Origin of the sequence: Hungatella hathewayi WAL-18680 (genome assembly GCF_000235505.1) — a bacterium.
GTDB lineage: Bacteria > Bacillota > Clostridia > Lachnospirales > Lachnospiraceae > Hungatella_A > Hungatella_A hathewayi_A.
In genome coordinates, this window is the sequence record NZ_JH379027.1 from 931347 (window position 1) to 981407 (window position 50061).

General features: G+C 50.4%; 48 protein-coding genes and 1 pseudogene (1 of these 49 cut by a window edge). 47 read left to right on the forward strand and 2 right to left on the reverse strand.

Annotated elements, in window-relative coordinates; genetic code table 11:
- The 45 genes from HMPREF9473_RS04210 to HMPREF9473_RS04430 form a co-directional block, all read left to right on the forward strand.
- On the forward strand, positions 1-553 hold the 3' portion of the coding sequence (locus HMPREF9473_RS04210) for a creatininase family protein (protein ID WP_006778825.1). The gene continues 179 nt to the left of window position 1, outside the view; only the last 553 of its 732 coding nucleotides appear in the window; its start codon lies off the left edge, out of view; its stop codon occupies positions 551-553.
- 85 nt (positions 554-638) lie between these two features.
- The gene (locus tag HMPREF9473_RS04215) at positions 639-2042 is read left to right on the forward strand and encodes a PTS transporter subunit IIC (RefSeq protein WP_006778826.1); all 1404 of its coding nucleotides are present in this window, start codon (positions 639-641) and stop codon (positions 2040-2042) included.
- Between the two features lie 112 nt (positions 2043-2154).
- The gene (locus tag HMPREF9473_RS04220) at positions 2155-2955 is read left to right on the forward strand and encodes a DeoR/GlpR family DNA-binding transcription regulator (RefSeq protein ID WP_006778827.1); all 801 of its coding nucleotides are present in this window, start codon (positions 2155-2157) and stop codon (positions 2953-2955) included.
- Positions 2933-3379, forward strand: coding sequence for a PTS sugar transporter subunit IIA (locus HMPREF9473_RS25965; RefSeq protein ID WP_006778828.1), 447 nt, complete (start codon positions 2933-2935; stop codon positions 3377-3379). Before HMPREF9473_RS04220 ends, HMPREF9473_RS25965 begins: the two co-directional genes overlap by 23 nt.
- Before the next feature lie 9 nt (positions 3380-3388).
- Entirely contained in the window at positions 3389-3676 is a 288-nt protein-coding gene (locus HMPREF9473_RS04230; RefSeq protein WP_006778829.1) for a PTS sugar transporter subunit IIB, read from the forward strand.
- 23 nt (positions 3677-3699) lie between these two features.
- Entirely contained in the window at positions 3700-4515 is an 816-nt protein-coding gene (locus HMPREF9473_RS04235) for a BtpA/SgcQ family protein (protein WP_006778830.1), read from the forward strand.
- The gene (locus HMPREF9473_RS04240; RefSeq protein ID WP_006778831.1) at positions 4512-5468 is read left to right on the forward strand and encodes a phosphotriesterase family protein; all 957 of its coding nucleotides are present in this window, start codon (positions 4512-4514) and stop codon (positions 5466-5468) included. Before HMPREF9473_RS04235 ends, HMPREF9473_RS04240 begins: the two co-directional genes overlap by 4 nt.
- A gap of 28 nt (positions 5469-5496) precedes the next feature.
- The gene (locus tag HMPREF9473_RS04245) at positions 5497-6306 is read left to right on the forward strand and encodes a BtpA/SgcQ family protein (RefSeq protein WP_006778832.1); all 810 of its coding nucleotides are present in this window, start codon (positions 5497-5499) and stop codon (positions 6304-6306) included.
- 127 nt (positions 6307-6433) lie between these two features.
- Positions 6434-7045 (forward strand): HAD family hydrolase, encoded by a 612-nt coding sequence (locus HMPREF9473_RS04250; protein ID WP_006778833.1) that lies wholly within the window; start codon positions 6434-6436, stop codon positions 7043-7045.
- A gap of 15 nt (positions 7046-7060) precedes the next feature.
- Complete coding sequence (locus HMPREF9473_RS04255) at positions 7061-8716, forward strand: glucosyltransferase domain-containing protein (protein WP_034857935.1); 1656 nt, start codon at positions 7061-7063, stop codon at positions 8714-8716.
- 228 nt (positions 8717-8944) lie between these two features.
- A complete protein-coding gene (leuB, locus tag HMPREF9473_RS04260) occupies positions 8945-10027 on the forward strand; it encodes a 3-isopropylmalate dehydrogenase (RefSeq protein ID WP_006778835.1) in 1083 nt (360 codons plus the stop codon).
- Between the two features lie 191 nt (positions 10028-10218).
- Entirely contained in the window at positions 10219-11883 is a 1665-nt protein-coding gene (gene ilvD / locus HMPREF9473_RS04265; RefSeq protein WP_006778836.1) for a dihydroxy-acid dehydratase, read from the forward strand.
- A 37-nt stretch (positions 11884-11920) separates the two neighbouring features.
- Positions 11921-13600, forward strand: coding sequence for a biosynthetic-type acetolactate synthase large subunit (ilvB, locus tag HMPREF9473_RS04270; protein ID WP_006778837.1), 1680 nt, complete (start codon positions 11921-11923; stop codon positions 13598-13600).
- Positions 13601-13647: 47 nt separating this feature from the next.
- On the forward strand, positions 13648-14733 hold the full coding sequence (gene serC, locus HMPREF9473_RS04275; protein WP_006778838.1) for a 3-phosphoserine/phosphohydroxythreonine transaminase: 1086 nt from the start codon (positions 13648-13650) through the stop codon (positions 14731-14733).
- Positions 14730-15893 (forward strand): phosphoglycerate dehydrogenase, encoded by a 1164-nt coding sequence (locus tag HMPREF9473_RS04280; RefSeq protein ID WP_006778839.1) that lies wholly within the window; start codon positions 14730-14732, stop codon positions 15891-15893. Before serC ends, HMPREF9473_RS04280 begins: the two co-directional genes overlap by 4 nt.
- Before the next feature lie 97 nt (positions 15894-15990).
- On the forward strand, positions 15991-17229 hold the full coding sequence (locus HMPREF9473_RS04285) for a DUF1015 domain-containing protein (RefSeq protein WP_006778840.1): 1239 nt from the start codon (positions 15991-15993) through the stop codon (positions 17227-17229).
- Positions 17230-17381: 152 nt separating this feature from the next.
- Positions 17382-18575, forward strand: coding sequence for a GntR family transcriptional regulator (locus tag HMPREF9473_RS04290; protein WP_138669882.1), 1194 nt, complete (start codon positions 17382-17384; stop codon positions 18573-18575).
- Positions 18565-19464 carry a dihydrodipicolinate synthase family protein gene (locus HMPREF9473_RS04295; RefSeq protein ID WP_006778842.1) on the forward strand — a complete coding sequence of 300 codons (900 nt, stop codon included), beginning with the start codon at positions 18565-18567 and terminating at the stop codon, positions 19462-19464. Before HMPREF9473_RS04290 ends, HMPREF9473_RS04295 begins: the two co-directional genes overlap by 11 nt.
- 77 nt (positions 19465-19541) lie before the next feature.
- Entirely contained in the window at positions 19542-20636 is a 1095-nt protein-coding gene (locus HMPREF9473_RS04300; RefSeq protein ID WP_006778843.1) for a sialidase family protein, read from the forward strand.
- On the forward strand, positions 20633-21250 hold the full coding sequence (locus tag HMPREF9473_RS04305) for a YesL family protein (RefSeq protein ID WP_006778844.1): 618 nt from the start codon (positions 20633-20635) through the stop codon (positions 21248-21250). The genes HMPREF9473_RS04300 and HMPREF9473_RS04305 overlap by 4 nt, the downstream gene beginning before the upstream one ends.
- A gap of 34 nt (positions 21251-21284) precedes the next feature.
- Positions 21285-22676 (forward strand): ABC transporter substrate-binding protein, encoded by a 1392-nt coding sequence (locus HMPREF9473_RS04310; RefSeq protein ID WP_006778845.1) that lies wholly within the window; start codon positions 21285-21287, stop codon positions 22674-22676.
- 45 nt (positions 22677-22721) lie between these two features.
- On the forward strand, positions 22722-23630 hold the full coding sequence (locus HMPREF9473_RS04315; protein ID WP_006778846.1) for a carbohydrate ABC transporter permease: 909 nt from the start codon (positions 22722-22724) through the stop codon (positions 23628-23630).
- A gap of 12 nt (positions 23631-23642) precedes the next feature.
- The gene (locus HMPREF9473_RS04320) at positions 23643-24524 is read left to right on the forward strand and encodes a carbohydrate ABC transporter permease (protein WP_006778847.1); all 882 of its coding nucleotides are present in this window, start codon (positions 23643-23645) and stop codon (positions 24522-24524) included.
- 52 nt (positions 24525-24576) lie between these two features.
- Positions 24577-25299, forward strand: coding sequence for a glycerophosphodiester phosphodiesterase (locus tag HMPREF9473_RS04325; protein ID WP_006778848.1), 723 nt, complete (start codon positions 24577-24579; stop codon positions 25297-25299).
- 324 nt (positions 25300-25623) lie between these two features.
- On the forward strand, positions 25624-26031 hold the full coding sequence (locus HMPREF9473_RS04330) for a type II toxin-antitoxin system RelE/ParE family toxin (RefSeq protein WP_242830773.1): 408 nt from the start codon (positions 25624-25626) through the stop codon (positions 26029-26031).
- The gene (locus tag HMPREF9473_RS04335; protein WP_006778850.1) at positions 26018-26356 is read left to right on the forward strand and encodes a helix-turn-helix domain-containing protein; all 339 of its coding nucleotides are present in this window, start codon (positions 26018-26020) and stop codon (positions 26354-26356) included. Before HMPREF9473_RS04330 ends, HMPREF9473_RS04335 begins: the two co-directional genes overlap by 14 nt.
- 240 nt (positions 26357-26596) lie before the next feature.
- Positions 26597-26779 carry a type II toxin-antitoxin system HicA family toxin gene (locus HMPREF9473_RS04340; protein WP_034858749.1) on the forward strand — a complete coding sequence of 61 codons (183 nt, stop codon included), beginning with the start codon at positions 26597-26599 and terminating at the stop codon, positions 26777-26779.
- Positions 26780-26827: 48 nt separating this feature from the next.
- Positions 26828-27280 (forward strand): type II toxin-antitoxin system HicB family antitoxin, encoded by a 453-nt coding sequence (locus tag HMPREF9473_RS04345; protein ID WP_006778851.1) that lies wholly within the window; start codon positions 26828-26830, stop codon positions 27278-27280.
- A 242-nt stretch (positions 27281-27522) separates the two neighbouring features.
- Positions 27523-27984, forward strand: a complete 462-nt coding sequence (locus HMPREF9473_RS04350) for a hypothetical protein (protein WP_187388688.1) — start codon at positions 27523-27525, stop codon at positions 27982-27984.
- Between the two features lie 211 nt (positions 27985-28195).
- Positions 28196-29509: an ABC transporter substrate-binding protein gene (locus HMPREF9473_RS04355; RefSeq protein WP_187388689.1), complete on the forward strand. Its 1314-nt coding sequence runs from the start codon at positions 28196-28198 to the stop codon at positions 29507-29509.
- Positions 29510-29542: 33 nt separating this feature from the next.
- Positions 29543-30436, forward strand: a complete 894-nt coding sequence (locus HMPREF9473_RS04360; RefSeq protein ID WP_006778854.1) for a carbohydrate ABC transporter permease — start codon at positions 29543-29545, stop codon at positions 30434-30436.
- Positions 30426-31283, forward strand: coding sequence for a carbohydrate ABC transporter permease (locus HMPREF9473_RS04365; protein WP_207636781.1), 858 nt, complete (start codon positions 30426-30428; stop codon positions 31281-31283). Before HMPREF9473_RS04360 ends, HMPREF9473_RS04365 begins: the two co-directional genes overlap by 11 nt.
- Positions 31284-31321: 38 nt before the next feature.
- Positions 31322-32437 (forward strand): glycoside hydrolase family 172 protein, encoded by a 1116-nt coding sequence (locus tag HMPREF9473_RS04370; protein ID WP_006778856.1) that lies wholly within the window; start codon positions 31322-31324, stop codon positions 32435-32437.
- Positions 32438-32453: 16 nt separating this feature from the next.
- Positions 32454-33932, forward strand: coding sequence for a glycoside hydrolase family 32 protein (locus HMPREF9473_RS04375; protein WP_006778857.1), 1479 nt, complete (start codon positions 32454-32456; stop codon positions 33930-33932).
- Between the two features lie 36 nt (positions 33933-33968).
- The gene (locus tag HMPREF9473_RS04380; protein ID WP_006778858.1) at positions 33969-34949 is read left to right on the forward strand and encodes a LacI family DNA-binding transcriptional regulator; all 981 of its coding nucleotides are present in this window, start codon (positions 33969-33971) and stop codon (positions 34947-34949) included.
- 238 nt (positions 34950-35187) lie between these two features.
- Positions 35188-36045, forward strand: a complete 858-nt coding sequence (locus tag HMPREF9473_RS04385) for a tyrosine-type recombinase/integrase (RefSeq protein WP_006778859.1) — start codon at positions 35188-35190, stop codon at positions 36043-36045.
- Positions 36046-36474: 429 nt separating this feature from the next.
- Positions 36475-37338: a signal peptidase I gene (gene lepB / locus HMPREF9473_RS04390; RefSeq protein WP_138669888.1), complete on the forward strand. Its 864-nt coding sequence runs from the start codon at positions 36475-36477 to the stop codon at positions 37336-37338.
- A 1-nt stretch (position 37339) separates the two neighbouring features.
- Positions 37340-39613 carry a GLUG motif-containing protein gene (locus HMPREF9473_RS04395; protein ID WP_006778861.1) on the forward strand — a complete coding sequence of 758 codons (2274 nt, stop codon included), beginning with the start codon at positions 37340-37342 and terminating at the stop codon, positions 39611-39613.
- Between the two features lie 21 nt (positions 39614-39634).
- Positions 39635-43894 (forward strand): hypothetical protein, encoded by a 4260-nt coding sequence (locus tag HMPREF9473_RS04400; RefSeq protein WP_006778862.1) that lies wholly within the window; start codon positions 39635-39637, stop codon positions 43892-43894.
- Positions 43895-43910: 16 nt separating this feature from the next.
- Positions 43911-44618 (forward strand): hypothetical protein, encoded by a 708-nt coding sequence (locus HMPREF9473_RS04405; RefSeq protein ID WP_006778863.1) that lies wholly within the window; start codon positions 43911-43913, stop codon positions 44616-44618.
- Positions 44615-45160, forward strand: a complete 546-nt coding sequence (locus HMPREF9473_RS25970) for a hypothetical protein (RefSeq protein ID WP_006778864.1) — start codon at positions 44615-44617, stop codon at positions 45158-45160. Before HMPREF9473_RS04405 ends, HMPREF9473_RS25970 begins: the two co-directional genes overlap by 4 nt.
- Positions 45161-45209: 49 nt before the next feature.
- On the forward strand, positions 45210-45806 hold the full coding sequence (locus tag HMPREF9473_RS25975; protein WP_006778865.1) for a hypothetical protein: 597 nt from the start codon (positions 45210-45212) through the stop codon (positions 45804-45806).
- 16 nt (positions 45807-45822) lie between these two features.
- Positions 45823-46590, forward strand: coding sequence for a hypothetical protein (locus HMPREF9473_RS04420; RefSeq protein ID WP_006778866.1), 768 nt, complete (start codon positions 45823-45825; stop codon positions 46588-46590).
- Between the two features lie 71 nt (positions 46591-46661).
- Positions 46662-47360: a hypothetical protein gene (locus HMPREF9473_RS04425; RefSeq protein WP_006778867.1), complete on the forward strand. Its 699-nt coding sequence runs from the start codon at positions 46662-46664 to the stop codon at positions 47358-47360.
- Positions 47361-47390: 30 nt separating this feature from the next.
- A complete protein-coding gene (locus tag HMPREF9473_RS04430; RefSeq protein WP_006778868.1) occupies positions 47391-47585 on the forward strand; it encodes a helix-turn-helix domain-containing protein in 195 nt (64 codons plus the stop codon).
- A 137-nt stretch (positions 47586-47722) separates the two neighbouring features.
- Here HMPREF9473_RS04430 and HMPREF9473_RS04435 read toward each other — a convergent pair whose 3' ends face one another.
- Positions 47723-48040, reverse strand: coding sequence for a type II toxin-antitoxin system RelE/ParE family toxin (locus HMPREF9473_RS04435; RefSeq protein WP_006778869.1), 318 nt, complete (start codon positions 48038-48040; stop codon positions 47723-47725).
- The gene (locus HMPREF9473_RS04440) at positions 48037-48342 is read right to left on the reverse strand and encodes a type II toxin-antitoxin system RelB/DinJ family antitoxin (protein ID WP_006778870.1); all 306 of its coding nucleotides are present in this window, start codon (positions 48340-48342) and stop codon (positions 48037-48039) included. The genes HMPREF9473_RS04435 and HMPREF9473_RS04440 overlap by 4 nt, the downstream gene beginning before the upstream one ends.
- A 175-nt stretch (positions 48343-48517) precedes the next feature.
- Between HMPREF9473_RS04440 and HMPREF9473_RS04445 the strand changes: the two genes are divergently transcribed.
- Complete coding sequence (locus tag HMPREF9473_RS04445) at positions 48518-49375, forward strand: tyrosine-type recombinase/integrase (protein ID WP_006778871.1); 858 nt, start codon at positions 48518-48520, stop codon at positions 49373-49375.
- 472 nt (positions 49376-49847) lie between these two features.
- Positions 49848-50061: pseudogene (locus HMPREF9473_RS27540) on the forward strand (signal peptidase I); the annotation flags it as partial.

Here is a 50061-nt window from a genome sequence, read left to right on the forward strand (position 1 = left end):
TGTGGTGCTGCCGGTATTGAATTACGGACAGGTCTGGTCCGCCAAGGATTTTCCGGCCACAATATCCCTAAGCGAGAGAACCTACATATCAGTCATCAAGGATATTGTGGTGAGTCTGGAGAAGAAGTGTAAGAATATCATCCTGTTCTCCGGCCACTGGGGGAACGTGGCCCCGTGTAAGCTGGCGGTGAGAGAACTTCTGGATGAATATGGCTTCCGGAATGTGTATTACTTAAGTTACATGGATTTGAAGAAGAACGGGGAAAGAATCATGGAGACGGAGCTTTGGAACGGAAGCGGGTTCCATGCCGCGGAGATTGAGACCTCCATTCTGCTTCATATCTGTCCGGACAGCGTGAAGATGGAGAAGGCAGTCTGCGAGTATCCCGAGATACCGCCGGATGTGGACATACGGCCGATTCCATGGGCGGAGTTTGCGGAGAGTGGAATATTTGGGGATGCGTCGAAGGCGACAGCGGAAAAGGGGAAACAATTTCTCGACAACTGGATGAGGCAGATGTGCAGATTAGTTACAGATAATATCCACTCGTAAGTGATGTTACTACTGACTGTGTTACAACGGGAAAGGAGAGTATGAAAAGTCCTGGGGGGAAACAGGAACATCATACAGGAATAAGATGGGGATTATATCGAGTGTAGCGAATGTATTAAAATTGATATTTGGCCAGATTGAGCTGGTCATGGCAATTGTTGTTTTGATTGGGTTACTGCTTCAGCGCAAGAAACCCATGGACGTGGTGATGGGGGTAGTCAAGGCGTTCGTGGGAGTGTTAATCCTGAAACAGGGCTCCACCCTTTTGCAGGCGCCCTACAAGCCGGTGATGGAGATGCTTAGGTCAGCGTTTGGAATCAGCGGCATTATCACGGAGAATTACTCCGGTATGGCGGCCATCAACACGGCGATTCCGATGCTGGTGACCATGGTGCCGACGGTGATGCTGTTCGGATTCCTGATCAATATTCTTCTGGCCAAGTTCGGGCCTTTGAAGGTGGTATTCTTGACGGCCCACACCATGCTGGCCTTCGCCACGCTGACGGTGTGGCTGGTGAACTGGTTCTTTGGCTGTGAGGGAGCCGTGCTGTTGATCGCCTGCTCCGTATTCTGCGGGGTCTTCTGGACGGTGATGCCGGCCTGGGCCTACAAGTATTCCAAACCCTTTGCGGGAAATGGATTTACCCTGGGCCATATCTCCTGTATGGCGGCGGTTATCAGTTCCAGAATCGGAATGCTTTTGGGAAAATACGACAAGAATCATCCGGTGCTTTTTGAGGAGGATGAGGAGGACGAGGAGAAGACAGGAAGATTTTCTTCCCTCACGAGACTGTTTAATGATTCTACAGTGGTGACCTGTCTTCTGATGACGGTGGTTCTGGCGGCGGGATGTCTGCTGGCAGGCAAAGACGCCATCGTGGAAGCGGCCGGCGGCACCAACTGGATAGTCTGGATGATAGAGCTGGGCGGCAACTTTACCGTGGGCATCGTGGTTCTGTTAACCGGTGTCCGTATGATGATTGCAGAGCTGGTTCCGGCATTTAAGGGAATTTCCGACAAGCTGGTTCCGGGAGCTGTTCCGTCTGTGGATATGCCCGTATTCTTCCCGCTGGCTCCGTTTTCCGCGATTCTCGGATTCCTGGGCGCGTTTTTGGGAGAGTTTCTGGGATTCTTTATCCTGCTGGCTTTTGGCTCCGCGACGCTGATGATTCCGGGCATTATAGCGACCTTCTTCGACGGAGGAATCGCCGGGGTATTCGGATTTAAGTATGGCGGCAAGAAGGCGGCCTTCGTATCCGGCCTGGCGGTTGGTCTGGTGCAGATACTGGGCGGCGTGATCTTCACGGTGGTGTCAGGGCTTGGAACCCTGGGCGCTACCTATGGCAACACGGACTTTGGCTCGTCCATGGCGCTGCTGGCGGTGACCATGAATATCATCGGAAGCGTCTGGTTCTTCCTGATATTGCTGGTGCTGATTTATGTGGCGGCCTGCGCGCTGTTGAAAAAGCAGTTTGCGACGGAGTCTTAGGTGAAATGACAGACGGCAGCCGGGTTAAGTTCTTATGACAAACTGATTCTACATATGATATAATTTTGAATAGTATGGGAGATATTTCCAATAAATTTCGGGAGATAGAAAAATGATAGCAGAAGAGAGAAGAAAAATTATATTAGAGAGAATTCAGGACAATAAATCCGTATCCGTGCAGGAGTTGTCTAAGGAGTTTGGCATTACGGGCGTGACCATCCGCAGAGACCTTGATTTGCTGGACCAGCAGGGGCTGGTGAAGAGGTCTCACGGAGGCGCCGTCATCCTTGACCAGAATGTGGGGGTGGAATCCGGCTTTGAAGCCAGGAGAGGCCGCAAGATGGAGATCAAGGAACTGATTGGAAAGAAGGCCGCCGGCATGGTGTCCCCGGGGGACTGCATCGGGATTGACATCGGAACCACGGTGTACGAGATGTCAAAGTATATCAAGACGATTGAGGACGTGACGGTGGTGACGGCGTCGATTCCGGTGGTGACGGAGCTGATGAACGCGAAGAATGTCAATGTCATCTGTACCGGGGGAGAGGTGTCAAGGAAGGACCAGTCCCTGATTGGGCACAATGCCATCCGGACCATCAATGAGTATATTTTGGACAAGGTGTTTGTCGGGGTGGCCGGTATCTCGTTTGACTGTGGGCTGACGCTGTTCAACATGAATGACACGCTGGTGAAGCGGGAACTGATTAAGCGGGCCAGGGAAGTTATCGTGCTGGCGGATTCTTCCAAGATTGGTTTGACGAAGCATGCATTTTTCTGTGAGCTGGAGGCGGTGGACAAGCTGATTATCGATAAGGGAATCAGTGAGAAGGACCGGATGCAGCTGGAGGGATGCGGGATTGAGGTTATCATTGCAGATGGAGAGAACAGCGATGGAGTCGAAGATATTTCGTGATATACGTGTCTGCGGGGAGCATTTCCCGGACTGGAAAGCGGTTGTGGACTACGTGGGAGAGACATTTGTTGCAAAGGGGTATGCAAAGAGAGAGTATTTTGAATACATCAAGAAGGACATGGTGGAGAATGAGGCGTACATGGTGATTGTTCCGCATTTTGCGCTGCTGCACAGTGCGCCGGAGCATGGGGCTCTGGAAAATGTCTTTCATTTCATGAAGCTGGAACACCCGGTGGAGTTTGGCCACGAGAGCAATGACCCGGTGGCGTATGTGATTACGTTTACTTCGGTGGATGCGGACTCCCACATTGCGGGGATTTCGCTGCTGGCCGGGATGCTAATGAAGGAAGGGTTTGTGGAGGAGCTTTCGCGGGCGGGCAGCGATGAGAGCCTGGCGGCATGTATTCGGAAGTACGAAGAATAGGAGAAGAATATGTTAAAGGTTAATACGGTTTGTATTAATGGCATGGGGTCCAGCCTGATTCTGAAGATGACGGTGGAGAAGGCATTTAAAGAGCTGGGAATTGACGCCCAGGTGACCCACATGGATGCGGGACAGTTTAAGGGCCGTCATCTCCCTGATGTGTGTATCACAACCCCATCCCTGGCGAGAACCATAGGGGAGCAGGAGGGGATGATTCTGATTACGACAAAGAATTTTACGGACGTGAAGGCAATCAAGGAGAAGATTCGGGAGGCGTTAAACATCGAGGAGCAGTAAAATAAATTTTGGAGAGGGATGTTATGTGGATAGACGAGGTTTTTGGAGACAGGAAACCGGTGATTGGGATGGTACATATCCAGGCATTACCCGGCACAGCCTGTTATCGCGGGGATCATGATTTGAGCCGCATCGTGGCGCAGGTGAGTGAGGATTACAACAATCTTGTGAACGGCGGCATCGACTCGGTTATCTTCTGCAATGAATTTGACAAGCCGTACTCCAGACATGTGGAGCCGCATATCGTGGCGGTGATGACGACGATTATCGACAGGGTTTTAGAGCACGGCAGGAGGGTTCCCTTCGGGGTGGACATCCAATGGGATGCGAAGGCGGCTCTGGCTATTGCGATGGCCACCGGGGCCGATTTTATCCGGGGGATTGTCTGTGGAACCTTCTGCGGGGATTTGGGATTGTTTACACCGGATGCGGAGGAGATCATCAATTACAAACATAAAATTGGCGCAAATCATATTAAAGTTCTGACAAATCTGTCACCGGAATTTTCTGCAACGCTTGACAACAGACCATTGACGTTAAGAGCGCAGACAGTGATCAAAAGCTGTCTGGTGGATGGTTTATGCGTTTCGGGGGCCATGGCAGGGGGAATTGCGCCCTATGAGGAGCTGAATCAGGTGAAACAGGCGGTGGGGGATTTTGCGGTGATCGCCAACACCGGAGTGAATTTTGACAATGTGGGAGAGATTTTAAAGATTGCCGACGCGTGCTGCGTGGCCACCTGTCTGAAGGTGGACGGACAGTCGGGAAATCCCATTGACAGGGAACATGTGAAGCGGTTTATGGATTGTGTAAACGCGGGAAGGAGAGAAGGACTGTGAGATATATTGAGACTGTGCTGGGACAGATAAAACCGGAGGAACTGGGTATTACGGATTACCATGACCATCTGATCACCATCGGAGGCGGTGAGGAGAAGGTGGACAGGGATTTGCGCCTGGACAGGGTGGATTATGCCATCTCGGCCATGAAATCATGGAAGGCCCTGGGGGGCGATATGCTGGTGGATATGAATCCCATTGACTGCGGGCGGCAGGTGGAGATGCTGAAGGAGATTTCGGCGGAATCAGGTGTCAGAATTATCGCCTGCACGGGATTTCAGCGATCCATCTATTATGACGCGGAGCACTGGGTGAACAAGTACCCGGTGGAGGAAGTGGCTAGGCTGATTGCGGAGGAAGTGGAGCTTGGCGTGGAGATCAACAATTACAACGGGCCGATTGTGATGCGGAGTACGGCGAAGGCGGGTGTGATTAAGTTTGCCACCCATTACAACATGATAAAGCCTATGGAGCTCAAGGTGATTGAGGCGGGATGCATGGCTTCGCTGAGAACGGGGGCGCCTATCAGCACCCACACGGAGCGGGGAACCATGGGGCTGGAAGTGATTGAGCTGGTGAAGAAGTTTGGCGTGGACCCGAGACGGGTGACCCTGGGACATGTGGACAGAAATCCGGATTTGGAGTATCACAAGAAGATGGCGGCCCAGGGTGTGACACTGGGATATGACGGGCCATCCAGGGCGAAATACTGGCCTGACTGCGTGCTGATTGAGCTGATTAAGGGGATGTGCGAGGCAGGTTACGCGGGAAATATCATGCTGGGCGGAGATAACGGCAGAGCCAGCATGTGGAAGGAGTACGGTGGAGCTTACGGGCACAACTATATTCTGGAGAACTTCGTGCCGCGGATGAGGGAATCCGGGATTTCGGAGGAAGATATTCACAAAATGCTGGTGGAGAATCCGGCGAGACAGTTTGCGATTGAGAAATAGGAGAATTTTGGGAGAAGGAGTCAGAATTATGAGCTGGTTAAAAGATGTGATTGGGACGGAGAAAGCGATTATTGCCATGTGCCACTTGCAGGCCATGCCGGGGGACCCCTATTATGATGCGGAAAAGGGGATGGACTGGGTAGTGGAGAAGGCAAAGGAGGACTTGTGCGCCCTGCAGGATGGCGGTGTGGATGCGGTGATGTTCAGCAATGAATTCAGCCTGCCGTATCTGACCAGGGTGAAGACGGAAACGGTGGCGGCCATGGCCCGGGTGATTGGGGAACTGAAGCCTTTCATCAAGGTGCCTTTTGGGGTTAATGTGCTGTGGGACCCCATTGCGTCTCTGGATTTGGCCATTGCTACGGGAGCACTGTTTGTGCGGGAGATTATGAGCGGAGTTTACGCCAGTGATTTTGGACTGTGGAACACGAATACGGGGGAGACGGCCAGACATCAGGACCGGCTGGACGCCAAAAATGTGAAGCTGCTCTACAATATTGTGCCGGAGGCGGCAAAATATCTGGCGGACCGGGATATCAAAATGGTGGCGAAGACCACAGTGTTTAACTGCCGCCCGGATGCCATCTGTGTGTCCGGCGCCACGGCGGGAAGCGCCACGGATGTCCATGTGCTGTCGGATGTGAAGAGCGTGCTGCCGGACACGGTGGTGATTGCCAACACCGGGTGCAGGAAGGATACGATTGAGGGGATTTTGAAGATTGCGGATGCGGCGGTTGTGGGGACGACTTTCAAGTATGACGGAAAGTTCGAGAACCAGGTGGACGTGGAGCGGGTGAAGGAGTTTATGGAAGTGGTGAGAATGGCCAGGGCGTCGTAGGGTGCCGGAATATGGGAGAGGGGACAGAGTGAATGGCACTGTGCCCTCTCTTTTTGTGTCTGCTGAGGGGACAAATAGTAAGTTTTATGGTATACTTTAAGGCAGATTGCGGAAAGGGGAATGTTTGATGATAAAAAATATTGTGTTTGATATGGGAAAGGTTCTGGTGGATTACGATTCCAGTAAAGTCTGCCGGCATTTTATAGAAGATGTGGAAGAGCAGAAGAAGGTGGAGACGGCGGTCTTCGTGTCGCCGGAGTGGATTCTGATGGATATGGGAGTGCTGCCGGAGAAGGATGCGCTGGAGAAGATTTGCAGAAGGCTGGATACGGAACACGAGAAGGAGATGGCCAAAATCTGTCTGGCCCACTGGCATGAGTACTGTATGTGGGAAAAAGAGGGGATGGCAGAGCTTGTAAGGGATTTGAAGGAGGCAGGCTTTGGCATCTATCTCTGCTCCAATGCGTCTTTGCGCCTGCTTGACTGCTACAAGGACGTGATTCCGGGGATTGAGTATTTTGACGGTGTGTTGTTCTCGGCGGAGGTGAAATGTATGAAGCCCCAGAGGGAGATGTATGGGCATCTCTTTGAGCGGTTTGGGCTGAAGCCGGAGGAGTGCTTTTTCGTCGATGATTTGCAGCTGAATATTGATGGGGCGAAAGAATGTGGTATGGACGGGTATTGTTTTGCCGACGGGGATGTGCAGAAATTGAGAAGTGTGCTGTTTGGTCTGGGATAAGGGGAAATGAGTGTGATGTTTGAGAATACGGATGACTGGGTGAAGGAGAAAATCAGGGGGATATCGCACCGGAGCCGGGTGACGTTTACGGCCGCGGCAGCGGCCGGTATTCTTGCTCATATGTATACGCTGACCAACAAGCTGCCAAACTACGATGAGCTGACGTTTGGGGCCGGAGGAGTCGGTGTGACGGTGTCGTCCGGCCGCTGGGGACTGGAGGCGCTGCATCAGCTGAGCATCTTATTGGTGGGGGAGAGTTATTCCCTGCCGTGGTTCAGCGGGATGATAGCGATTGTTTTTATGGCGCTGGCGGCATGTTATGTGGTGAAGTTTCTGGATATCCGCCAAGATATTCTGTGTGTGCTGACGGGGAGTGTGCTGGTGGTATATCCGGCATTTACCTGTGCCATGTTTTTTATGTTTACGGCGCGGTATTATGCGTTTGCTGTTTTTCTGATGGCTTGGGGATTGTATCAGTTTGACCGGCAGCTGTCTGTGGCGTCACAGAGAAAGCGGGAGGGGGTGTCTGGGTACCGGCGGTCCCTATTTTTTGCCTGGCTGGCCGGGATTGGATGTGTGATGCTGGCGACGTCTGTTTTCCAGGCGTATTATCCGCTGGCGGCGGGACTGTGCGTGGTGAAGCTGATTCAGATGTGCCTTGGAGGTGAGGCTGGGGAGTACGGGAAGGTGTTTCGGAAGGCGTGGATCTATCTGGCCATGCTGGTGGCCGCTGTGGCCCTTTATATCCTGTCGGCGAAGGCGGTGGCCGCGCTGGCGGGGGACCCGCTCAGTGGATACCGGGGAATGAACCGGCTGGGAACCATCCGTGCAGCACAGATTCCCTGGATGGTGAAAGAGATTTATAAGAGTGTGATTCTGCTATTCACATCGGATTTTTACCAGGTAAATCCCACGGCTTTTTTGAGAGTGGCGCTGGCGGTCTGCTGTCTCTTTACGGCGGTGTTGTCGGCGGTGTGTATGTGGCCGAAATGCAGGGAAAAGGGCGGTGTTTTGCTGACAGCGGAGCTTGTTGTCTTTGTGCTGATACTGCCGTTCTGCCTGAATGGAATTATTATCATGCAGCCGGATTCCTGGTTTTATACGTTGATGGAATATGGGACTGTGACGATATTTTTGTGTCCGCTGGCGGTGTTGGATACGGTTCTTAGCGGAGGCCGATTAAACGACGCCTGTCCGGCAAAACTTCGAAAGGCCGCTGACATTGTCATCACTTTCAGCATTTTATGCTGCGTGGGAATCTACATCTGGTTCGACAACGGCAATTATGTGACCATGGATTACGCCTACCGCAGCGCGGAGAGCTATTTCACCTCCATGCTGACCCAGGTGCGGATGACGGAAGGGTACACGGATGAGATGCCGGTCTACGTGCTGGGCTGGGACAGTGAGATCGCAGATAAGAGCTTTGCGTCCAACGGCAGTTTAGAGGTGTTTAACATGGCCGGGAAGAACGACTCACTGGTTCACGCCTGGAACTGGTACGCATTTTTGGAAAATTACTTAAATTACCGTCAGTTTGACTGGGATGAGGAGAAGATTGACGAGCTTTGGAGCAGCCCGGAAGCCGGGGCCATGCCCTGCTATCCGGACCAGGGTTCCATCACCAGGATGGGCGACGGGATTGTGATAAAGATTGCGGAGAAAGAATAACAAAGAGACTATATAAATAGAAAGATGGTGAAACGAAGTAAATTCTGTTACACCGTCTTTCTTTTATTCATAGTATCTCCACGACTCATAACCTACGATTATGGATTCAATTCCTATCTCGTATAGATGGAAGCGGGAAAAAACTATAGCCGTGGTTGAAATCTCGGTGTAAATGGGTTACTATTAAGAGAAATATAAAAATATACTGTCAAAGGGGAGTGAATCCAGATGAATTATCAAGTTGCTGTGATTCCGGGCGACGGGATCGGTCCGGAGATTGTGCGTGAGGCCAGGAAGGTGCTGGACCGCGTGGGAGAAGTTTATGGGCATACGTTTACATATACCGAGGTGTTGATGGGTGGAGCTTCCATTGATGTGCATGGAGTGCCGCTGACGGACGAGGCGCTTAAGACGGCCGGGGAGAGCGACGCCGTGCTGCTGGGAGCGGTAGGCGGTGATGTGGGGAATTCCAGATGGTATGACGTGGCGCCGAATCTTCGGCCTGAGGCCGGGCTTCTGGCGATCCGGAAGGGATTGAACCTGTTTGCCAATATCCGCCCGGCTTATCTTTACAAAGAGCTTGCGGACGCCTGCCCTCTGAAAAAAGAAATCATCGGCGACGGATTTGATATGGTGATTATGAGGGAGCTGACCGGCGGACTTTACTTCGGGGAGCGCCACACGGAGGAAGTGAACGGCGTTATGACGGCGGTCGACACATTGACCTACAACGAGAATGAAATCAGGCGGATTGCCATCAAGGCCTTCGATATCGCCATGAAGCGCAGGAAACAGGTCATCAGCGTGGACAAGGCAAATGTCCTCGATTCCTCCAGACTTTGGAGAAAGGTGGTTGAGGAAGTGGCGAAGGACTATCCGGAGGTGAAGCTGACCCACATGCTGGTGGACAACTGCGCCATGCAGCTGGTCATGAATCCGGGACAGTTCGACGTGGTGCTGACGGAAAATATGTTTGGCGATATCTTATCGGATGAGGCCAGCATGATAACCGGCTCCATCGGAATGCTTTCTTCCGCCAGCTTAAACGAGAGCAAATTCGGCATGTATGAGCCAAGCCATGGCTCCGCGCCTGACATTGCGGGCCAGGATATCGCCAACCCGATTGCCACAATTTTGTCGGCGGCCATGATGCTGCGCTATTCCTTTGACCTGGATCAGGAAGCGGATGCGGTGGAGAAGGCCGTGCAGAAGGTTCTGACCGATGGTTACCGCACTTCGGATATCTGGTCGGAGGGCTGTGAGAAGGTGGGAACCACGAAGATGGGAGATTTAGTTGCGGCAGCCATTTGAAATGAGCGTGGGAAGGCCATGATTTGACAAAAATCTCACAAAAACCTGTCAAAAACCGTGAAAAGCGATTGACAGAAAGGGCTTTAGCGAGATAAAGTAGTAAATAACAGAAAAAAGCAGAAAAAGTTCCCTTTGCGAGAGTCGTTTTGACTGGCAGAGGGAACTGCAATAAATTTGGGAGGGATTCGCACATGAAGAGTGATGCAGTGAGAAAAGGAATGCAGCAGGCGCCGCACCGTTCTCTGTTTAATGCCCTGGGCATGACGGAGGAGGAGATGAGAAAGCCGATGGTAGGAATCGTCAGTTCCTACAATGAGATTGTTCCGGGCCACATGAATCTGGATAAGATTGTGGAAGCCGTGAAGCTGGGCGTAGCCATGGCAGGCGGGACACCGGTGGTATTTCCGGCCATTGCGGTCTGCGACGGGATTGCCATGGGACATATCGGCATGAAATATTCGCTGGTGACCAGGGATTTGATTGCGGATTCCACCGAGTGTATGGCGCTGGCCCATCAGTTTGATGCGCTGGTGATGGTACCCAACTGTGACAAGAACGTGCCAGGGCTTCTGATGGCGGCGGCACGGATTAATATACCTACGGTGTTCGTCAGTGGCGGACCTATGCTGGCGGGACGTGTACAGGGCCACAAGACCAGTCTGTCCAGCATGTTTGAGGCGGTGGGCTCCTACGAGGCAGGCATCATGAGTGAGGAGGAGGTCTACGAGTACGAGTGCAAGGCATGCCCGACCTGCGGTTCCTGCTCCGGCATGTATACGGCCAACAGCATGAACTGTCTGACCGAGGTCCTTGGTATGGGACTCCGTGGAAATGGAACGATTCCGGCCGTCTATTCCGAGAGAATCAAGCTGGCGAAGCACGCCGGTATGGCAGTGATGGATATGTATGAGAAGAATATCCGCCCGAGAGACATTATGACAAAAGAGGCGTTTATGAACGCACTGACCATGGATATGGTGCTGGGATGCAGTACCAACAGTATGCTTCACCTTCCGGCCATCGCCCATGAGGCGGGCGTGGAGCTGAACGTGGATATTGCCAATGAAATCAGCTCCAGAACACCGAACCTGTGCCACCTGGCGCCGGCAGGTCCTACTTATATAGAAGATTTGAATGAAGCCGGCGGTATTTACGCCGTGATGAATGAGGTCAGCAAGCTGGGCGTGCTGAATCTGGACTGTATGACGGTCACCGGCAAGACGGTGGGCGAGAATATCAAGGGCTGTGTCAACAAGAATCCGGAGGTTATCCGTCCGGTGGAGAACCCATACAGCAAAACCGGCGGAATCGCTGTGCTGAAGGGCAACCTGGCGCCTGATTCCTGCGTGGTGAAACGCTCGGCAGTGGCGCCGGAGATGCTGGTTCACGAGGGACCGGCCAGAGTCTTCGACTGTGAGGAGGACGCCATTGACGCCATCAAGGGCGGAAAGATTGTGGCAGGTGACGTGGTGGTCATCCGCTACGAAGGCCCCAAGGGCGGTCCTGGTATGAGAGAAATGTTGAATCCCACATCGGCGATTGCTGGCATGGGACTGGGCTCCAGTGTGGCGCTGATTACGGACGGACGTTTCAGCGGCGCTTCCAGAGGCGCTTCCATCGGCCATGTGACGCCGGAAGCGGCAGTGGGAGGACCTATCGCCCTGGTGAAAGAGGGAGATATGATTGCAATTGACATCAATGCCAACACCATTACATTGAAGGTATCCGACGAGGAGCTGGCCGCCAGAAAGACAGAGTGGAAGCCGAGAACACCTCAGGTGACTACCGGCTATCTGGCCCGTTACGCATCACTGGTGACTTCGGCCGACCGGGGAGCGGTACTGGAAGTGAAATAGGCATTAACGGAATAGAAGATAAGAAGGAGAATGGTAGATGAAGACAATCACAGGAGCAGAAATTGTGATAGAGTGCTTAAAAGAGCAGGGAGTTGACACCGTATTTGGCTATCCGGGTGGAACAATCCTGAATATCTATGACGCACTGTATAAACATCAGGATGAGATTACCCACATCCTGACCTCCCATGAGCAGGGGGCGGCTCATGCGGCGGACGGTTATGCCAGAGCCACGGGAAAAGTGGGCGTATGTATGGCAACCTCAGGCCCCGGGGCCACTAACCTGGTGACCGGCATTGCCACGGCCTATATGGATTCCGTGCCTATGGTAGCCATCACCTGCAACGTGGCGGTGAGTCTGCTTGGCAAGGACAGTTTCCAGGAGGTTGATATCACCGGCGTGACCATGCCGATTACCAAATATAATTTTATTGTAAAGGATATCAGCCGTCTGGCTTATGTGCTTAGAAGAGCGTTCACCATCGCAAAGTCAGGGCGGCCGGGACCGGTTCTCGTGGATATCACGAAGGACGTGACGGCCAATACATACGAGTACGAATACATGGCGCCGGAGGAGGTGGAGCGTCAGACCGACACCATCACGGAGGAGGACATGGAAAATGCGCTGGCGCTGATTCGCAAGTCCAAGAAGCCATTTATCTTCGTGGGCGGCGGCGCGGTGATTGCCGACGCGGCTGACGAGGTGAGAGCATTTGCCCACAAGATTCAGGCGCCGGTGGCGGATAGTCTGATGGGCAAGGGAGCCTTTGACGGCACGGATGAACTGTACACCGGCATGGTGGGCATGCACGGGACGAAGACCTCCAACTTTGGATTTACGGAGTGCGACCTGCTGATTGTGGTGGGCGCCCGGTTCAGCGACCGTGTGACGGGAAATGCGTCCAAATTTGCAAAGAATGCCAAGATTCTCCAGTTGGATGTGGACCCGGCGGAGATTAACAAGAATATCAAGACCACGGCCAGCGTGGTGGGGGATGTGAAGGTGATTCTGCGGAAGTTGAACGCCAGACTGGACCCGATTAACCATGACGAGTGGATTGCCCATATTGAGCGGATGAAGGATATGTATCCGCTGCGGTATGACAAGAATACTTTGACGGGACCTGGGATTATTGAGACGATTTACGAGCTGACACAGGGGGATGCCATCATTACCACGGAAGTGGGACAGCACCAGATGTGGGCGGCCCAGTTCTATAAGTATAAGGCGCCGAGGACCTTTTTGACCTCCGGCGGTCTGGGAACTATGGGTTATGGCCTGGGGGCATCCATCGGGGCGAAGATGGGCTGCAAGGACAAGACTGTGTTCAATATCGCCGGTGACGGCTGTTTCCGGATGAACATGAATGAGATTGCCACGGCAACCCGCTACAATATTCCCATCATCCAGGTGGTGGTGAACAACCATGTGCTGGGGATGGTGCGGCAGTGGCAGACCTTGTTCTACGGGAAACGTTACTCTCATACAGTGTTAAATGACCAGGTGGATTTTGTGAAGCTGGCGGAGGCCATGGGAGCCAAGGCCTATCTTGTCACCAGGAAAGAGGATTTAAAGCCGGTGCTTGAGGAAGCCATGGGACTGAATATCCCGGTGGTGATTGAGTGCCAGATTCAGTGTGACGACAAGGTATTCCCGATGGTATCGCCGGGAGCGCCGATTCAGGATGTATTTGATGATACGGATTTAAAGATATAATTCGTTCTTCACCAGATAAATTAAGATTAGGAAAGAGAGGAAAGGTTATGAGTAGAGTGTATAATTTCTCAGCAGGTCCGGCTGTTCTGCCGGAAGAGGTGCTGAAAGAAGCTGCGGATGAGATGCTGGATTACAGAGGCACCGGAATGTCGGTGATGGAGATGTCACATCGCTCAAAAGCGTATGAAACCATTATTAACGAAGCAGAAGCGGACTTAAGAGACCTGATGGGAATTCCTGATAACTACAAGGTGCTTTTCCTTCAGGGCGGCGCGTCACAGCAGTTCGCCATGATTCCTATGAATCTGATGAAGAACAAGGTGGCCGACTACATTATCACCGGACAGTGGGCGAAGAAGGCCTACCAGGAAGCACAGCTTTACGGCAAGGCCAACGCCATTGCATCCAGCGCGGATAAGACCTTCAGCTACATACCGGACTGCTCTGACCTGCCCATATCCGAGGATGCGGACTATGTTTATATCTGTGAGAACAATACCATTTACGGCACCAAGTTCAAAGAGCTTCCCAACACCAAGGGGAAAACCCTGGTGGCGGACGTGTCCTCCTGCTTCCTGTCCGAGCCGGTGGATGTGACGAAATACGGCATTATCTATGGCGGTGTGCAGAAGAATATCGGACCGGCCGGCGTGGTGATTGTGATTATCCGTGAGGATTTGATTACGGAGGATGTGCTTCCGGGTACGCCTACCATGCTGCGCTACAAGACGCATGCGGACAACAAGTCGCTTTATAATACTCCGCCTGCCTACGGCATTTACATCTGCGGAAAGGTGTTCAAATGGCTGAAGAACCGGGGCGGTCTGGCGGCGATGAAGGAGTACAATGAGAAGAAGGCGGCGATTCTCTATGATTTCCTGGATTCCAGCGAGATGTTCAAGGGCACCGTGGAGAAGAAGGACCGCTCTCTCATGAATGTTCCGTTTGTGACAGGTGACGAGGAGTTGGACGCCCTGTTTGTGAAAGAGGCGAAGGCGGCCGGATTTGAGAATCTGAAGGGACACAGAACCGTTGGCGGAATGCGGGCCAGCATTTACAACGCCATGCCAATCGAGGGCGTGGAGAAGCTGGTGGCATTTATGAAAGAGTTTGAGGAGGCGCACAAGGCATGAAAAAAATCTTTTGTTTAAACGCGATTTCGAAGTTTGGTACCGATATGCTGACGGAGGATTATCAGCTGGTTGACGAGATGAAGGATGCGGACGGCGTGCTGGTGAGAAGCGCCGCCATGCATGAGATGGAATTTCCGGAGAGCTTGAAGGCGATTGCCCGTGCCGGCGCCGGCGTGAACAATATACCGCTGGATGAGTGCGCCAAGAAGGGCATTGTGGTATTCAATACGCCGGGCGCCAATGCCAACGGCGTGAAGGAGCTGGTGATTGCCGGCATGCTGCTGGCTTCCCGTGATGTGGTTGGAGGCATTGAGTGGTGCCAGAGCATCAAGGAGGACCCGAACATTGCTAAGGCGGTGGAGAAGGGCAAGAAGGCCTTTGCAGGATGTGAGATTAAGGGAAAGAAGCTGGGCGTGATTGGTCTTGGCGCTATCGGCGCGGAGGTGGCCAACGCGGCGGCGTCTCTGGGGATGGAAGTTTACGGATATGACCCGTTTATCTCCGTCAACGGAGCCTGGGGACTTTCCAGAAATGTGAAGCATATCACTTCTGTGGATACCATTTATCAGGAGTGCGACTATATTACGGTTCATGTGCCGTTGCTTGACACGACCAGAGGCATGATTAACAAGACCACGATTGACCAGATGAAGAAGGGCGTTGTGGTGCTGAATTTTGCCAGAGACCTTCTGGTAAATGATGACGATATGGCTGTGGCTCTCAATGAGGGCAAGGTACATAAATATGTAACGGATTTCCCAAATCCCAAGTCTGCCAATATGGCGGGGGCGATTGTGATTCCCCACCTGGGGGCATCTACGGAGGAGTCCGAGGATAACTGTGCCATGATGGCGGTACAGGAGATGATGGATTATCTGGAGAACGGCAATATCAAGAATTCCGTGAACTATCCAAACTGCAGTATGGGCGTGTGTCATGCGGCCAGCCGTGTGGCAGTGCTTCATATGAACGTGCCGAACATGATTGGACAGATTACGGGGACGGTGGCCTCCGGAAATGTAAACATTTCCGACATGACCAACAAGAGCCGTGACCAGTATGCCTACACCATGCTTGATTTGGAGAAGCCGGCCGGGGATGAGATTATCGGGAAGCTGAAAGCGATTGACGGAGTGCTGGGAGTCCGGGTGATTCAGTAGTGAGAACTGGATATTGAGAGCGTAATAAGTGCAAGGGGGTGCCTAAGGCGTGATTATTCTGCCTTAGGCATTTCTGAGTGGAAAGAGGAGAAATATTATGGCAGTTGTGAGACCATTTCGCTGTGTGAGGCCGGACGTGAGTACGGCGTCGCTGGTGGCGGCTCTTCCCTATGATGTGTATAACAGGAAGGAAGCCTGCGAGGCGGTGGCGGGGAAGCCACTGTCGTTTTTAAATATTGACCGGGCGGAGACCCAGTTTCCGGAGGATGTGGACACCTACGATGATAAGGTGTATGAGAAGGCGGCGGAGCTGCTGGAACTGCGGATTGCGGACGGGACGTTTGTGTCGGACGCCAAGGAGTGCTATTATATCTATCAGCTGACGATGGACGGGAGAAGCCAGACCGGGATTGTGGCGTGCAGTTCCATTGACGACTATCAGAACGGAATTGTAAAGAAGCATGAGAACACGAGAGAGGACAAGGAACTGGACCGGATTCGCCATGTGGATACCACCAACGCCCATACGGGCCCCATCTTCCTGGCTTACCGGGGAAATGAGGCGCTGGCCCGGCTGGTGGAGTATGTGACGGCGGGGACGCCTCTCTATGATTTTGTGGCGGATGATGGCGTGGGACACCGGGTATGGAGAGTCGGCGACGACGAGACGATCAGGCAGATGGAAGCGGCGTTTTTGGAGATTCCGGCTACCTATATCGCGGACGGCCATCACCGGGCGGCTTCTGCGGTGAAGGTGGGCTTGAGACGGAGAGCGGAGAATCCGGATTATACGGGGGATGAGGAGTTTAATTATTTCCTGTCCGTGCTGTTCCCGGATGACCAGCTGATGATTATGCCCTACAACCGGGTGGTGACGGATTTGAACGGGCTGGGGGAAGAGGAATTCCTGGCGGCCGTGGAAGAAATCTTTGAGGTGGAATTTGTGGGAGACCGGGCGGTGGCCCCGGACAGGAAGGGGACCTTCGGAATGTATCTGGGCGGCGGCTGGTACCGGCTGACCGCAAAACCGGAGAGGATGAGCGATGACCCGGTGGACGGGCTGGATGTGTCGGTCCTCCAGAATGATCTGCTGTCCCCAGTGCTGGGGATTGGAGACCCGAGGACGGATAAGAGGATTGATTTTATCGGAGGAATCCGGGGACTGAAAGAGCTGGAGCGGAGAGTGGCCGCCGATATGATGGTGGCGTTTTCCATGTACCCGACCTCCATTGAGGAATTGTTCCGGGTGGCGGACGCGGGAAGGCTGATGCCCCCGAAGTCTACTTGGTTTGAGCCGAAATTAAGAAGTGGACTTTTTATACACAAATTAAGTTAAAACAAGAAAAAGTGCGGAATTCCCGCTGCCGGATGGCGGCATGGAGTTCCGCACTTTTTTCTGCCTAAATTGTGCGCAACAAAGGTTGATCCTGCCCAATTTTACCTGAAAGCTGCCTGATTAATCTGACAAATATTGACAATTTGCCCGATTTGTACAATAATGACCCTATCAATCCACGAAAGCTGACCGGTCGGCTGGAGAGAGGAGGAAGTATTATCAGATATCTGGAAATCAAGCAAATGCTGAAAGAGAAGATAGAAACCCTGCCGCCTGACGCGAAGCTGGACGGCCGTCCGAATCTGTGCAGGGAACTGGATACCACCAGAACCACCCTGGATAAGGCCATGGCGGAGCTGGTCTATGAGGGGCTTTTGTACTCCGTCAAGGGCAGCGGAACCTACGTGGCCGGCGTCAGAAACGGCGTGGAGGTGGCGGTGAAGGAGAAGCTGGAAAACTGGGGCATCATCGTCCCCAACGTGATGGACAGAATCTATTACAGTCTGGTCCGCGGCGTTGAAAACGAGGCCCAGAAGGACGATGTGAATATCATCCTCTGCAATTCCGACGGCAAGGCTGGGAAGCAGGAGCAGTACATTAAGCGTCTGATTGCATCCGGGGTGACCGGTTTCATCATCGTGCCGGTGATTGCCAGGGGAATTCAGGAGAATTATGAGCTGTACAGCCAGCTGCTGGAAGCGAAGATTCCGTTTGTGTTCTGCAACCGGAGCGTGGAGGGAATCTCCGCACCGGTGGTCACATCCAACGACTACTATGGCGCCTACATTGCCACCAGGCATCTGATTGCCAGGGGCTACCGCCACATCGCCTTTGTGGCCAGGGAAAAATATAAGACAAGCATTGACCGCTGCCAGGGCTATCTATCGGCCCTTATCGAGAACGGGCTGGAGGTGGAGCGGAAACTGATCTCCATCGAGGAGAAGGAAAAAGGGGAGCTTTACGGATACAACACGATGAAGCGCCTGCTGGTGGAACAGCCACAGCTGGATGCCGTCTTCTGTTTTAACGACAGGATTGCCCAGGGCGTGTGCCAGGCCATAAAGGAGGCGGGCAGGCAGGTCTCCGACGACATCGGCATTATCGGCTATGACGACACGGAGCTCTGCATGGAAATGGAGCCGAAGCTGTCAACCGTCTCCTACAAGAGCATTGAGATTGGGGAGAAGGCGGCCCGGATTCTCAGGAAAATGATCAATCAGGAGCCGTTGTCCGACTTTGAGTTTTATCTGTTCCAGCCCAATATTGTGGAGAGGGACAGCTGTCTGGGAAAGAAGAGGGAGTCAACGGAAATAAGCAGGAAAGATGAGATAGGGAATGAAGAATAAAGAGAGATACAGAGGAATTATTCCTCCCATCGTCACACCCTTAAAGGAGGACGAAACTCTTGATGAGCAGGCTCTTCGACGGTTAATCCGCCACTGCATCGACGGGGGAGTGACTGGCGTCTTCGTCAATGGAACTTCGGGCGAGGCCATGAGGGTGACGGAGGACGTATGGGAAGCGGCGGCCAGGGTGGCGCTGGAGGAAGGAAAGGGGAAAATCGACGTGTTCTGCGGAGCCATTGATTCCTCCACCGCAAGGGCCATCGAGAAGGTGAAAAAGATTGAGGCCATGGGGGGAACCCTGGCGGTCTGTACGCCGGCATTTTACATCAAGAACTTTGGGCAGGAGGAGATTGTAGAGCACTATGAGAGAATCTGCAATGCCAGTGGGATTGATATCGCGGTGTACAACATTCCGGATACCACCCATGTCAACATTCTGCCGGCCACCATCGCACGGCTGGCAGAGCTGGATAAAATTGTGATGTACAAGGACAGCTGCGCGGACTGGCAGCAGCTTCAGGAAACGCTGATGCTGCTGGAGGAGAGAGATATCAGTGTGTTGAACGGGGCGGAGGAGCTGTGCTTTGTCAGCATGCTGTGCGGGGCCCAGGGTTGTATCCCGGGGCTGGCCAATTTCTTCCCGGAGCTGTTTGTGGAGCTTGGACGGCTGTGCCAGGAGCAGAAGGTGCGTCAGGGGATGGAGCTTCAGAAGAGGATTAACGGAGTTCGAAAATGCCTGGCCCAGGGCCCGTCCTGGATGGCGGTGATGAAATATCTGCTGGAGGTCTGCGGGATTGGGGAGGCCTATGTGTCGGCCCCTCTGGCTGGAATGACGAAGGAGCAGAAGGAGACGGTGATGGCCACGCTGAAAGGTCAGGGCGTGGTGTGAGATAAAACCGGAAAAGCGTCATGGAAGTGTATCTGAGATGGCTTTGACGGAGAGGACAGACAGGAGGGCATTGCATCGTGGAACTGATTCACGTGGAGACAACCCCGGAGGCCGCATTTACCGTGGAGAGTTTTGGTATCGGGCCTTATATGGAATACCGGATACCGGGCATTATCGTGACGGAAAAGGGGACGATTATCTGCTGTTACGAGGGGCGGATGGATACCCACAATGACTGGGCGCAGATAGATATCGTGGTGTGTCGGAGCAGTGATGGCGGGGAGCATTTTGCGAGGCAGGTGATCGCTTCTACCGACGAAGCGGCGGACGATTCCGGAAAACGGGAGCCGGTGACATGGAACAATCCGGTGCTTATCCGGGACGGGGAGCTGGTTCACCTGGTGTTTCACCGGAATTATGAGACGGTTTACCACTGTGTCAGCCGTGACGACGGAATGACATTTTCGGAGCCGGTGGAGATCACGGCGGCGTTTCGGGAATTTCCATGGGAGTGGAATGTGTGCGCATCTGGCCCTGGCCATGGACTGGTGATGAAGCGGGGGCGGCTGGTGATTCCCATCTGGCTGGCCTGTGGGAAAGCACTGGATGAAATGGGCAGGAAGAAGGCCCACCAGCCGTCGACAGCCGGAGTTATTTACAGCGATGACAGGGGAGAGACCTGGCATGCCGGGTCGCTGGTGGACGGAATCGTCAGCGCCAATGAGACGGCGGCGGTGGAGAGAAGCGACGGGACTGTCCTGTTTAATTTCCGCAATAAGGAACCGGACGGGTGCCGGGCATTTGGAATCTCCCGGGACGGCGTCGGAGAATTTGAGAGGATTTGGAGGGAGCCGGGACTTCCCGACCCGGAGTGTTTTGGCAGCATGGCGCGGCTGGATGAGGGGAGAATCGGGTTTGTCAACTGTGCCAACAGGGAGAGGAACCATCCGCTTGGAGAGCGGCTCTTCCTGACCGTTTCCGTCAGCGGGGACGACGGGGAGAGTTGGAAGCCGTCCGTGCTGGTGGATACTTACGGCGGCTACGCGGATATGGCGGTGGATGGAGACCGGCTGTATGTGTTTTATGAGCAGTCGACGTGGAATGAGAAACTTAAGAGAGTCAACCACCTGATGTTAAAACGGTTCAGGCTGGAAAGGCGGGAGGATTTATGAATAGCAAGGTCAACGGACTGTTTAATCCGGAGAACCGGTTCTGGATGTTTATGGAGAAACTGATGAACCTCTGTGTCATCATTCTCCTCTGGCTGGTGTGCTCGCTCCCGGTTATCACCGTGGGGGCGGCGACGACGGCATTGTTCAGTTATACGCTAAAGCTGACCCACGATGAGGAAGGGTATGTGGTGCGGACGTTTCTGCGGGGATTTCGGAGAAACTTTGTCAGGTCCACGGTTCTGTGGCTGGGAGCGCTGGCGGTGGGCGGGATTCTTGTCCTGGATTTGTATTACTGCCAGTTTTTAACGGTTCCGGTTATGGTGCGGATGGGACTTCGAATCGCGATTGGCAGTCTGATGATTTTAGAGCTGCTGACAGTGATTTACCTGTTTCCGTTGACGGCGTATTTTAAAATCGGTTTGAGGCAGACCGTTGTCCATTCGTTTATTATGGCGGTGGGGAATCTGGGGGTATCGGTGATGATTCTCCTGATCTGCGCCGTGGGGGCGGCGCTTGGCTGGTTTTACTCCTCGTTTTTCCTGGTATGGATTTCGCTGGCAGTCTATCTGGTGTCATTCTGCCTGCGGTTTGTATTGGAACGGTATTTACAATGATAAACATTTAACGAATAGAAGGGAGAAGTTATTGATGAAAAAAACAATCGTGTTAGTATTGGCGGCGGCCCTTGTGGCGCAGACAGTGACGGGATGCAGCGGCGGAGGTTCCACCGGAAAGGCGGGAGGCGCCGGGACATCGGCAGCGGAGACCACCACGGCGGCTGCGGCTGCGTCGACAGCGGCCGGTGAGACGACAAAGGCGGAGGATATGGCCTCCAAATATGAGGTGACGGAGCCGATTACCATCGAGTGGTGGCACACGCTGGAGGAGCAGTATTCGGATACGGTGAATGAGATTGTGGATGGGTTTAACAAATCCCAGGATATGATAACCGTGGTGCCGCAGTATGCGGGAAACGCGACCAAGATTAACGAGGATTTGGTGGCGGCTAACGCGGCAGGAACCGGACTTCCGGCCATCACCGTAGCCAACACGTCCTATGTGACGGATTACGGCGCGGGCGGACTGATGGAGGATTTGACTCCTTATATCGAGGCCACGGGATATGACACGACGGACTTTGGAGATGGTATGATTGAGGCTTCCAAGTATGACGGAAAGCTGGTTTCCCTGCCATTTTTAATCTCCACACAGATTATGTTCTACAACAAGGATATGGCGAAGGAGATGAACATCACCATTCCGGAGAAATGGGAGGACATGGACGCATTTTTAGAGAAGGCCACGAAGAAAAATGCGGACGGCACGACTGACGTATACGGAACCGTGATTGCAGGCTGGGACCAGTGGTATTTTGAGACATTCTACCTGAATCAGGGCGTGAAGATCATCAACGATGACCAGCTCACCACGGACCTCGGAGACGAGAAAGCGGTGGCTATCGCGGAGAAGATTAAGGAGTGGACGGACAACCAGTATATCGGCTGGGCGGCAGGCACGGACGCGGCCTCCAATATGAGACAGCAGTTTATCGGCGGGAAAACATTTTCCATCGTCCATACAAGCTCTGTGTATAATACTTATGTAAACCAGTGCGACTTTGAGGTGGGCATGGCATGGCTGCCGGGCGGCGAGACGAAGAACCAGGAAATCGGTGGCGTTGTGGTGATGATTCCCTCGAAGAATGACCAGGCGACCAAGAACGCGGCATGGCAGTTTATGCAGTACCTGTGCAGCAAGGACGTGAACATGCAGTGGGCGACGGGAACCGGCTATATGCCTACCAGAAAATCAGTGCTGAACACGGATGAGGGCAAGGCGTTCCTGGAAATGAAGCCGGCATTCCAGGCAATCTTTGACAACCTGGATTTGATTAAGCCGAGAATTGTACATAAGAACTGGAACCAGCTGGCCACTATCTGGAAAAACTCCATGGCGGAAGTCATCGGGGAAGGCGGAGATGTGAAGAAGGCCATGGAACAGATGGCGGAAGAAATCAATGAAGTGTTGGGCGATTCGTAAAACACGGGCTTCTCTCGGAGAAGCCTGTGAGGCAGGGGGTATTCTATGAAGGGAAAGAATGGTCTGAATCCAAGGAAGGTGTCAGCGTTTAAGGATTTTTGCTGTGTGCTGCCGGTTTTGATTTTTCTTGCGGTGTTTACGTATTATCCCATCGTGGAGCTGTTCCGTATCAGTTTCACGGACTGGAACCTGTTGAATGACAGGTGGCAGTATGTGGGAATCAAGAACTGGAAATGGCTGTTTGGGGGCTCGGGGACAAAATATCTCTGGAACTCGCTGCGGGTGACATTTTTATATTCTCTGGGGGAGCTTTCCATCACTCTGGTGGGCGGGATGATATTTGCCCTGATTTTTAACCGCATGACGAAGGGATTTTCCATCATGAGAGCGATTGTGTTCATGCCCAAGTATGTGGCCATGTCCTCGGCGGCAGTTGTATTTTTGTGGATTCTGAATACGGACCACGGAATTTTGAATTACTTTCTGTCTGTGTTTGGGTTTGGGAGAGTGGATTGGCTGAACAACCGCAGCACGGCGCTGTTTTCGGTGCTGCTGCTGACGGGGTGGCGGTGTATCGGTTACGGAATGATGGTGTATTTGTCGGCCATGATGGGGATTCCGACGGACTACTATGAGGCGGCGTCCCTGGACGGAGCCAGCGCGGTGCAGCGGTTCTTTCAGATTACGCTGCCCATGCTGTCGCCTACCACGCTGTTTCTGTTTGTGACTACCTTCCTGGCGTCTATGAAGGTATTTCAGTCGATTGATATTTTGACGCAGGGAGGACCTTACCGCTCGACGGAAGTGTTTGTCTACAACATTTACCGGTATGCCATGGTGGATTTCAGGATGGACAGAGCTTCCACGGTAGCCATTTTCTTCTTTATCATCCTGTTGGTGATAACGGTGGCTACGATGAAGATATCAAACGGGAAGGTTAATTACGACTCATAAGGGGGGACTGACATGGGCAGGCATACGTTTTCTGAGAAAAACGCGAGAAATGAATCGGCAAAACGGAAGAGAAGGATTGTGGCGGCGTGGCAGTGGGGGCTGGCGGTTGTGGTCCTGATTATCATTGTGTTTCCGATTTACTGGATGTTAATTTCTTCCGTGAAATCGCAGGAGGAAATTCTTTTGACGGTGCCGACGCTGTGGCCGAAGGAATTTCATTTTGAAAATTATTTAAACGTCTTGCGCCGGGGGAATTTTACCAGGTATTATTTTAATACGGCGGTGATGACGGCGGGGATTTTGTTCTGTCAGGTGGTGACCGGAGTGTTTGCCGGATATGGATTTTCCAAGGGGAAATTTAAGGGGCAGGGGCTTTGCTTTATCATCGTGCTGGGGGCGCTGATGATTCCGCTTCAGGTGACCTTTATCCCGATTTATATTATGATGGCCAATTGGGGGATGTCGGATTCTTTTGCGGGACTGATTCTGCCGGAGGCGGTGTCGCCCTACTATATTTTTATGCTGCGGCAGACGTTTATGTCCATTGACGACAGCTATATCGAGGCGGCCAGAATGGACGGGCTGGGGAGAATCGGGATTATCACGAGAGTGCTGGCGCCGATGTGCAAGTCCACGCTGTTTACGGTGACGCTGGTGACATTTACCAACGGGTGGAATGCGTACTTCTGGCCGAAGATTATTGCCAAGGGGGAAAAGCGGCGGGTGCTGACCGTGGGCCTGGCTTATCTTAAAAATACCTTTGGCGGGCAGGAGACGATGAATAACCATGAGATTATGGCCGGGGCCGTGATGGCGGTGATTCCGGTGATTATCCTGTTCTTTATCTTCCAGAAATATATGCTGACCGGGTATTCTAAGGCGGCGATGAAGTAGAGGCGGGGAATGGACCGTCGAGTGGCGGATATTTTATAGGGAGAATGATGGGATGAAGATTTATGGACACAGAGGGTACAGTGGGAAATATCCGGAGAATACCATGCTGGCGTTTCGGAAGGCTGCGGAGGCGGGATGCGACGGGATTGAGCTGGATGTGCAGCTGACGAAGGATGGGAAACTGGTGGTGATTCACGACGAGACTGTCGAGCGGACTACGGATGGGGCCGGGTTTGTGCGGGATTATACCTACGAGGAACTGGCCCGGTTTGACGCCGGGGTGATCAAGGACGGGGCCTTCGGGTTCCAGCGGATTCCGCTGTTTGAGGAGTACTGCGCCTGGGCGGCAGGGGAAGCGCTGGTCACCAATATTGAGATTAAGTCCAATGTGTTTTATTATGAGGGAGTTGAGGAGAAAACCGTTGATATGGTCCGGGAGTTCGGGCTTGCGAAACGGGTGGTGATATCCTCGTTTAACCATATGTCGCTGGTTCGTGTGAAGCAGCTGGATGCGGAGATAAAAACTGGCGCCCTGGTAAGCCAGACGGTGATTGGGAATATTGGGTATTACTGCCAGCAGTTCGGGATACCGTACTATCATCCGAATGTGAAGATTTTGACGAAGGAGATAGCGGAGGAATGCCGGATGAGAGGGATTGGGATAAATGCCTGGACGGTGAATGATGTGGAGACCCTGGAGCGGATGCGGGAGTGGGGTTGCGATGGGGTGATTACGAATGAGGTGGAGATGTGTAGGGGTGAGATAGAAAGTTAGATGGGAATGAAAGAGGAAGGCCCGTTGAATCATCTGAGGTTGTGGGGTGATTTGGCGGGCTTTTTGGGAAGCGTGAGCAGAGGATGGAGATAAAATTTTGCTGGCATTATGAAACAAAATATGCTATCCTAAAAATGCAGGCGATGGTGGAACTCCATTGAAAGGCGATTTATCAATTCAGATATCATAGAATTATTCTTTTTATCAGGTATCATAGTATTTCAATAATTACCCAAATGTTTTTTAGTAAAGATGAAGATTATAAAAAGAGTTCCTTCTATCCGTATCTGCAAAACGAATGATAACTTTAAAGTATTGACATCGATGATAACTTTGAAGTATCATATGAATGGAGGAAAAGATTTGCACGAGATTATTTTTTATCGCGACAGCAAAGGCAGGGAACCAGTTTTGAATTATTTGAGGGAATTAAGTGGACGTCATGATAAAGACAGCCGAATCAAATTAAACAAGATTAGTGATTACATACAGGCATTAAGTATGTATGGTTGTCAATTGAATGAAAACTATGTGAAGCATTTAGAGGGCGAAATATGGGAATTGCGTCCGATGAAAAACCGGATTTTATTCGCCGGAATTGTTGGTGGACGGTATGTTCTGCTTCATCAGTTTCAAAAACGGACACGAAAGACGCCTGCTAGAGAGATAGAAAAGGCAAAACGGGAACTGGCAGATTTTAAGAAAAGGAGCGGTTTTTATGAAGGAATTTAGTTCGGTTGGTACCTCATGGGAAGAGGCACGGAAAGAACTGCTTACCCCTGAGGAGATTGCGGAAAGCGATTTAAGGGTAGCGCTGATTGGTGAAATTATGAAGATAAGACAGGAGCAGGGAATATCACAAAGACAATTGGAGAAGAAAAGTGGGGTGAAGCAGCCAGTGATTGCAAGAATGGAACATGGCACGACTATTCCTAGTTTAAGTACGGTGCTCAAGGTGCTGGTGGCTCTGGGGAAAACACTTTACATTGGAGATTTGGATACTAAAAATGCAGCCGGAAAGACGGTTCTTGGAGAAAAACCATATAAAAATAAGTGATGGTTTATCTTGTAATTTCTTCCGTTTGCTACTGGGAGATGAGCAATCATTAGAAAAATAGCGCACGAAAGAGCGCATTGCGGAAACCCTTGGAATTAAGGGATAATAAAAAGAATAAAAGGGACCTGAAAGCTGTATTTGGGCGGAAGGGTTCCTTTTTGTTTGTACTCATATAATACGTATTGAAAAAGCACGTGTTATATGTTACTCTAACAAAAGGGAGAATTCTATAAAATGCCAATGAAGCCGAAAGAGTTGGAGAGAATGATTCTTGCAGATGGCTGGAAATATAAATCACAGGAGGGTTCTCACAGGTATTACATACATCCCGTTAAACCTGGGAAGGTTACAATCCCGTTTCATGGAAAGACATTGCCAATAGGAACGGAATATGCAATCTTGAAGCAGGCAGGTTTAAGATAATATTGTTGATTGGGGATGAAGTAAATGAAATTAGAGGAGGAGATTGAGATGTTGTCTGCATATCCTGCGTGTTTTTTGAAAGAGGAGAATGGTTACTCGGTTATTTTCCCGGATTTGAATTATCTGGCGACCTGTGGGGAAACGTTGGAAGAGGCACTGGCCATGGCGGTCGACTGCCTGGCCGGGTATCTGTATATGAGCGAAATGGATAGGGATGTGGTACCGCCACCTTCTGAGATGGGGGCTATCAGTTTGTCTGGAATTTGCAAGGAATTGGGTGTTGAGGATGGGGAAGGATTTGTAAATTTGGTTACGGTAAATGTGTCGGAGTATGCAAAGAATCATTTTGAGAAATCAGTGAAAAAGACATTGACGATACCTGCATGGCTGAATACGGCGGCGTTGAAGAAGAATATTAATTTTTCGCAGGTATTACAGGAAGCATTGAAAGAAAAGCTGGCTACTGGAAAGGCGGATGGGCGTTATGGGAAGAGACTTTGAAGAGTTTGAACTTTATAAGCGTTTTTTCTCTCAATTTAATATTGTTGTATGAATACGGTGTAACCATTTTAAAAATTGTTGGAATTTTTTTGCATCTGTGCCATACTATTTTCGATACACAACTTAAAATAATTGTGTTCTGAAAGTTGGTGGCCAAGTGGACAAAAAGAAAATAGTGAAAAAGATAATAAATGATGTGGGCGGAATAGCCAAGACTTCTGAATTTGTTTAATTTTCAGAATTTGACGGGAGTGCATTCATTGCTTAGTCCACAATGTTTTTTTGATAAATATTATAACGGAACCTTGGAAGAGGTCGATTTTAATTTTGTTAAGAAGGGACAGGATGAAAAATCGGTAAAAGGTACTGTACGACGAAAAATCAAAATATTGCCGGATATGATGGAACTTTTCAAAAGCGGTTTGCAGGCAGAAGAAAATTTCGAAAAGAATAAGGTGTTTTGTTCATTTGCAGCAGATGGCAGTTGTACATTGGGATTTTCTGAATCGGAAAAAGTAAGACTAAAATCGTTAATAAAAGGAAATGAATTGAATAACCCAAAAGCAGTAGAGTTGGTTTTGAGAAAAGAAGCAGGAGCAGCATATTTTGATGTGATTATAGTGGGAGATGAGGTATCATTAGAAAAATACAGAAATCGAATTGAAAGTATGCTGGCGGATAAAATGTCATATAAAAATTCATAAGAGTAGAAGGAACCTGAAAGCTGTGTTTTAGCAGAAGGGTTCCTTTTTGCATGTTCGGGTTTTGCGGTAGACTTTTTAATTAAATTATCAAACGTTTGACAATTATAGACCCATGTGATACAATTAAAATTATCAAACGTTTGACAATTTGAAAAATCCGGAAACTATTGGTAAAAGCGAAAGGGGTAGGGCAATGAAGAAAAATGGGAAGATGACAGCAGTAATCCTGGCGGCAGTATTGGTGGCAGCAACAGCCGGCTGTTCTAGGAACCAATCGGGGGAAGGCGGAAACGTCGGCACGGAGGCTTTGAAAACTTCCGGTGAAAGACAACTGAATGTACTGGTGGAGGCTGGGTCTCCGGCTTTTGATGTGGCAGAACAGACAGCAGTGGAATTTGAAGAACAGACAGGAATCAAAGTGAATATCGATGCGGTACCTTATTCAGGAATGTATGATAAACTTGCGGCGGAGGTGACTAGTCAGGCAGGTTTGTATGATGTGGCCTGTGTAGATACCGTATGGATGGCAGGTCTTAAGAATGGTCTGCTGCCACTCGATGATATTGTCACGGACGAGATGAAACTCGATTTTCCGGAGACGCTGGTGACTGACGGCACTCTTGACGGAACCTTGTACGGACTTCCGGCATGGGCCAATGGCAAGGTATTGCTTTACCGGACCGATTTGTTTGAGGACAATACAGAGAAAGAGAATTTTAAGGCAAAATACGGATATGAGCTGAAGGTGCCGGGTACCTGGCAGGAATATCTGGATGTAGCAGAGTTTTTTACCAGAGATAACGACAAGGATGGAACAATAGACATGTATGGAACCAGTCTGTCGGCCAAAACCGGAGGTGATACGGTTATATCTTTCCTGGAAATGGCGGTTCAGGCTGGCGGAACGCCGTTGGTACTGGACAGCGAACAACAGGTCATGGTGAATCAGCAGGCCTATGTGGATGCATTGAATCACATGAAAGCTCTGTATGATGCCCAATGTGTTCCGGCGGGAATTTTTGAAATGGCGGCAGCCGACCACGTGAAAATGTTTAGTGAAGGAAAATTGGCTATGGCGCCTGTATGGTGTGCCATGTATACCAATGCCGTCGATAAAGACAGTTCCCAAGTCGCCGCCCAGACTGGCGTAGCGGTTATGCCGGCGGGACCGGAGGGAGTTGGAATCGTTCCGGCGCCATTCTATCATGTGATTATGAAAGGTTCTGGCCAACAGGATGTAGCTGCGGAATATTTGAAATTTATTAACGACAAAAACTCATTGTATATCAACCGCGGCATGGCAGGAAGGACCAGTGTGCTGGAACATGAGAAAGATGCACATCCCCAGTTAAAAGTACTTCTGGATTCCATGCAGTCACCGCTTTCAGAGGGAAGGCCGAAAGTGGTACAGTGGAATGAGATAGAGAGCGCAATCAATGTGGTGATACAGAATGTATTAAAAGGACAGCAGACTCCTGAGGATGCCTTAGATGCATTAAAGTCGGAAATTGAAGAGATGTTTTAAACCTGGTCTGTTTAAACCGGATAGGAGGCTGCCATGTTTCACTTAAGAAAAGAACAAAAGAAAATGCTGCTGATACTGCCGGCATTTATCATATTTCTGCTGTTTTATTTTTACCCGCTGGGAAAACTTCTGGTCGATAGTTTTTATAGTTTTGATATTTCCAGCCTGACAAGAGAGCGTTTTGTCGGGCTGGGGAATTATACAAAGGTTCTGTCTTCAGGCAAATTTTACAGTGCAGTCTGGAACACAATCAGATACATTCTGTGTACTATCTCTGTGGAATTTGTGCTTGGTTTTCTGGTGGCGCTTATATTAAACCGGGGATTTAAAGGAAGCGGCATTATCAGAACGCTGTTTCTGGTTCCGTTAATGCTGGCGCCAATTGTTTCAGGACTTATCTGGAAATTTATGCTCAGTTCCCAGTTTGGTATTTTCAATCAGATTTTATGTGATTTGGGGCTGATTGTATCTCCCGAACAGATTTTATGGCTTTCAGATGGCCGGTTTGCCTTTTTAGCCTGTTGTTTTGCTCACATCTGGCTGGTGACTCCATTTTTTATCATTACACTTTTAGCCGGATTGAAGGGTATTGACCAGTCTCTTTATGAGGCGGCGACGATTGATGGTGCCAGCCGCAGACAGAGTTTCCGTTACATAACTATTCCGGAACTGAAACCTGTGATTTCTGTTGCCTTGCTGCTGAAAATACTGGATGCAGCCAGAAGTTTTGACGCAATCTGGGTATTGACGGAAGGCGGTCCCGCTTCTGCTACGGAGACGCTCAGCATTTATCTCTACAAGACTCACATGCGGTTTCACAAAATTGGAGATGCAAGCGCCATGGCATTTTTGTTTATCATCATCCTGCTGGGGATTGCATTCTGTTTTACAAAACAGCTGATGCCGGATGACCAACATGAAAGGTAGATTGTTTATGAGTGCAAAGAAGAAGGACAGGCTGTTGACTGCGGCAGGGGCAATTGTCTGTTTGATTATCCTTATGTTTTTCCTGTTTCCTTATGTGTACCTGGTTTTATCTTCATTTAAACCGCCTCATGAGGTGGTCACAACTTCCCCGTCCATGCTGCCGAGCAGATGGACGGTTGAGAATTACCAAATAGCGTTTTCGCAAATGCCTGTGGGTAGATATTTTGGGAATAGTGTGATTGCCAGCGTAGCAAGTACGGCATTGGCCGTATTTATCGGCTCGCTGGCGGCGTATGGCTGTTCCAGGCTTAACAGCACGAAACTGGCAACAGGATGTCTGCTGATTACCCTGGCTATGCGGCTGATACCCATGATTAGTGTGGCGATACCCATGTTTGGCATTTCCATTCAATGGGGAGTGTATGATACACTGCCATTTTTAATCATGTTTTATACGGCATTTCAGCTGCCCTTCATTATCTGGATGATGAGCAGTTATTTTAAAGGTGTGCCGGAGGAACTGGAGGAGGCGGCCCAGATTGACGGTTGTGGTCTGGTTCGTTCGTTTGTGTCAATCATATTGCCAGTTTCCAAACCGGGAATAGCAACGACTACGATTTTATCGTTTCTACTTCCTTGGAATGATTTTATGTTTGCGCTGTTTACGACCAGCAGAAATGCCAAAACATTACCGGTAGGGCTTTCTGAATTTGTGACGTCCTACGATATTAATCTAGCGCCTATGACAGCCATTGCCACATTTTTCAGTATACCGATTATTATTATGACATTTTATTTGCAGAAGTATATTGTCAGCGGTATGACTTTAGGAGCGGTAAAGGGGTAGGGGCAGCCTGATGAAACTAGAGTGAGAAAGGAGAAGTTATGAATCGATTATGGATGCCAAGCAGTCCACTGGGCGGTCTGCCGATTTTAAAGGATGCGGTCTCTAAGAGAGAGTCCAGTTATGATAAAACTGGGGGGAACAGAGATTATTGGGTTCTGGAGAAGGGAGAAACCGCCACAGTCATGGATGTGGAGGGCTGTGGCTGTATTAAGCATATCTGGCTGACGGCTATGTGTGGTGACAAATATTTTTTAAGAAAGATACTGCTTGAAATGTATTGGGACGGGGAGAAAACGCCGAGTGTCTGTGTGCCTTTGGGGGACTTCTTTGGAGTGGGGCATGGCTATTGTAAACATTATACGTCCTTGCCTATGAACATGGTATTCGCGAAAGACCGCCGTGGGCCGAAGGGAACCGTGTGTGCGGCGATGAACTGCTATTTTCCGATGCCGTTTGGGAAAAAGGCGGTTATTAAGATAAAAAATGAATCGGATGCCTGTGTGGAAAATCTGTTTTTTATGATTGACTATGAAATGTATCAGGAAGAACTGCCGGATTATTATGGCCGTTTTCACGCTCAGTTCCGACACGAAAATCCATGCAGAAAGATAGAGTATCCAAAGTCCGTGGAAAAACCGTCGGCAGGAGACCTTCCCGGGTTTAATCTGGATGGAAAAGAAAATTATGTGATTCTGGATGCAAAGGGAAAGGGCCATTATGTAGGCTGTGTCTTAAGCATCGATAATATCGATGCGACAAATCAGGAATATACCTGGCCGGGAGAGGGGGATGACATGATTTTCATAGATGGGGAAATTTGGCCTCCGTCACTGCATGGTACTGGGACAGAAGATTATTTTGGGGCGGCATGGGGATATCCCAGCGATGAATATGCAGGACCATATCACGGAATCACACTGCTCAATGACAGATATGAATATTATGGCAAGAGTACGGCTTACAGATGGCATATTGAGGACCCGGTACATTTTCAAAAGTCAATTCTTGTGACAATTGAGCACGGCCATGCGAATGGCCAGGGCAACGAATATTCCAGTGTCGGATATTGGTATCAACAGGAACCACACGCCCAATTTCCACCCATGGAATCTGCTAAAGAGCGATGCGCGCGGAGTATTCCGCTGAATATATAGGAAGGAATTAGAGCAGATGGGAAGATTGGTAAATAGCAGGGACTGTACGGGCGCGGAAGCCAGAGAATGCTTGAGAAGGAACTGGGAGACGGCAAAAGCGGACCGGGCCAGACCCAGATTCCATTTTTGTCCGATGTCCGGATGGATGAATGATCCAAATGGAGGAATCTTTGTGGATGGAGAGTACCATTTTTTCTATCTTCAGGACCCTTTTGACGCATGTGGAATCTCGGCTGCTGAACTGCCGGACGGAACGGTTGTGGAGGGGGCGGAAAAGCCAAACCGGTTTTGGGCACATGCCAGAACCGGAGACTTTATCCACTGGGATTATCTGCCGGAAACTCTGGTACCGGACCGTGACAGGGGGGAGATAAAGCCCATATCCGGAAGTGTACTGGAACGAAAGGATGGAAGTTATTTGATGGCATTTACTTCTGTCAGGGAGGATGGAAGCTATTGTCAGTGGGGGGCGGAAGCCGATAAGGGATTAGAGCGGTGGACGAGGCTTGATAAACCGCTGGCGGACCCGCCGGATGCGTTTGAAATCTCTGGAGATTGGAGAGACCCATATCTTTTTCTATGGGATGAAACTGGTTATATGGTTGTGGGGGCGGTCTCCGGGGGAGAGGCGCTTTTACTTCTCTATGAAGCGGAAGATGAGAGTCTTCTTCATTGGCAGTACAAGGGGATTTTTCTGTCAAGACCTGTTGAGCAGGTCGCATTTTTTGAGTGCCCGAAGGTCCTGAAGATGGGGGATAAAATGGTACTGTTGTTTTCACCGTATAAACAGATGGAATACTATGCAGGTGAGTTTGAGCCTCTGGAAGGAAGATTCCTGGTTCAACAGACAGGGAAGATTGATTATGGAGTGGTTGCGTATGCGTCTGTGGATGTTGAAGATGAATGGGAGAATACATATCTGCTGTCTTGGGCTCCTGGATGGTTTAATAGAAAGGGAATCTCTTTTTCTGCCTGGAATGGCTGTGTGGCAACACCCAGAAAGGTTTGGCTGGATTCGAAAGGCTGTCTGCGTCAGGTGCCTTGCGAATCCATGGAACTGTTGCGGGGTAAAACACTTTTTCAATGGGAGGAACAACAGTCAGTGGCGCTTGGAAGCATAGAGGTCAGTGGCCTTCCACTTCAGTTTGAATTCTCCATTAAGATAAAAGAAAAACCGAAAGAAGGATGGCATCTAAGTTTTTCTGATTCTTCAACGGGAGAGGTTCTTCAGATATTGAGCTGTCAGGGGGAGAGTGTTCTTATTGACGGGGAAGATATCTTTATGCAGGATGGGGTGATGGAGCTTCATGGTTTCGTGGATGGATTTTTGTGGGAATATTTTATTGGCTCCGGGGAAGCGGTTATGACGTCGGGAATCAGCCGGGTTCCTGAGACAGTGGACATGAAGCTGGAAGGGGGCCAGGAATTATACAGAATCATGAATGTCACCATATGGAAAATTATGGATGCAAAATTTTGTGATTGCATGTTATAATTCTATAAAACAGTGGGGAAAGGTGTCGTGAACAATATGGCAGCCAGAATAGAGGATGTTGCGGAAAAAGCCGGTGTTGCGGTGGCAACTGTTTCAAGAGTCATGAATAACCGGGGGGCAATATCAGAAAAAACAAGGAACAAAGTCTGGAGTGCAATTCAGGAGCTGGACTATCATCCCAGTCAGATTGCCAGAAATCTGCAGAGTCAAAAGACAGGGATTGTAGGTGTTATTGTACCTGACGTCAGCCACAATTTTTTTGCCAGGGAGGTCAGGTATCTGGAGGGAGCATTATGCGAGCGTGGGTATAAAATGATGCTTTGCAACGCCATGCATCAGAAGAATCTGGAGAGGGACTATATCCATATGCTGCAGTGCAACAAAGTAGATGGAATTATCCTGGCAAGTCATACACTGAAAAATGAGGTTTACGAAAAACTGAATCTGCCGCTGGTATCTCTGGACCGTTATCTTGGAGAAAACATTCCGGTGGTAACTTCCGACCATTATCAAGGTGGGATATTGGCGGGAAATGTTTTGGCAGAAAACAGATGTAAGTGTGTGGTTCAAATCTGTGGTGATGTCCGAATTGCAAAACCTTCTGACGACAGGCACGCGGCAGTTGAAGCTGTTTTAAAAAAGGCGGGAATTCGGTGTGAGCGTATGGGAATCCCTATGAATGTATTTGAGTATGGCGATTATAAAAAGCTGGTTTCCGATTTGTTTGACCAATATCCGGAGGCAGACGGCATTTTCTGTGTTGATAACATTGCCTGTGCTGTTTTACAGGAGGCAGCTAAGCGTGGGATTCCTGTGCCTGAGAAATTGAAGGTGATGGGATATGATGGAAATGATGTATCCAGAATGACAATTCCGGTGTTGACTACGGTGGAACAGCAGATGGAACCGCTGGCCAGACAGGCGGTAGATATTCTGATGGAGCAGATAGAGGGAAATAAAGTGATTGGAGTTTATAAAATTCCTGTGTTACTGGTGAAGGGAGAATCGGCAATATAAAATGTTTGTTAATTGCAGTGAGGGAGCAAAAGATGCGTATCACAATATAAATGATTACTGTGTGGTACATAACCTGCTTGAAAAATATACAGACAAAAATTCATAGATAGTATGCAATTAAATAAAGTATAATCATGGAAGAAATTACCAGAAAGCATTTAGATGTTTTTCTTGTAATTTCTTCCATTTGCGTTTATTGTAACAAGTAAGGAATCATACAAATGAAGGAGGGACTGTTATGAATAAATACAAAAATTTGACCGTCTCCAAAGATATGCTGCCGGCCTACCGGGAGTATCTGCGGGATGAGGAACGGAGCAGGGCTACTGTGGAGAAATATCTTCGGGATGTGAAGGTGTTCCTGGAATATGTGGGGGAGAACCAGGTGTTGGGGAAAGAGAGAATCCGGGAGTATAAGGAGGAACTGCGGGAGCGGTATAAGATATCCAGTGCCAATTCCATGCTGGCGGCGGTGAACAGCTTTTTGGTGTTTCTGGGGAGAGAGGAATTGAAGGTGAAGCTGTTTAAGGTGCAGAAGGTGTTGTATAGCAGACCGGAGCGGGAGATGACGGAGAAGGATTATGAAAAGCTGGTCCGGGCGGCTAGGCGGTGCGGGGATTTGAGTATGAGCATGCTGCTCCAGACCATTGGGAGCACCGGGATTCGCATCAGTGAGCTGCGGTTTATCACTGTGGAATCACTGGAAGCGGGGCGGGCGGAGATCTACAATAAAGGGAAATCGCGGGTGGTGCTGCTACCGGTGGAGTTGAGCAGGATGCTGAAGAAATATTGCAGGGAGGCCGGGATATTGTCTGGGAGCATTTTTGTCACGAAGCATGGGAATCCGGTGGACAGAAGCAATGTGAGCAAGAAAATGAAGCAGCTGGCCAGGGAAGCCGGCGTGGATGAAAACAGAGTGTTTCCGCATAATTTCCGGCATCTGTTTGCCAGGATATTTTATAGTGTGGAGAAGGATGTGGTGAGACTTATGGATTTGCTGGGGCATGCCAGCATCAGCACGACCAGAATTTACACCATGACAACGGAGGACCAGCCGAGGCGGCAGATGTCGCGGATGAAGCTGGTGCTAGGGTAGCTGGAAACAGCCATCCGGCGAAAAAATAAAAACACCCCATAATATGTATTATGAGGTATCAATATCAAATAGATAAGGGATTCTTCCCTTACGATATAGTCTATTATACCCACTTTCGTAAAAATTGCAAGGTTTGAAATGGAAATTGTTGCAAAATCCGACGAAAGATTCGCAGAATTGTGGAACGCTGGGGAGAGAAAATGGTGATTGGACGTGAAAGGTCAAAATCGCCTGTTTGTTGTGTCCAAATGTTTATAAGCAGAGTTCCTGCATTCTAAAGTATTTCCGATATATCTATAAATTCAATCGAAAAGTTATTCCAGATAGATACCAATTGGTCTTTTCCTTGAGCCGTATGAGAAAACTCTGGTTATGCCTTACTTCATAATACATATTACCGGGTCAACCCTGAAAGGAAGGTGCCAGACCGTGGAGACGGCGGGATACAGAGGCAGGTCCCGCAGGCAGGAGCCGAAGGGGAAAACAAAAAAAGAGAGAAAAACCTCCCATTTTCGGACGGTCCGATTCGGGGGATTCGATGAGAACCAGATGATCTGTTACCTGTGGGATATTGTGAAATCCGTGGAGGCGGCTCAGGATGCCGGAAATGGTTGCGGGGCCGGAAATCGCCGCGGAATCGGAAACAGCCGTGAGACCGGAAACGGCCGCGGAGATGGAGCGGGCCGGGATGCGGACCCCCTCACCAGGCTGGGGAAACAGATGCGCAGCCAGATTCGGGTGGAAATCCGACGCTATTTTGTGAGACGAAGGCGCAGAAATGTGAGGATGGCGCTTAGTATGGCGGCGGTGATTGTCTGCATTGCGGTTGTATTCGGCTGTTTGATTGGCGTGGACCGGGTGTCAGGAAATTCCATGTATCCGTATTTGAATCACGGAGACTGGATTGTATATAGCCGGATAGGCGAAAAGTATCAGAGGAATGAAGTTATCGTCTTTGAGAAAAATGGAGAGAGCATGGTAAAGAGGATAGCGGGCCTGCCTGGAGACCGGGTGGAAGTCAACTCGTCGGGAAGCCATGTGGTGGTTAACGGGCAGGAAATTCAGGAAGACTATGTGACACTGTCGGATGCAGATGTCGGAAACAAAAAAGCGAATACAGAGAAAGCAGAGGAACAGCCCGGAATGACCCAGACAGTGATGAACGGGCAATATCTGGTGCTGGGGGACAACCGCAGCGTGTCAATCGACAGCCGTGACAGCAGCATCGGAACGGTGCCGTCCGGAGAAATACAGGGAAGAGTGATTTTGATTATCAGGGGGAATGGAGGATAACATGAGCCGTTTTATATTACATACGAAAACAGGAAAGAGGGAATATCGGAAGTATCTGGCCACAGGGACCGCCTGTCTCATCCTGGCCTTTGTGGCAGGGTATATGATTCACAGTATCGGGACGGCCAGAGCCAAGAGCCGGGAACTGGTGCTGCTTTACACAGAGGAAGAATTCGCCCAGTACCTGCTGGATACGGAAAGTGAGGAATATAACCTGAATGGCAGATATCAGCTGGAGGAAGATTTGGATTTAAGCTGGCTGGAATATTCTATCGGGACGAATATAGAGCCGTTTACCGGAAGTCTTGACGGGAACGGGCATATGATAAGCGGCCTTGGGAGACCGCTGTTTGGAGTGGTGGAGGACGCGGAGATAGAGAACCTGTTTTTAAGCGAGGCGGAGATACTGAGTCCATTTACCTATTCCGATGGGGAGCATTACGTGGACGGGTATGGAGCATTGGCAGCCTATGCCATAGACTCCCGGATAGCAGACTGTGGAATGAATGGAGAGATATACACGGCGAGTCCTTCGGAGGCGGAATATCTGCTGGAAAAAGGGAATACAGAGGAGGACGAGGAACAGAAGGGACCTGGGATGGCAGAAAGTACGGCTGTTTCAGAGACATCGGAAGAAATAGGCCCTGGTCTCACGGAGGAAGAAAAAGGGAAAAACGAAGGAGACACTGGAATAGAAGCGGGCCCCGGATATGAGTCAGAGTCTGGGGAAGGTATGGAATCGGAAAGCAGTGCGACAGATGAGAGCAGTACAGATGGAGAGAAGGGCCCCGCAGGGGAAACAAGCGCCTCAGAAGAAAGCAGCAGTGAAGAAGCTGGAAATACAGGAGGAGCAGCCGGTGAAGGAACTGACAACTCCGAAGGAGCGTCCGATAGTGAAGAATCTGGAGAAACAGAAAACGGTGGTGGAAGCGGCAATACGGAAGGGACCAATAGCAGTGAGTCGACAGGCAGTACTGATGGAGAAAGTGTTGAAGAAACCAATAACGGCAATGCATCCGGCAGTACTGGAGGAGAGAGCAATTTAGAATCGGAAGGCAAAGGAGAAACACCAAGCAGCGGAGTATCTGAGGGCACCGGAGGAAATGATGGCGTCGCTGGAAACACGAATGAGTCAAATAACAGCGGCACAGAAGGTACAGCAGCCGGGCAGATAGAAGCAAACCAGCCATTACCAGAATCTGGCGGGACATCTGACGGTACGGTGGCGGCAAACATTTCAGAAACAGTAGGCTATCAAGCTATCAGCCGCAGACAGCTGATGTTAAAACTGCCCGTCATGGTAGATGCCAATACGGAATCTATCCAGGACTCTATCCAGTCAGCCAGCCCATCCGACGCAACCCCGCCCGACGCCCAAGGCCCGGCGGGAAGTGATGCGCCATCCGATTCCGGCGGACAGAATTCGCAGATTGATGAGAGTGACATGACATTTGATGAACCAGAAGAATCAATTGAATACATCGGCAACCCGGACGGCGATATTTACATCCTAGTAACAGCGGAACGGGTAACTGTTGGTGGTCTTATCGCAGAAACATCCGGGGAAACGCTGATATCCAACAGTTTTACACTGGCGACAATCAGCTCCGCATTGGGAGATATTGAGACATATACCGGAGGTTTTGTCGGAATCACAGGACATGACACCCGGATTGAGAACAGTTATGCCTCCGGGCTGGCAGACAGCGATGACATTACAGGAGGTTTCACTGCTATCCACAACGGTTTCATTCAGAACAGCTACTCCGCCATGATAATCGGAGAATCAGGAAACATTCGTGCAGCTTTCTGCGCGACAGGGGAAGGTCAGCTGGACGGCTGTGTGTATGACATCCAGATGGCCTGCACCGATGAAATATTTTCGCTGGCGGAGGAATTACCGGACGAAGATGGGGAGCGATTAAAGGGTCTACATACCAGCCGCATGACAGGCGCAAACCCGGAGATTCTGGGAACCTGGTACACCACCGAGGGAGCCTATCCCCAGATAGAATCCTTTGCATTGAGCGACCAGGAAACAATTACATCGGCATCGAAGGTATCCGCCATCGCCCTGTCTCTGCCGGAGGACCGCTCTCTGGCTGATGCGGTGACAGACGGAGAACTCATTCTGCCAGCCGAAATCGATGGCCAGACCATTGACTGGGAGGCCGATGGCAGTATCCGCATTGATGAAAACAACCAGATACTGGTAGAGAGTGGAAGTGTTCCGGAGACAGAAAATAACAATCAGACAAATACAGCAGCCAGATAACAAAACGTGGGAGGAAACGGAATGAGAACGAAACGGAAAAAACATAATAGGAAGCGCTGGGCGTTAAGTCTTCTGCTTGCGGTTCTCATCATGCCGGGAGTAAAACCGTTTGCCGCCGCTGCGGAAGAAAGCCAGGCCGAAGAGACCACGTTAGAACCGGTTACAGAGACACCACAGACAGAAGCCGGCTCCGTCACTGCCACGTTAGGCGGGATATCCCGGACGGTATCGCTCAAGGTAGCACCTCGCGAAGCCGTTACATACGCTGACTATGCCGACTGGGCTGGGGTAGGGGCAGTACAGACAGAAGAAGACCTGAAAGCGACCGGGGCGCTGGAGGGAAGTGGCACAGTTGAGGCCCCATGGAAGATAGGAAAGCCGGAAGCATTAGCCTGGTTTATGGTGAAGGTAAATGCCGGAGAATTGACGAAAGATTATCAAAATGTACTTCTTACAGCAGATATCAGTCTTCGTGGAGACGGATTCGGAGGCAGTGCTGCCACACCGCTGGAATGGGTACCCATTGCGTCTTATTCAGGTACCTTTGATGGAGGGAATCATGAGATTGATTATTTGTGTGGAGAAGGAACTGACAAATCCCTGGGGTTGATTAATAGAATGGCGGGAGCTGTTATCCAAAATGTTCATATCGGTGCCAACAGTTCATTGAATGGCAGTCAAGCCGCTAGTATTGCTGTGGTTGCGGCGAATGGAGTGAATACAATGACAAATTGCTCCAACAAGGGGGCTATGACAGGTATTGGGCATAGTGCTGGCCTGGTATGTGGTGTAAGTGACGGAGGGCGTTTAGATATAAGCAGATGCTGGAATGAAGGGAAAATTGTTGGCGAAAGTGGATTATCAGGGGGGCTTGTAGGGTGGTATTACAGTAGCAGCAGTGCTGGAAGCATGATAACCGACTGTTATAACAGTGGTGAAATTGTGTGTAATACGACGGATGCTTCAGGTGCCTCTGGCATTGCAGGCACTTATGTATATGATAGCCGTGTTCGTGCTTATATTGTGAATTGTTATAACGTAGGAATAATGAGTGGGAAGAGTAATAAATTCAGCATTACGACTAACAATTCTTCTGGCAGATTCTCCAACTGTTTTTACTATTTAGGTGACGGTCACAGCGGTTCATCATCATACGCCGGAGCTACTGCGCTTACTGAGACGCAACTGAAATCCTGGGCCGCCGCCTATGCATTAAATGGCCAGAATATGGACGGAGCCTGGAAATATACAGAGGGGCAATACCCAGTGTTTGGTGAACTAGACCCTCCTAATGATTGGTCTGTGGTGGGGCAGGGTGTTATTGACGGATTGATAACCTCTTCTGCTCTGGCGGGAGATGGAACGAAAGATTCACCGCTTCAGATAAGTACCGCCGAACAGATGGCAGTGCTGGCAGTAAGGGTGAATGCCGGAGAGACGTCCCTCTGTGCCGACCTGAACGCAGATATCAACTTGTTTGGAGAGCCGTACAGCAGAGTTTCCTATGATGCGGGAGAGCCAGATATCGTCAATAAAGCACTACGGTGGGTACCAATCGGTAGTGATGTGGATGGGAAGCGATACACAGGAACCTTCAACGGAAACGGTTATACCATTTCTGCCATGCGGGCAAAAGACAGTCGAAGCCAGGGACTCTTTGGTACATTAGGAAATAATGCCTCCATTAAGAAAACCAGTATTTCCGATATCCGGATTGAGGTTTCAGGTACTGGTGGTGGAGGAATCGCAGGATTTGTGAATGGAACTGGCGTAACGATAACCGAGTGTGGGCTAGTGGGTACTTTCAGCGGAAGCGGCATGTTTTTTGGAGGCTGTGTGGGCGCCGCATCTAATACGGCAGAGATGACTTTGGATGGATGCTATAACTTAGGTAATATTGATATCACAGGTGGAGTTAGTGTAGGAGGCATCTTCGGCACCACAGCAGAGTACACCGTTCCGGGTCATGTGACAATTCGAAACAGCATGAACAGAGGAAGTGTGGCGGGCGATGCGCATATTGGTGGAATCGTCGCATATGCAAAAAAAGGGGCAGTAACCATAGCAGGATGTTATAATGCCGGAGTTGTATCGGCGGCCCCCACCGGCGATAAGGGTTCCATAGTTGGTTGCTATGCTGATGTGAATGATACGGATATTAAAGATTGTCTGATTGAGAAAGAGTATGAATATGGAACCAACGTAAACTGCCTGGTAGTAGAGCGGAAGGCCCTTGGAACCTGGGGAGCCGCCTGGCGGTTGAACGGGGGCAGTCTGCAGCAGACTACGGGGCTCTCATGGACTTACGATAAGGACAGCGAATATCCGGTCTTAGGTGCCACAGGCCTGCCATCCGCAGAAAGCTGGGAGCAGGTAGGGGAAGCGGTGGAATACGGCCTTATCAAAGACAAGGGTAAACCATCTGGAGATGGAAATGCATCCCCCTATCAGATAACGGCCCCGGAACAGCTGGCGTGGTTTGCCTACCAGGTCAATGTACCGAAAGACAGGGAAATCAAAGGTGTTCTTGTAAACAATATCGATATGAAAGCGGCGGAGGGAAGCTACATATCCGATGGGCGCCTGAACTGGATTCCAATCGGAAAAGACCAGCTCCATATGTACCAGGGAGCCTTTGAAAGTAAGGATTTATCCAATCCTGATGATACCCATAAGATATACCGGATTCAGAACCTGTATGCCATCACAGAAGACGCCGCCGGATTATTCGGCTATGTGTGGAACGGAACAATTACCAGAATCGGATTAGCCAATGTAGATATAAGCGGAGCCTCAGCCGGGGGAATTGTAGGAAATCTTCTGGGGACGGCGGAGGCTGCCCAGTGCTACAACCGGAGTGAAAGCCCTGGAAGCGGGAGCGTGACAGCCATTGACAGTGCCGGAGGAATCGCGGGACAGGTAAGTGGCGGGGTAGTCCGGGACTGTTATAACCAGGAAACTGTGATCAAGGGGACAGAAGCATCGTCCAGCGCCGGAGGAATTGCAGGGAGTGTGTTGGGAACGATACGAAACAGTTACAGCGCCTGCGGAACAGCTGGAAGTATTACGGCCGGCGGCAGCACCAGTGCCGCTGGAGCGGTAGCCGGATATCCTGACGGTGTAATGAGCCAGTGTTACAGTGATACCGGATGGAGTGGAGACAGCGTGTCGATGGCGGACAGCACGCATGTCAGCCGTTTGTATGCCACCGGGAATACGGAGCTGCAGAAGCAGACCGCTGAACTGAACACCGTAAACGGGACCCAGCAGATGAAGGAAAACCGAATCTGGTATACCAGCCTGGAATCAGAGGCAACAAAAGGCTGGCCGACACTGGAGCCGCCAGTAAAGATGCTGTCCCTGGGAACGGTGACGCCAGTGGACAACTCATCCGGAGCAGCCGGAGAGCAGTTATCCCTGGGCTCAGGAGTCACTATATCCGATGCAAAAGTACGCGATGTCAGCCAGGAAACCACCGGAACGCAGACGGTATCCCTGGCGGAGTGGAAGATTGAATACTATACCGGCTGGGGAACCACAAGCGCCAATGGAAAGATCGGTCTGTCCGGAGTGGGAGGCACATCCGCCATACTGAAGCCGGACCAGATGTCACTGGAGAATCCGGTGCAAGGACTTGGAACCATCAGCGGCCTGAAGGTATATACAGGAGCAGCATGCACGTATCCGACAGACAGAGACATCCTGGTGGAACTGTCTTCGGGAAGTGACCGTTATGAGATACGGTTTACCATCAAGGGAGTTACCAGCAAGAGCCTGGTCGTGGACCTGCCGAATGGGGTGGCGATGGCAGATGAACTGATGCCGGATGGAACCGAGAAGACCGCATACAGCGTGGATACGGCCATCCAAAACAGCCAGAATTATCCCATGGAGGGAAAGATACTCAAAGCAGTGCCCATCAGTAAAACAGACATAGCCACCTACCAGGCTCTGAAACCAATCGCGAAAACGACGAATTATGGAAGCGGCCAGATTTATGAAGCTGGAGTCAGACTGGGAATCACGAATCCGAAGACGGGAACCGGAGTTATTAGTGGAGACCTTTACTATAATCCGGATGCAACAGGAGATACCAATCCCTGGATGACATGCCAGTTAAAAGCTGCCGGAGGGACCCTGCCATACCGATATTTCCTGAAATACAAGGCAGACCCGTACTATGACAGCGAACATCCAAACTTTGGATACACCATCAGTTACCAGTTCGGGCTTATGGCGAATGATTACAGCGCTGCGGCCGGAGCCGTGGCATGGCAGTAGACGGGTGGCAGAACAGATGAGAGAACAGAAGAGAAATCAAGAAAGCCAGCAGGAGGACTTACAGGAAGGACGGCAGGTGGACTGGAAAGAAAGACAAAAGGAAAAACGGCAGGAGAATCAGAGAGAAAAACAGCCGGAGAACGGGCAGATTGGAGGCGCTCCGATTTCCGGCCCGGCCGGAACGAAGACCAGTCGCTCCAAACACCGTCATCGCAGAAATCGGTGGATATCCGTGACGGTTGTGCTGCTGGTTGTGATACTTGGCTCAGCCGCCGCTGTGTCCTGTTATGGGTTCCCCACACCCATCCAGGCCCAGCTGGATATCCGCCCGGAAAAACATGCCCAAAAGGGTACTCTGACATCAGGAGAATCAGGGGAAGCAAAACCGGTGGAAGCCGGGAGCTTCCGGGTAATGCTCAACCAACTGCCCACCATAGAGATAGGCAGCCAGGACTGCAACATCGAATATGAGAACCCGGAGGAAAACCATTACAGCTCCAGAATCAGTCTGTATCTGAAAGAAACTGGCAGATTGATAGGCGGCACCACCCGCGTGGACCCGGGATACTACGTGGAGAGCGTCCGGCTGAAAGAGAGTCTACCGCCCGGAGAATACCCGGTTACAGTCAGAATTGAATTGTTTGAGGACAAAACACCGGCTGGTGAGATGTCCATCGATATCACACTGCGGATGATAGAAAACCAGGAAGGAGAGACAGGATGAGCCACAAAAGAACACGCGTAATCCATATGAACCTGCTGGTCATCGGCCTGTCAGTCCTGTTCTGTCTGGCGGTGCTGGTGGCAGCCGGATACCTGGTATCCACCCGCACCCAGCCAGTCCAGGCTGCCGCGGAACCCGTTTCTCTGGTCGCCGAAGGCAACGTGAAAACAGGAACCCTGAACCAGGACCCGGAGAAACGCCAGGAGGAGTTAAACCAGGTGGTGGAGGAGGGCATGCTGGCCTTCTCCATCAATGCCACCCCATTCATGAAAAACGGGACCTCCACAGCCAACCTTCTGATAGAGAACCCGCCTGGCAATGGAAAGCGGTTCACGATCACTATCCAGAGAAATGACACGGAAGAAGTTATCTACCAGTCCGGCTACCTGGACCCGGAGCAGTACATCGATGATGTACCTCTGGACGTGGTGCTCCCCAAAGGGGAATACCCCTGCACGGCCTACTTTGACGCTTACCGGATCGAGGACAACGTCTACATCGGAAGAGCCGGAGCGGAGATTAAACTGTATGTTTTGGAGTAAGCCCGGATGCCGTCCGGGCACCGGGTAGAAAGCAGGGAGGTGAAAGGAAATGGAGATGGCGGAAGAAACACAAATCAGAGAGAGCCGGGGCAGCCGCAGAGGGGCCCCCGGCGGCAGAAACGGAAAAACGAATATCAAAGTGCTGGCCTTCCTTCTTCTGGCCGTCTGCTGTATGGCAGGAGCCGCCGCAGGCGTTTATTTAAGCCGCCAGAGGGCCGCCCCGGTATCCCAGCAGGGCCTGACCTATGAGGCCAACGTGGTCTCCGGTGATATCCCCGGAAAGACAAGGGAACAGCGCCAGAAAGAACTGGACAGCGTAGTGGAGGAGGGCATGCTTGCCATGTCCATGAATGTAACGCCCTTCGGGAAAACCACCGGAGCGGACTGTTCCATCAACTGGATGATAGAAAATCCCTCCAACCAGGGAAAACTGATCCGCGTGGAAATCACCCGTGACGACACCGGGGAGAAGATATTTGAGACAGGAGCCATCCGTCCGGGAAACTATCTGGAATCAGGCCCGTTGCTCATACCTCTTCCCGCCGGGGAGTACGACTGCACTGCCGTATTCCTGGCATACCAGGAAGAGACCGAGACCCTGATGGGGCAGGCCGCCGTCAAAATCAAACTGGTCTTACAGGAATGAAAGGAGGGAAACGTTTATGAATAAGAATAGGAAACAGAACCATAGAACATCCGGTATGTCAGACATTGCCGAAATCTCTGGAAGCTCTGGAAGTTCCAGAAACTCCAGAATTGTCGGAAGCTTCAGGATATCCGGAAACTCCATAATCGCCGGAATCCGGGCCATTCTTCTTGCGTTTGTCCTCTGTATCGTACAGGCCGGTCCAGTTTTGGCAGAGGCAGAGATGGGCGATGTCACCTTCCCCATCCAGGATTCCAGTGCGGCGCAGGACTCCGTCCTGACTGGCAACATCAACGTGGAACTGTTATCCATCGCCCTTCCGGCCGGCGGCCTGGAGTTCACCGTGGACACATTAAGGGAATTCAGCCTGGACAATCCAGGTGGCCAGTTTGAGGATATGGACCTGCCAATCATGAACCGTTCCAAAGTTCCCATCCAGGTGGAAGTTTCCCAAGTGGCGGAGGTGACAAAGGGCGACCTGCATTTCGAGGATAAATTCTCCGACCAGGAGAAACAGTCCTTCCAGCTGGTAGACCAGATATCCAAGGTAGGCCCCATGGGAACAGCCATCCTGGTGCTGGGAGTCTCCGGCCAGACATACAGCACAGCCCAGGAATTCGAACGGCAGGCATTTCTTCCAGGAAGAACCGGCAGCATTTACATCACGGAAATCCCGGCGGAGGAGACCGTACACCTGAAACTGTACGGAAAAGTGGCCCCGGATTTCTACGGACAATACCAGTTCACCGTCCGCCCCACATTAAAAATCAGCGCAGCCAGATAACAGGAACTGCCGGCTGGTTGATATAAAGCAGCAAAGCATTAAAAAGAAAAAGGAGTAGGAGGATTCACACAATGAAAAGAGGAAAAAGAGCAGCAGCGGTGGCATTGGCCATCGGATTGGCAGTGACAGGGAGCATGGCGTCCCTTGCGGATACGCCGGGAGTCAAAGAGGTCGGAGGCCTTGGGGCAGACGGAACAACAGACTCCACATTGACAGGCACCATCAATATTACAAACATTCAGGTAGAGGTGCCGATTAAGGCCAGCTTTGACATTGACCCCAACGTAGCGATAACAGCGGATACTACGATTGTGACAAGCACGGATGCCACAAACACAAATCAGATAACGGGACAGGCAACCAACTACACGATTAAGAATCTGTCTAAAGTGCCTTTGGTAGTCAGCATAACGGGGATAAAAACAAATGACGGCACAACGGATGGAATTCCGGAACTTGTCAATACGATGGATGACCTTACCGGAAAAAATGTGATGTTTGCAGTCCGCAAAAATGGCGAAGCAATCAAATATCCAGCAGCCGCAACAGATAGCACCAAAAAATGGATGATGGCTGATGCGATTAAACCAGACAGCCCTTACTATGTAACAGAGGGCGGAGCTTCCGCCAATGTCCTAGGCCCAGTAGGTTCCTCCACTGCAGATATAACCATGAAACTGTATGGGGCCACAGGGGATGGATGGAGAAATGGAGAGAGTTTCGATGTGATTCCCACATTCACCATTGCATTGCAGAGTGCAAGTTCATAAAATTAATTAAAAATATAGGAGGAAACCCATATGGCAACAAGAATCCCATGCACCCCATTCGGCAAAAAGATGAAGATTGCAATGGTAGAGCAGGACATCCCCCAGCAGGAACTGGCCAGACGCCTTGGCATCGCCAACTCCACCGTCAGCGATATTATTTACGGCCGCAACCAGTGTGAGCGTACCAAGGAACGTATTGCGGAAACCCTTGGAATCAAGGCATAAGAATATAGATAAAACTACCCCCTAAAGTTAGAACATAAATCTAACGGACGGGGGTAGTTTTTTGTGAGACAGTATAAGTACAAAATACTTTTGGATTCGAGATTCTAGTGGTAGAGTTATAGTCAAATTAAGTATTATTAAATCATGTTTTGGGTATCTTGCCCACCATAAAAGATTCGAATTACTGTGACCGTATGGGACTCTTCTTCAACAGTGTAGTAGACAACATAGTTGTCCACGGGGAGTTTGTGCATCTGCATCCGTCTCCAAGGTTCCCATTCTACAAAGGAATGCCTCATTGGCATGAAATCAAGAGAGCGTATTTCCTGGCGAATACGATTTACCTGGTTCTGTGCAGTATCTGGGGCTTGAAGTTCGAATGCGATATAGGAATAGATTTTTCGAATATCGTCAAATGCAGCCGGAGAATAGATGACCTTATACCCATCACTCATAGGCCAAATTCCTTAGCGAGTTCAGCATCTACATCATCAGCTGTATAAAATTTGCCGGACTTCAAGGATTCAATCCCTTTGGTAAGCTCGGTATCAAGCTCGGTTTGGCTCATGCCGCCAATAGCAGTTGGCTTAACAGGAGGCAGCTGAAGATTAAGAGGGAATCCTCTTTTAAGAACTATTTGGCTGTAAAGCATTTGGATAGCACTGGATGGAGAAATACCAAGCTGACTCAGAATATTTTCGGCATTTTCCTTAAGTTCATTATCAATACGTGCATAAACGGCTGTTGTGTTTGCCATATATATCACACTCCTTTTCTTATATTATACCCTAAAATGTTCTAAATGCAAGCATTTGCAAGCAAAAAAATTAAAATATGAAAAACGTCAAACAGTGGACTGTTTATCTTGTTTTTTCTTCCATTTGCGTTTATTGTAAACGGTAAGGAATCATACAAATGAAGGAGGGACTGTTATGAATAAACGCAAAAATTTGACTATTTCCAAGGAAATGCTGCCGGCCTACCGGGAGTATCTGCGGGATGAGGAACGGAGCAGGGCTACTGTGGAGAAATATCTTCGGGATGTGAGGGTATTCCTGGAATATGTGGGGGAGAATCAGGTGTTGGGGAAAGAGAGAATCAGGGAGTATAAGGAGGAACTGCGGGAGAGGTATAAGATATCCAGCGCCAATTCCATGCTGGCGGCGGTGAACAGCTTTTTGGTGTTTCTGGGGAGAGAGGAGCTGAAGGTGAAGCTGTTTAGGGTGCAGAAGGTGTTGTACAGCAGACCGGAGAGGGAGATGACGGAGAAGGATTATGAAAAGCTGGTCCGGGCAGCCAGGCGGTGCGGGGATTTGAGTATGAGCATGCTGCTCCAGACCATTGGGAGCACCGGGATCCGCATCAGTGAGCTGCGGTTTATCACTGTGGAATCACTGGAAGCGGGGCGGGCGGAGATCTACAATAAAGGGAAATCGCGGGTGGTGCTGCTGCCGGTGGAGTTGAGCAGGATGCTGAAGAAGTATTGCAGGGAGGCCGGGATATTAACCGGGAGCATTTTTGTTACGAAGCATGGGAATCCGGTGGACAGAAGTAATGTGAGCAAGAAAATGAAGCAGCTGGCCAGGGAAGCCGGAGTGGATGAAAACAGAGTGTTCCCTCATAATTTCCGGCATCTGTTTGCCAGGATATTTTATAGCGTGGAGAAGGATGTGGTGAGACTGATGGATTTGCTGGGACATGCCAGTATCAGCACGACCAGAATTTACACCATGACAACGGAGGACCAGCCGAGGCGGCAGATGTCGCGGATGCGGATGGTGCTGGGTTAGCTTGATAAGCCTAGCAGGTGCATAAAATAAAAATACCCCATAATGAGTATTATGCGGTATCTACAACATCTAAAAGAAGGGATTTCCCTTCATGATATAGTCTATTATACCCACTTTCGTAAAAATTGCAAGATTGGAAATGGAAAAAATTGCAAAATACGAGGAAGAATTCGCAGAATTGTGGTGTAATGGGAAGAAAATCCGGTGATTTGGCTTTTGGGGCTGAAATCGCCTGTTTGTGGTGCCATAAAATCATTTACATCTGTGCTGTTCTGTTTGATATCCCAATATGAGAAGCGAAAATGTAATAAAAAATCATAGGAAATGGCAATATACTGCTGTCCATTTCAAGAAATAAGGAATATTCCACTTCATAATACTCATTACAGAGTAAAAGCCGAAAGGAAGGTGCCAGTCCGTGGAGACAGTCGGAGGCAGAGGAAAGTCCCGCAGACAGGAACGGAGCGGACGGATGAGGAAAAGAAAGAGGGAATCCCATTTTCCTACGGTCCGTTATGGAGGATTTGAGGAAAGCCAGATTATCTGCTATCTGTGGGAGCTTGTGAAGTCTGTGGAATCCATCGGGGGGAAGTTAAAAGCCGGAATAAAGCCTGGTGGAGAAAACCGGACCAGGGAATGTCTGGGAGAACTGGCAGACTTAGAAAAACAGATGCGCGGACGCGTGC

Coding starts and splice junctions, on each gene's coding strand:
- HMPREF9473_RS04245 (WP_006778832.1), top strand. CDS start 5,497: ATGAGCTGGTTAAAAGATGTGATTGGGACGGAGAAAGCGATTATTGCC.
- HMPREF9473_RS04345 (WP_006778851.1), top strand. CDS start 26,828: ATGTTGTCTGCATATCCTGCGTGTTTTTTGAAAGAGGAGAATGGTTAC.
- HMPREF9473_RS04365 (WP_207636781.1), top strand. CDS start 30,426: ATGAAAGGTAGATTGTTTATGAGTGCAAAGAAGAAGGACAGGCTGTTG.
- HMPREF9473_RS25970 (WP_006778864.1), top strand. CDS start 44,615: ATGAGCCACAAAAGAACACGCGTAATCCATATGAACCTGCTGGTCATC.
- HMPREF9473_RS04280 (WP_006778839.1), top strand. CDS start 14,730: ATGAAAAAAATCTTTTGTTTAAACGCGATTTCGAAGTTTGGTACCGAT.
- HMPREF9473_RS25965 (WP_006778828.1), top strand. CDS start 2,933: ATGGAGTCGAAGATATTTCGTGATATACGTGTCTGCGGGGAGCATTTC.
- HMPREF9473_RS04355 (WP_187388689.1), top strand. CDS start 28,196: ATGACAGCAGTAATCCTGGCGGCAGTATTGGTGGCAGCAACAGCCGGC.
- HMPREF9473_RS04255 (WP_034857935.1), top strand. CDS start 7,061: ATGTTTGAGAATACGGATGACTGGGTGAAGGAGAAAATCAGGGGGATA.
- HMPREF9473_RS04435 (WP_006778869.1), bottom strand. CDS start 48,040: ATGAGTGATGGGTATAAGGTCATCTATTCTCCGGCTGCATTTGACGAT.
- HMPREF9473_RS04305 (WP_006778844.1), top strand. CDS start 20,633: ATGAATAGCAAGGTCAACGGACTGTTTAATCCGGAGAACCGGTTCTGG.
- serC (WP_006778838.1), top strand. CDS start 13,648: ATGAGTAGAGTGTATAATTTCTCAGCAGGTCCGGCTGTTCTGCCGGAA.
- HMPREF9473_RS25975 (WP_006778865.1), top strand. CDS start 45,210: ATGGAGATGGCGGAAGAAACACAAATCAGAGAGAGCCGGGGCAGCCGC.
- HMPREF9473_RS04325 (WP_006778848.1), top strand. CDS start 24,577: ATGAAGATTTATGGACACAGAGGGTACAGTGGGAAATATCCGGAGAAT.
- HMPREF9473_RS04235 (WP_006778830.1), top strand. CDS start 3,700: ATGTGGATAGACGAGGTTTTTGGAGACAGGAAACCGGTGATTGGGATG.
- HMPREF9473_RS04340 (WP_034858749.1), top strand. CDS start 26,597: ATGAAGCCGAAAGAGTTGGAGAGAATGATTCTTGCAGATGGCTGGAAA.
- HMPREF9473_RS04400 (WP_006778862.1), top strand. CDS start 39,635: ATGAGAACGAAACGGAAAAAACATAATAGGAAGCGCTGGGCGTTAAGT.
- HMPREF9473_RS04430 (WP_006778868.1), top strand. CDS start 47,391: ATGGCAACAAGAATCCCATGCACCCCATTCGGCAAAAAGATGAAGATT.
- HMPREF9473_RS04315 (WP_006778846.1), top strand. CDS start 22,722: ATGAAGGGAAAGAATGGTCTGAATCCAAGGAAGGTGTCAGCGTTTAAG.
- HMPREF9473_RS04405 (WP_006778863.1), top strand. CDS start 43,911: ATGAGAGAACAGAAGAGAAATCAAGAAAGCCAGCAGGAGGACTTACAG.
- ilvD (WP_006778836.1), top strand. CDS start 10,219: ATGAAGAGTGATGCAGTGAGAAAAGGAATGCAGCAGGCGCCGCACCGT.
- HMPREF9473_RS04220 (WP_006778827.1), top strand. CDS start 2,155: ATGATAGCAGAAGAGAGAAGAAAAATTATATTAGAGAGAATTCAGGAC.
- HMPREF9473_RS04250 (WP_006778833.1), top strand. CDS start 6,434: ATGATAAAAAATATTGTGTTTGATATGGGAAAGGTTCTGGTGGATTAC.
- HMPREF9473_RS04230 (WP_006778829.1), top strand. CDS start 3,389: ATGTTAAAGGTTAATACGGTTTGTATTAATGGCATGGGGTCCAGCCTG.
- HMPREF9473_RS04295 (WP_006778842.1), top strand. CDS start 18,565: ATGAAGAATAAAGAGAGATACAGAGGAATTATTCCTCCCATCGTCACA.
- HMPREF9473_RS04330 (WP_242830773.1), top strand. CDS start 25,624: ATGATAACTTTGAAGTATCATATGAATGGAGGAAAAGATTTGCACGAG.
- HMPREF9473_RS04425 (WP_006778867.1), top strand. CDS start 46,662: ATGAAAAGAGGAAAAAGAGCAGCAGCGGTGGCATTGGCCATCGGATTG.
- HMPREF9473_RS04375 (WP_006778857.1), top strand. CDS start 32,454: ATGGGAAGATTGGTAAATAGCAGGGACTGTACGGGCGCGGAAGCCAGA.
- HMPREF9473_RS04395 (WP_006778861.1), top strand. CDS start 37,340: ATGAGCCGTTTTATATTACATACGAAAACAGGAAAGAGGGAATATCGG.
- ilvB (WP_006778837.1), top strand. CDS start 11,921: ATGAAGACAATCACAGGAGCAGAAATTGTGATAGAGTGCTTAAAAGAG.
- HMPREF9473_RS04285 (WP_006778840.1), top strand. CDS start 15,991: ATGGCAGTTGTGAGACCATTTCGCTGTGTGAGGCCGGACGTGAGTACG.
- HMPREF9473_RS04310 (WP_006778845.1), top strand. CDS start 21,285: ATGAAAAAAACAATCGTGTTAGTATTGGCGGCGGCCCTTGTGGCGCAG.
- HMPREF9473_RS04360 (WP_006778854.1), top strand. CDS start 29,543: ATGTTTCACTTAAGAAAAGAACAAAAGAAAATGCTGCTGATACTGCCG.
- HMPREF9473_RS04370 (WP_006778856.1), top strand. CDS start 31,322: ATGAATCGATTATGGATGCCAAGCAGTCCACTGGGCGGTCTGCCGATT.
- HMPREF9473_RS04335 (WP_006778850.1), top strand. CDS start 26,018: ATGAAGGAATTTAGTTCGGTTGGTACCTCATGGGAAGAGGCACGGAAA.
- HMPREF9473_RS04380 (WP_006778858.1), top strand. CDS start 33,969: ATGGCAGCCAGAATAGAGGATGTTGCGGAAAAAGCCGGTGTTGCGGTG.
- HMPREF9473_RS04215 (WP_006778826.1), top strand. CDS start 639: ATGGGGATTATATCGAGTGTAGCGAATGTATTAAAATTGATATTTGGC.
- leuB (WP_006778835.1), top strand. CDS start 8,945: ATGAATTATCAAGTTGCTGTGATTCCGGGCGACGGGATCGGTCCGGAG.
- HMPREF9473_RS04320 (WP_006778847.1), top strand. CDS start 23,643: ATGGGCAGGCATACGTTTTCTGAGAAAAACGCGAGAAATGAATCGGCA.
- HMPREF9473_RS04445 (WP_006778871.1), top strand. CDS start 48,518: ATGAATAAACGCAAAAATTTGACTATTTCCAAGGAAATGCTGCCGGCC.
- HMPREF9473_RS04420 (WP_006778866.1), top strand. CDS start 45,823: ATGAATAAGAATAGGAAACAGAACCATAGAACATCCGGTATGTCAGAC.
- HMPREF9473_RS04440 (WP_006778870.1), bottom strand. CDS start 48,342: ATGGCAAACACAACAGCCGTTTATGCACGTATTGATAATGAACTTAAG.
- HMPREF9473_RS04385 (WP_006778859.1), top strand. CDS start 35,188: ATGAATAAATACAAAAATTTGACCGTCTCCAAAGATATGCTGCCGGCC.